General features: G+C 55.7%; 41 protein-coding genes and 1 pseudogene (2 of these 42 cut by a window edge). 16 read left to right on the plus strand and 26 right to left on the minus strand.

What is annotated here, in order from left to right; translation table 11 throughout:
- On the minus strand, positions 1-497 hold the 5' portion of the coding sequence (locus tag DHV10_RS21455) for a methyltransferase (protein WP_162601746.1). Its footprint begins 541 nt before the window's first position; the window shows 497 of its 1,038 coding nt (coding positions 1-497); the start codon lies at positions 495-497; the stop codon falls past the left edge of the window.
- Positions 498-666: 169 nt separating this feature from the next.
- Between DHV10_RS21455 and DHV10_RS21460 the strand changes: the two genes are divergently transcribed.
- A complete protein-coding gene (locus tag DHV10_RS21460) occupies positions 667-999 on the plus strand; it encodes a PadR family transcriptional regulator (protein ID WP_239461973.1) in 333 nt (110 codons plus the stop codon).
- Positions 992-3,757 (plus strand): ABC transporter permease, encoded by a 2,766-nt coding sequence (locus DHV10_RS21465; protein ID WP_109488470.1) that lies wholly within the window; start codon positions 992-994, stop codon positions 3,755-3,757. The genes DHV10_RS21460 and DHV10_RS21465 overlap by 8 nt, the downstream gene beginning before the upstream one ends.
- Positions 3,758-4,041: 284 nt before the next feature.
- Here the strand turns inward: DHV10_RS21465 and DHV10_RS21470 are convergent, their stop codons facing one another.
- The 4 genes from DHV10_RS21470 to kaiC are packed head-to-tail and all read right to left on the minus strand — an operon-like array spanning position 4,042 to position 8,613.
- Complete coding sequence (locus tag DHV10_RS21470; RefSeq protein WP_109488471.1) at positions 4,042-6,420, minus strand: PAS domain-containing sensor histidine kinase; 2,379 nt, start codon at positions 6,418-6,420, stop codon at positions 4,042-4,044.
- Positions 6,421-6,424: 4 nt separating this feature from the next.
- Entirely contained in the window at positions 6,425-6,799 is a 375-nt protein-coding gene (locus tag DHV10_RS21475) for a circadian clock KaiB family protein (RefSeq protein ID WP_109488472.1), read from the minus strand.
- A gap of 14 nt (positions 6,800-6,813) precedes the next feature.
- Entirely contained in the window at positions 6,814-7,134 is a 321-nt protein-coding gene (gene kaiB / locus DHV10_RS21480) for a circadian clock protein KaiB (RefSeq protein WP_109488473.1), read from the minus strand.
- A gap of 48 nt (positions 7,135-7,182) precedes the next feature.
- A complete protein-coding gene (gene kaiC, locus DHV10_RS21485) occupies positions 7,183-8,613 on the minus strand; it encodes a circadian clock protein KaiC (RefSeq protein ID WP_109488474.1) in 1,431 nt (476 codons plus the stop codon).
- Positions 8,614-8,817: 204 nt separating this feature from the next.
- Here kaiC and DHV10_RS21490 point away from each other — a divergent pair, with 204 nt between their 5' ends.
- A complete protein-coding gene (locus DHV10_RS21490; RefSeq protein WP_109488475.1) occupies positions 8,818-9,747 on the plus strand; it encodes a Rieske (2Fe-2S) protein in 930 nt (309 codons plus the stop codon).
- Between the two features lie 181 nt (positions 9,748-9,928).
- Here DHV10_RS21490 and DHV10_RS21495 read toward each other — a convergent pair whose 3' ends face one another.
- Positions 9,929-11,383, minus strand: a complete 1,455-nt coding sequence (locus DHV10_RS21495; protein ID WP_162601747.1) for an FG-GAP repeat domain-containing protein — start codon at positions 11,381-11,383, stop codon at positions 9,929-9,931.
- A gap of 258 nt (positions 11,384-11,641) precedes the next feature.
- Here DHV10_RS21495 and DHV10_RS21500 point away from each other — a divergent pair, with 258 nt between their 5' ends.
- Positions 11,642-12,850: a 6-phosphogluconolactonase gene (locus tag DHV10_RS21500; RefSeq protein ID WP_162601748.1), complete on the plus strand. Its 1,209-nt coding sequence runs from the start codon at positions 11,642-11,644 to the stop codon at positions 12,848-12,850.
- 217 nt (positions 12,851-13,067) lie between these two features.
- Here DHV10_RS21500 and DHV10_RS21505 read toward each other — a convergent pair whose 3' ends face one another.
- A complete protein-coding gene (locus DHV10_RS21505) occupies positions 13,068-14,195 on the minus strand; it encodes a ferritin-like domain-containing protein (protein WP_109488478.1) in 1,128 nt (375 codons plus the stop codon).
- Positions 14,196-14,850: 655 nt separating this feature from the next.
- Between DHV10_RS21505 and DHV10_RS21510 the strand changes: the two genes are divergently transcribed.
- A complete protein-coding gene (locus tag DHV10_RS21510; protein ID WP_162601749.1) occupies positions 14,851-16,125 on the plus strand; it encodes an NRAMP family divalent metal transporter in 1,275 nt (424 codons plus the stop codon).
- A 1,685-nt stretch (positions 16,126-17,810) separates the two neighbouring features.
- Here DHV10_RS21510 and DHV10_RS21520 read toward each other — a convergent pair.
- From DHV10_RS21520 to DHV10_RS21550, 7 genes are all read right to left on the minus strand, one after another.
- Positions 17,811-18,176, minus strand: a complete 366-nt coding sequence (locus DHV10_RS21520; protein ID WP_162601750.1) for a DNA-binding transcriptional response regulator — start codon at positions 18,174-18,176, stop codon at positions 17,811-17,813.
- 592 nt (positions 18,177-18,768) lie between these two features.
- Positions 18,769-19,110, minus strand: a complete 342-nt coding sequence (locus DHV10_RS21525) for a PAS domain-containing protein (protein WP_162601751.1) — start codon at positions 19,108-19,110, stop codon at positions 18,769-18,771.
- A 171-nt stretch (positions 19,111-19,281) separates the two neighbouring features.
- On the minus strand, positions 19,282-21,105 hold the full coding sequence (locus tag DHV10_RS21530; protein WP_109488483.1) for an OmpA family protein: 1,824 nt from the start codon (positions 21,103-21,105) through the stop codon (positions 19,282-19,284).
- Positions 21,105-21,842 carry a hypothetical protein gene (locus DHV10_RS21535; RefSeq protein ID WP_162601752.1) on the minus strand — a complete coding sequence of 246 codons (738 nt, stop codon included), beginning with the start codon at positions 21,840-21,842 and terminating at the stop codon, positions 21,105-21,107. The genes DHV10_RS21530 and DHV10_RS21535 overlap by 1 nt, the downstream gene beginning before the upstream one ends.
- 61 nt (positions 21,843-21,903) lie before the next feature.
- A complete protein-coding gene (locus tag DHV10_RS27585) occupies positions 21,904-22,626 on the minus strand; it encodes a DUF4870 domain-containing protein (protein ID WP_204101495.1) in 723 nt (240 codons plus the stop codon).
- Positions 22,627-22,695: 69 nt separating this feature from the next.
- Positions 22,696-23,733: a hypothetical protein gene (locus tag DHV10_RS21545; RefSeq protein WP_109488485.1), complete on the minus strand. Its 1,038-nt coding sequence runs from the start codon at positions 23,731-23,733 to the stop codon at positions 22,696-22,698.
- A 60-nt stretch (positions 23,734-23,793) separates the two neighbouring features.
- Entirely contained in the window at positions 23,794-25,848 is a 2,055-nt protein-coding gene (locus DHV10_RS21550) for a hypothetical protein (RefSeq protein ID WP_109488486.1), read from the minus strand.
- An 818-nt stretch (positions 25,849-26,666) separates the two neighbouring features.
- On the opposite strand from DHV10_RS21550, the gene DHV10_RS21555 reads away from it, so the two are divergent.
- The 6 genes from DHV10_RS21555 (at position 26,667) to DHV10_RS21580 (ending at position 35,552) form a co-directional block, all read left to right on the plus strand.
- The gene (locus tag DHV10_RS21555) at positions 26,667-27,560 is read left to right on the plus strand and encodes a hypothetical protein (protein ID WP_162601753.1); all 894 of its coding nucleotides are present in this window, start codon (positions 26,667-26,669) and stop codon (positions 27,558-27,560) included.
- Positions 27,561-27,582: 22 nt separating this feature from the next.
- Positions 27,583-28,194 (plus strand): DUF3617 domain-containing protein, encoded by a 612-nt coding sequence (locus DHV10_RS21560; RefSeq protein ID WP_109488488.1) that lies wholly within the window; start codon positions 27,583-27,585, stop codon positions 28,192-28,194.
- Between the two features lie 114 nt (positions 28,195-28,308).
- Positions 28,309-31,194 (plus strand): tetratricopeptide repeat protein, encoded by a 2,886-nt coding sequence (locus DHV10_RS21565; protein ID WP_162601755.1) that lies wholly within the window; start codon positions 28,309-28,311, stop codon positions 31,192-31,194.
- Between the two features lie 274 nt (positions 31,195-31,468).
- Positions 31,469-32,422, plus strand: a complete 954-nt coding sequence (locus tag DHV10_RS21570) for a hypothetical protein (RefSeq protein WP_162601756.1) — start codon at positions 31,469-31,471, stop codon at positions 32,420-32,422.
- A 72-nt stretch (positions 32,423-32,494) separates the two neighbouring features.
- Positions 32,495-33,841, plus strand: a complete 1,347-nt coding sequence (locus DHV10_RS21575) for a hypothetical protein (RefSeq protein WP_109488491.1) — start codon at positions 32,495-32,497, stop codon at positions 33,839-33,841.
- 499 nt (positions 33,842-34,340) lie between these two features.
- A complete protein-coding gene (locus DHV10_RS21580; RefSeq protein ID WP_162601757.1) occupies positions 34,341-35,552 on the plus strand; it encodes a tyrosine-type recombinase/integrase in 1,212 nt (403 codons plus the stop codon).
- A gap of 26 nt (positions 35,553-35,578) precedes the next feature.
- Here DHV10_RS21580 and DHV10_RS21585 read toward each other — a convergent pair whose 3' ends face one another.
- Both DHV10_RS21585 and DHV10_RS21590 read right to left on the minus strand, forming a co-directional pair.
- Positions 35,579-35,779 carry a hypothetical protein gene (locus tag DHV10_RS21585; protein WP_109488493.1) on the minus strand — a complete coding sequence of 67 codons (201 nt, stop codon included), beginning with the start codon at positions 35,777-35,779 and terminating at the stop codon, positions 35,579-35,581.
- Between the two features lie 444 nt (positions 35,780-36,223).
- On the minus strand, positions 36,224-36,865 hold the full coding sequence (locus tag DHV10_RS21590; protein WP_109488494.1) for a TetR/AcrR family transcriptional regulator: 642 nt from the start codon (positions 36,863-36,865) through the stop codon (positions 36,224-36,226).
- Positions 36,866-36,957: 92 nt separating this feature from the next.
- Here DHV10_RS21590 and DHV10_RS21595 point away from each other — a divergent pair, with 92 nt between their 5' ends.
- Positions 36,958-37,827 carry an NmrA family NAD(P)-binding protein gene (locus DHV10_RS21595; protein WP_109488495.1) on the plus strand — a complete coding sequence of 290 codons (870 nt, stop codon included), beginning with the start codon at positions 36,958-36,960 and terminating at the stop codon, positions 37,825-37,827.
- Positions 37,828-38,622: 795 nt separating this feature from the next.
- Here DHV10_RS21595 and DHV10_RS21605 read toward each other — a convergent pair.
- The 9 genes and pseudogenes from DHV10_RS21605 to DHV10_RS21645 all read right to left on the minus strand — a co-directional run bounded on the left by DHV10_RS21605 (position 38,623) and on the right by DHV10_RS21645 (position 45,200).
- Complete coding sequence (locus tag DHV10_RS21605; RefSeq protein WP_109488496.1) at positions 38,623-39,108, minus strand: hypothetical protein; 486 nt, start codon at positions 39,106-39,108, stop codon at positions 38,623-38,625.
- A 902-nt stretch (positions 39,109-40,010) separates the two neighbouring features.
- Complete coding sequence (locus tag DHV10_RS28400) at positions 40,011-40,289, minus strand: alpha/beta fold hydrolase (protein ID WP_420818756.1); 279 nt, start codon at positions 40,287-40,289, stop codon at positions 40,011-40,013.
- The gene (locus DHV10_RS21615) at positions 40,231-40,707 is read right to left on the minus strand and encodes an alpha/beta fold hydrolase (RefSeq protein ID WP_204101496.1); all 477 of its coding nucleotides are present in this window, start codon (positions 40,705-40,707) and stop codon (positions 40,231-40,233) included. Before DHV10_RS21615 ends, DHV10_RS28400 begins: the two co-directional genes overlap by 59 nt.
- Positions 40,708-40,777: 70 nt before the next feature.
- A complete protein-coding gene (locus DHV10_RS21620) occupies positions 40,778-41,551 on the minus strand; it encodes a helix-turn-helix domain-containing protein (RefSeq protein WP_109488497.1) in 774 nt (257 codons plus the stop codon).
- A gap of 55 nt (positions 41,552-41,606) precedes the next feature.
- Positions 41,607-42,155, minus strand: a complete 549-nt coding sequence (locus DHV10_RS21625) for a carboxymuconolactone decarboxylase family protein (RefSeq protein ID WP_109488498.1) — start codon at positions 42,153-42,155, stop codon at positions 41,607-41,609.
- 522 nt (positions 42,156-42,677) lie between these two features.
- Positions 42,678-43,142 (minus strand): DJ-1/PfpI family protein, encoded by a 465-nt coding sequence (locus tag DHV10_RS27590; protein WP_239461975.1) that lies wholly within the window; start codon positions 43,140-43,142, stop codon positions 42,678-42,680.
- Positions 43,087-43,431, minus strand: a pseudogene (locus tag DHV10_RS28405) (DJ-1/PfpI family protein); the annotation flags it as partial. The pseudogene DHV10_RS28405 and the gene DHV10_RS27590, both read right to left, overlap by 56 nt.
- A gap of 509 nt (positions 43,432-43,940) precedes the next feature.
- Positions 43,941-44,876: an alpha/beta hydrolase gene (locus DHV10_RS21640; protein ID WP_109488500.1), complete on the minus strand. Its 936-nt coding sequence runs from the start codon at positions 44,874-44,876 to the stop codon at positions 43,941-43,943.
- A 123-nt stretch (positions 44,877-44,999) separates the two neighbouring features.
- The gene (locus DHV10_RS21645; RefSeq protein WP_109488501.1) at positions 45,000-45,200 is read right to left on the minus strand and encodes an SDR family NAD(P)-dependent oxidoreductase; all 201 of its coding nucleotides are present in this window, start codon (positions 45,198-45,200) and stop codon (positions 45,000-45,002) included.
- A gap of 84 nt (positions 45,201-45,284) precedes the next feature.
- Between DHV10_RS21645 and DHV10_RS21650 the strand changes: the two genes are divergently transcribed.
- The 4 genes from DHV10_RS21650 to DHV10_RS21665 all read left to right on the plus strand — a co-directional run bounded on the left by DHV10_RS21650 (position 45,285) and on the right by DHV10_RS21665 (position 55,107).
- On the plus strand, positions 45,285-46,193 hold the full coding sequence (locus tag DHV10_RS21650) for a LysR family transcriptional regulator (protein WP_109488502.1): 909 nt from the start codon (positions 45,285-45,287) through the stop codon (positions 46,191-46,193).
- Between the two features lie 871 nt (positions 46,194-47,064).
- Complete coding sequence (locus DHV10_RS21655) at positions 47,065-50,376, plus strand: LGFP repeat-containing protein (protein ID WP_109488503.1); 3,312 nt, start codon at positions 47,065-47,067, stop codon at positions 50,374-50,376.
- Positions 50,377-50,581: 205 nt separating this feature from the next.
- Positions 50,582-50,932 (plus strand): Dabb family protein, encoded by a 351-nt coding sequence (locus tag DHV10_RS21660; RefSeq protein WP_162601758.1) that lies wholly within the window; start codon positions 50,582-50,584, stop codon positions 50,930-50,932.
- 704 nt (positions 50,933-51,636) lie between these two features.
- Positions 51,637-55,107 (plus strand): TonB-dependent receptor, encoded by a 3,471-nt coding sequence (locus tag DHV10_RS21665; RefSeq protein WP_109488505.1) that lies wholly within the window; start codon positions 51,637-51,639, stop codon positions 55,105-55,107.
- A gap of 112 nt (positions 55,108-55,219) precedes the next feature.
- Here DHV10_RS21665 and DHV10_RS21670 read toward each other — a convergent pair whose 3' ends face one another.
- Positions 55,220-57,671, minus strand: the 3' portion of a protein-coding gene (locus DHV10_RS21670) for a hypothetical protein (protein WP_109488506.1). 44 nt of this gene lie beyond the right edge of the window; only the last 2,452 of its 2,496 coding nucleotides appear in the window; its start codon lies off the right edge, out of view — the gene reads right to left on this strand; the stop codon is at positions 55,220-55,222.

A 57,671-nucleotide genomic window follows, 5' to 3' on the forward strand; every position in this document is an offset into this window, starting at 1 on the left:
ACTGGAGGAATTGCGCTTTGTGCCTTCGACCTCATTCCCGCGTCGAAGGTCTCCAATTCCTGAGGATGAGCCTTGAAGTAACCGAAGATGTCGTCCACCGCAGGCTTGCCAGTGCGCACCACCTGCTCCAGAGCTCCCCAGCTCTGCCAAAAGACAGGAAGTCCCACCAGCTGAACGTAGGCACGCATCGACTGTGGGTGGTCAGCCCGCAATGCGCGTGAAAGAACATTGTGAACATATTTGTCGTCCCGGCGGTCGAAAACGCCGTGAGAAGCGACCAGCCGGAGCAGACGGTCCAAGGAATCGGCGTCAGCACCAACTTTGTCAGCAAGAAATGCAGCTGACCGTGGCTCATCATCGAGTACATCCGCCACCTGAAGGTCGGCCACGACGTGCAACGCTCGGGGCAACCAATACCCGGCGGATATCTCGATAAGCTTCATCGGCGACTCGGTCTCACCGGTCTTTGCCACTGTTCGATCTGAAGACAATTCCATGGGCACCCTCCTAGGTCCGAGCATAGTACTACCCGTCGCTGGCCCCTGGCGACCAAATCGCTCGTAATCGCGGGATCTTGTTCGCCTGAGGGTCACCGCGCAATCGGTTCGCTTGCCAATCGAGTCTTCAGTGTTGTATATGTGTGTCTCACATATATGGAGGACACAGTTGTCCAACGCTGAATTCAAAAAGGGCAGTGCCGAGATGCTTGTTCTGAGCGTGCTAGAAGTTCGCGACCGTCATGGATACGACATTTGCAAGCGAATCGAGCAGCTGTCTGCGGGCGAACTTGCGTTTAACGTGGCGACCTTCTACCCGCTCCTATACAAACTGGAGGAGCGTGGATTGATTCAGGGTCGATGGCTAGAAAAGGCTGGGGAACGTCGACGGCGCTTTTACAAGATCACAGCGCAGGGACGTAGAGCCTTGCTCCAGCATAGATTGGCCTTCGATAGGTTTGTTGCAGCGGTAGCGCAGGTTCTGGGAGGCGAGAATGCCTGACTGGAAGCTCTACATTGTCAAATACCTCGAGAACACTAAGATGTCCGCAGGACGGGACGCAGAGCTTGTCGAGGAGCTCTCGGAACACCTTGAATTGCGCTATCAGGACGCCCTCGCATCTGGGACGGATCCGGAAACTGCTGAGCGCACGACTGCAAATGAACTCGAAGGCGAGGAGCTTCGTCAGCAGGTGCGCCGAATCGAAGAGCGCTCAACTCCGCAGCCGTCTCCCCCCATACTGAAAGCCGGTGTCCGCTCAACGCTCCGATCTCTGAGCTACGATCTTCGCTATGCGTTGCGAGGATTGAGGCTTGCACCTGCGTTTACTGCGACTGCTCTGCTTTCGCTCGCGCTCGGCATTGGGGCCAACACAGCTATATTTCAGATCTTCGAAGCCCTTCGTCTCCGTCCAATTCCCGTTCGTAGCCCTCAGGAATTGATGGAAATCCACATGATCGAAATGAGCGGCGCGCGGGGAAGCTTCTACGCCAGTCGCCCAGTTCTAACAGATCCACAATGGCAGACATTGCGCCGCCAGACTCTCGGCGTGGACGGACTGTTTGCCTGGTATCGAGACCAATTCAATGTAGCTGGTTCTGGAGAGGCTCATCTCGTCGAGGGCATCGAGGTGAGTGGATCCTATTTTTCTTCGCTTGGAGTTCAACCAGTTCTCGGACGACTGATCGCCACCAGCGACGATACGCCGGGCTGCGGGAATCCCGTAGCGGTTCTGAGTCACCGTTATTGGAAGTCCGCATTTGGCGGAGCGGCAAACATCGTCGGCCGTCGGATCACACTGGAGAAGCACGCTTTCCAAGTTATAGGAGTGGCAGCATCCGGGTTTTCGGGACTGGAAGTTGGACGAGGCTTCGACGTTGCGGTCCCGCTTTGTGCTGAACCGATGCTGATGGGAGAGTACAACCGGTTAAACTCAGGCCGCGACTGGTGGCTGACTGTAATGGGTCGCCTCAAGCCGGGTACAACGACTGAGCAACTGAACTCCCAGTTGCTGTCCCTTTCTCCCGGCCTTTTCAGCTCCACCGTGCCTCCGAACTATCCCCCTGATGCTGTGCCCGCATATCGCAGTTCCAAGCTGGCCGCTTACCCAGCGGCATCTGGCGTAAGTATTCTTAGACGGGACTACTCAGGGCCTTTGACCTTCCTGTTATGCATGGCCGTTCTGGTAATGCTGATCGCCTGCGCCAACCTTGCCAACTTGCTCTTGGTCCGTGCAGCCGTGAGGGAACGAGAGTTTTCCATTCGTTTGGCTCTTGGCGCAAGTCGAGTTCGTCTGATTCGGCAGCTGTTGGCCGAAGGCGCTCTGCTTGCTGCCGGCGGTGCGGCTTTGGGGATGTGTCTCGCCCCGCTCCTGAGCCAGTACCTGGTCTCCTTTCTACGGACACGCTCGCTGGCCGTTTTCCTCGACGTCCGTCCCGACTACCGTGTGCTCCTGTTTACGATCGCGCTAGCCACCCTCACCTGCTTACTGTTCGCTCTCATGCCGGCGATTCGGGGATCGCAAGCCGACCCCGGTTCTGCTCTCAAGAGTTCGGGCCGGGGATTAGTTGGGACACGGCATCGTTTCCGCACAAGAAAATTGTTGGCGGCAACACAAATGGCGCTTTCGACGGTTTTGGTGATCGCAGCGCTCCTTTTCACAAAGAGCCTGGTAAATCTGTTTCGGGTGAATCTTGGATTCGATCAAAGTGGCATTTTGCTCGCGAATCTTGATGCAAGCTCAGCGAAGCTGCCCAAGCAACAACGTCTCGCGTTTCGGCGCGCACTTATCGAAAGGCTCAAGGCAGAACCCGGCATCGAGAACGCGACTGAGACGGTGATCAGGCCCCTCAGCGGAGGTGGCTGGGATGACGCTGTGTGGGTCGAGAGCAAGGGTCGCAGCGATGAAAAGGATTGTTGGTTCAATCGGGTGGGACCGGAGTTCTTCGCTACGATGCGCATCCCGCTAGTGTCCGGTCGGACATTCCTCGCTTCGGATACGGTGAATTCTCCTCCAGTCGCCATCGTGAATCAGGCTTTCGTTCGAATGCACCTGGGATCGGAAGAACCAATCGGCAAAATCGTGAACGTTGCGACGACGCCAACTTCTCCCCAACAGCGTTATTCGATCGTTGGGGTCGTACGGGATGCGAAGTATCGGAGTCTGAAAGAAGAAAATCTCCCGCAGATGTTCCTTGCAACTTCTCAGGACGAGGATCCATCGCAATTCACTCGCATCCTTATCCGCTCGAGGCTGGGCGCCGCGGAATCGATCCGGGAAACGAATCGTGTGCTGTCGGAGGCAGCTCCCCAAGCCGTGATCGTCTACAGCAATCTCCCAGAGGAAGTCAAAGAGAGCCTGGTTCGCGAACGCCTGATGGCCATGCTCTCAGTCCTGTTCGGCATTCTAGCGACGGTTCTGGCCACGATAGGACTCTATGGCGTGCTTTCCTATATGCTCACACGTCGTATCAACGAGATCGGAATCCGAATCGCCTTAGGTGCTGGAAGACGTTCCGTGCTGCGCTTGATCCTGAATGAGGCGACCGGTCTCGTTGCGCTTGGCGTCACCGTAGGAATCGCGCTCGCATTGCTGCTCGGAAGACTCGTATCCGCTCTGCTATTCGGCATGACCCCTCACGATCCCATGGCGATATTCGTCGGCTGCGCCGTACTGGCCGCAATCGCGATGGCCGCGGCAACTGTTCCAGCAATCCGCGCAACAAGATTGGATCCTATTGCAGCTTTGCGACAAGAGTGACTTGCGTAGGAATTTAACCGTAAGTGCGTGTACTCACGGTTCCACAGGCTAACAGGACTATTCGAACCGGGCGAGCATTTGAAGTGTCAATCAGTAGCGAGGTTGTCCGGGCAAGGGAATTGCGGCAACCAAGTGCCGGGTCTAGGCAGTCAGTTGTTTCTTCCTAGGAGTTCATCTTATGAATCCGGCAGCGGTTAGGGCAGAAGTCGTTAGGGCAGAGGACGTGAGAGCACTTAGGCACAACTGCCAATAGCATTGGTGCTTGGCTAAGCTCAGTAAAGCGGTCAGGACTCAACTAATTTTGGCTTCACGTCACCTGGCAGAAAGACTGTGAAGGCAGTGCCGGACTTGCCTGGGACTCTCGAAGATTTGAACCTGAGAGTTCCGTTGTGCCTCTCGACAATCCCCTTGGCTATCCAGAGACCCAACCCTGTTCCCACATCCTTATTTGTGGTGAAGAACGGCTCAAAAAGTTTTGACCGGTGTTCAGGAGCGATGCCGCTCCCCGAATCGGCGATCGTCATTCGAACGCCGGATCGCGATGTTTCGTCCCAGGCATGACCCGCCGAGACTCGAACTCGGATCGTTCCGCCACCAAAAATCGCATCAATGCTATTGCTCAATAAATTCGCAATAACTTGCCGGATTTCTCCTTCAATTGCAAGAATTGTTGGATCGCTCCGGATTTCAACTCTGAGATCGATTGACCGGTTTCTGGCCTTCGAGGCAAATGCGGTGACGAGAGGCTCGACAATATTGCCAATCCTTAGCGGCTTCGCCCCGCTCTTCTCTCGGTAGAATCCAAGCGTCTGTTTGCTAAGAAGGGCAACACGCCCCAGTTCTTCATCTGCCTGGGCGAGAAGGGACTGGATCATTTTCGGATCACTAGAAGAGCGCGCTAGGTAGAGCAGATTCGTCACGGCTTCAAGCGGGTTGTTGATCTCGTGGGCCACCGTAGCAGCTAGCTTGCCCACGGAAGCCAATCGCTCCGTCATCCGAAGGGCATGCTCCGTCTGCTTTTTCTGAGTGATGTCACGAACGATCTTTGAAGCTCCAAAAATCTGACCCGCTTCATCGCGAATGGGAGAAATTGTCAGCTCGACATCAATCCGCCTGCCGTCTTTAGCGAGCCGTACCGTTTCGAAGTGCTCGATCCGCTCACCGCGGGCGATCGTCGCCAGGATACGGTCCTCTTCTTCCTGCAATTCGGGCGGAATAATTTGTCGTATAGGCTGGCCGATCATTTCCTGTGCAGAATAGCCAAATAGACGCTCCGCCCCCGGATTCCAACTCGTCACAATTCCATGGAGGTCTTTGCTGGCGATCGCATCATCCGACGACTCGACGATCGCAGCGAGATGGCGTCGCGCCTCTTCTGCAGTTTTTCGTGAAGTGATATCGATGTTAATTCCTGCGACTCGGGCCGGTACTCCAGATTCGTCTTTGAAGGTTTGCCACCGTCCCAGGATCCAATGAATGCTACCGTCGGGCCAAGTGGTGCGCCATTCGGCCTGTGCAGGAACACCGGTCCTAAGCGCTAGATTGACGTCTTCAAGAACCTTCGATCTGTCCTCGGGATGAACCAGTTGTTCGAAATCATTCTGCGTCCGCCCGAAAGTTCCAGGATCCAATCCGTACATTGCCTCGAGTTCTGGAGTCCAGCGGTTTTCGTTCGTTCGGAGATCCCACTCGAATGTGCCGATTGCCGCAGCTTGCTGGGCCAAACGCAAGCGTTGTTCGTTTTCAACGAGCGCTTGTTCGACCCGCTTTCGATGCGTTATGTCAGTAAGTGTTAAAACGCATCCTGCGACACTCGAGGCTGCCTTAATCCGACCCGAACTCAGCAGCAAAGTGCATACCGTCCCGTCACTGAGCCGAAGTTGGACCTCCTTTGCTCTGATTGAGGCGTTCAAAGCGGAAATGACGGAGAATTCTTCAGCGGGATCTCCCTCTGTCGTGGTCAACGAGAAAGCCTGATCGAAGTGCTCAAATTGCGGATTACATTCACACAAACGCTTCAGGGCGGCGTTCGACGCGATAATTCTACCCGTCTCGTCGCAGACTGCTATGGCCTCCGCCGAACTCTCGAGGATGGAACTCGCCAGCTTTCCCTCTGAAACCATTCTTTCCCATTTCTTGGTTTCGGTGAGATCGGTCACGATCATACATAGAGCAATGGGCCCATCCATCCTCATTTCGTTTACCGAAAGTTGTACAGGGATGAGTTGTCCGCCTGAACGTAGCTCAATCTCGGCTTTGACGGGAGTTCCGTTCAACGCGCGACGCGCAAGAGCCTCCATCGTATCTACGGCTGACGGATCGAGCAGATTTACAAAGCGCTGACCAATCATCTGTTCCAAAGAAAGGCTCATCAGGTCGGCAAGATGCTGGTTGCAATAGAGGATTGTTCCATCGAGCGTCAGGGTGGCAGCGCCTTCATTGATTGCTTCAACGAGTGCTCGATACGCGTGCTCTGCGCCGCGGAGCGTGAAGACCTGTTCGCCCTTAGGTCCTGAGACAACCACCGCGTCGACTTCACCCGACCGGATCGCTGAGATGAGATCGTGCGCTTCTGAGAGCTTTTCTTCCGTTTCCGCCAATCTAGTACGGAGAGATTCCATCTCCTCAATCACTCTCTCGCTTTGTAGATCCCTGGAATGCATGGCCCTATTTCCCCAATTTCAGCCCGACAACAATTCTCTCTTCATTCGACATGTCGCCGATGAACCTTTTGGGGGGAAGTGGAAATTCTTTGATGAGGGTCGGTAAAGCTACAATGTTGGCGTCCCTTGTCGAACCGGGGGTTTGGTAGACGTCAATTACCTCCAGTTCATAGAAGCCGGCCAGATATTGATCGCAAATTCGGCGCACGTTTGTAATCGCTTGAGTAGATCGATTCGTATTTCCAGCGACGTACAGCCTGAAGACGTACTTCGGGGGTGAGAGACCCGAGACCAGCCGTTCGAATTCGTGTAGAGTTTGATCCGTCTGGGACTCAGAATTTCGATTTTTGCCGGGTCGTTCGTCCGGTCGATCCTGCATAGTTTTCCTGCTCTCTATCGGATGGAGACCGCGGACTTGAGATCCAGGCCGATTAGCACACGCTCTTCCTTAGCTAAGTCGCCGATAATCTTCTTTACAGGCGGTGGCAATTGGCGAACCAGAGTCGGCACCGCGATGATCTGATCGCCTTTTGCGAGCTGAGGCTGAACGAGCAGATCGATCACTTCAATCTGATACAAACCTTTTAGATGCGTCTCGCAGATCCGCTTGAGGTTTGTGAACGCGGCGACCGATTTCGGCGTCTGTCCGGCTACATAAAGTCTCAGAAGCCAAGTTCTCGACGGATCGTCGCTTTTAGTATCCTTGGGATCCATTTTTCTCCCTTCGAACGATCAAGCTAGAGAAGTCGTTTCTTGACGTTATCAATCGACTTTGGGATCGGCGGCCTCTCCAATGTGAATCCCATTGTTTCCGATCACGAACTGTCTTAGCACATGCGAATGAGCCATTCCGCGGGATTTAAGGACAAGGATGCCAAAGCTTCGGAAGCCGTCTTTTTCTGTGTCTCGCAACAATATCCAGGAATCCATGATCGAGGATATTTGCTCGTCTGTGCGATCGGAAGGAGCTCCGTAGCTAGTGAGGTGGGTAAAAAGCGCGGTGACCTGCTGCATCTTCAGGAAGTCGACTAGCCGGATGAGCATTGATTTGACGCTGCTCTGCTCTACTGATGTGGTGAAGTTCGATATAGGATCGATGACCACGACCGAAGGATCGAAATCTCTGATTACCTGAATCATCGAGGCCAGGTGCGCCTCAAGCCCGAGATTGCTCGGCCTGACACTGTGAATCTGAAGCAAGCCTTCCTCAACGCAAGGTTGCAAATTGAGCCCGATCGAGGACGTGTTGCGAACAATCTGAGCTTTCGATTCCTCGAAACCGAAATAGAGCGCCTTTTCTCCCCGGTCGCATGCGGCCTTTAAAAAGGCCAGCGCCAAACTGGATTTGCCCGTACCCGGTGTCCCAGAAACAAGAACACTGCTTCCCTTGAAGAAGCCCTTTCCGCCAAGCATTTGATCCAGTTCCGGTACGCCGGATGAGACGCGCTCATCGGATGCACCATGGGTCAGGCCGACAGAGGTCAACGGGAACACGGAGATGCCCTCCGGGCCCATCAAGAAGGGGTACTCATCACTGCCGTGCCCGGTCCCTCGATACTTGACAATGCGTAGCCGTCGCGTTGAGATCTGGTCGTAAATGCGGTGATCGAGCAGGATGACGCAGTCGGCCACGTACTCCTCTAGTCCGTAGCGGGTGAGCGATCCATCGCCACGCTCTCCAGTTACAACCGCGGTCAATCCTCGTTCTTTGAGCCAACGAAAAAGGCGGCGTAGCTCAGCTCGGAGGAGAGACTGATCGCGAAGCCCGGCAAAAAGGACTTCGAGGGTGTCGAGAACGACTCGCTTTGCTCCGATCGAATCGACAGCGCTGGCGAGACGGATGAACAAACCTTCAAGGTCATATTCCCCGGTCTCCTCGATCTCACTTCGTTCGATGAAGACATGATCGATGGCCAGTTTACCTGCGCGTTCTAACTCGGGCAGGTCAAAGCCGAAAGAAGCTACATTCTGGGTGAGCTCGTCGGCCGTCTCTTCGAAAGCCATGAAAACGCCTGGTTCGCCAAACTCGATGGCGCCACGAACGAGGAATTCGAGACCAAGTACGGTCTTGCCCGATCCTGCGCTCCCGCAGACCAGAGTGGTTCGGCCGGCAGGTAGCCCGCCAGCCGTGATTTCGTCGAGGCCCTGAATCCCAGTGAGGGCCTTGGCAAGCCCAATTTTATCTTTACCCATCGATCGGTCCCGTTTCAGGATTGAATATTAAACCCTTGATGCGAAAAAGGATAGAGCTAAGTTATCCCCCGGAACGCTGCGTCCAAAAGTTTTGAGCTGGCTTGCGGTCCACCTAGTTCGCGGTGGCCCGTTCTCGTCACAGCGCGAAGTCGCGTCGGAGGGGAGGTTCGCGTTCAGGCGCAGCCGAGGTGCATCAAAGATGAAATGGCTGACGATTCTAACGACCGGTCAATGGCGGCTAAACAACCTCCGGCTGACGAAAGGCTCCAGAAGATCGTTGATAAAGCTCTCTACGCCGGGGGAAATGAAGAAGCACAAAAGCTTAGAAATTTTCTGAACGGTACCTGGTTGGGCGAGCCGTTGCACGTCGTGCTGACAGACGTGCCGATCGGGGCGTGGACAGCCGCGATGTACTTCGATCTCTTAGATTTGATCGTTGAGCGCCGTGAGTTCGGCCCAGCAGCGGACGCTTTAATCGCCATAGGACTGGCGGGGGCAGCAGGGGCGGCAGCAACTGGCATCACAGATTGGTCGGACGTGGATCCACCGGCCCGTCGTCTCGGATTGATTCACGGGCTCATGAACGTTGGTGGAACCGCCCTGTTTGCCATATCTCTGTTGTTGCGAAGAAAGACATGCCGTACAAGTGGCCGCGCTGCCAGTGTTCTTGGCTTCGCTGTAATGAGCTACGCGGCACATCTCGGCGGAAAGCTGGTCTATGAACAGCGAGTGGGCGTTGACCGGACCCCCGGCCAGGTTCTTCCCGACAATTTCGTTCCCGTTATTCAGGAATCTAAGCTAGCCGACGACAAGCCGACCCGGGTGATGGCTGAGGGCGTGCCGATTCTTCTCGTCCGCCGAGCCGGCCGTCTCTTTGCCTTGGCCGATACCTGCTCACATTTCAGTGGACCTCTTTCCGAAGGCAAGCTGGTGGACAACTGCATTGAATGTCCGTATCACGCTTCGCGGTTTAGCCTCGAAGATGGCCACGTCGTTAACGGACCTGCGGTACACCCGCAGCCACGCCTCGAAGTCCGCGCACATGACGGACAGATCGAAATAAGGAAGGCGCCTTTACCCAATCCGGATGGTTCACAATCACTTCACTCGGTTCAGCCGTCTCTGCCCGTTTAGTTGCCGGAGCAGCATTGTGCTTACACCTCCTGCTGCTCGCTTTCGAAGTTGAGACCCGGCAGCGCGGCATTGAGCTGTCTGCTTGGGAGCAGCTCCCGCCAAGAGTTTCCGTCGGGAACTCGGACAGCGGAAGCCAAGGGGGTCTCCCTGCATCACTCGAATGCACCGATGCTGCCGCAGCTCACTGAACCGTGATCGCGTATGACTTCTTCAAGAGCAGATTGTCATATCCCGCAGCAACGATGGTGATGGTATGTTTTCCGGCTGAAAGAGCTAACGTCGCGTCCAGGAAGCCAGAATGCGAAAAATCATGTTTCGCAAGCTGCTCATATTTCTTCGCACCATCCACCCAGACCTCAAGCTTGCGCGTGATCGTCTGTCCAGCCGCACTGGCGCTAATCCTTACTGAGGTTGAGGCGTATGTTGTCGCTGAGCATACGTGAATCCCAGTTGAGGCGTTTGGCAAGGAACAGCCTCCGTAGTAGCCGCCCGATGTGTCGTTGACGAAGAACTGTCCGGTTTGCGCATTATTTGCGAAGGTATCAACCATTAAATCGGGCTTCGAATCACGATTGGCGCGGATAGTCGCCACACCGAAGTCCAACTCGCTGTTCGAATAAACGTTTATCTCGTTATTCCAGGTCCGGTTTCCATTACCGGTTAAAACTGCGAGAGTACGGGTTCCTCCTCCGTCCGAGTTCTGTGCTTCAACCACGGCGAAGTCCTGTTTACCGTCACCGTTGAAGTCACCCACATCAACGCTTGGACTCTTATCAGGGATACTGCCCCAGGTCCAAGCCACGGTATACCCGTGCGTAGGAATCTCGTTCTCACTAATGCTGCGCGAGGAATTACCGTAAATGACCCAAACGGCCCGATAGAACGTGTCCGTCATGTAGCCGCCCGAAGCTACACCAACTCCTACGAGGTCACTCTTGCCGTCGCCATCGATGTCCATCAAATACACCTGTGGATGATGCGCTGTGGTTGCATTCACGATCTGGAAGTGTCCGGTATTGTCCCCGAAATAGAGATAGGTGTTCCCAGTAGATGTCACTGCAATGTCAGCCTTGCCGTCACCGTCGAAATCGCCCACGCTTAATTGATTTGATCCCGGGACTACGGTAGTAGGACCCAATGTGAATCCGCTCGCATGATTGTTGAACCAGATGCGCAAGTAACCCGGTGTCGCGATGGCCAGGTCGGGGAAGCCATCATGGTTGAAGTCGCCGACCACCATGTCCTCGATGTCTCCCAGCAGATAGGTCGCCTGCAAATGAAGTCCGCCGCTTCCTGTGTTCAGGTACTCATAAAATCCTGGTGCGAATGAATTGAATGCAATCACGTCAGGCTTGCCGTCATTGTTGATGTCGAGCACCACGGTGCCCGATCCCGCATTGTCAGGCACGTTGTAATTCACGGGAGCTGCATATGTCGCGTCGGCTGTACTCAGCGCGACAGCAAACCCGGTTTGCGTGTGATACACCAAGTCTTCCCGGCCATCGTTGTTGAGATCAGCGTGAGCGTAGGCGTAGGTGGACGTGTACGAGCGGTGTCCGAAAATAGGCGCTTGCGCTAGGCCGCTGGCAGATATGGCCGTTGTAATGAGGACTGTGGCTAGGCTGACGACTCTCACGCTGTTGTACTCCTGGGGAAACACTCGGCTTTCAGCTCACACCTGCCAAGATGCTGTTCGATGAACCGGGGGTGCCCGGGACGTAGGCGAGCGCCTGAAGCTTTTGGAGGCTCGGCCGAGTCGATGTTGGGTTCCCTACGTTCCACCCATATCTTGAAATGGACTTAGAACGTACAAACATTAAGCTGGTCCGGGCATCTGTTCAGATGTGACCGCGACCGGTCCGACTCGGGGACTCCATTCCCGAAAGGAGGCCATGTGTTCGCCACCCCTATACACAATTTGTTTTCTGGTACCAGCCACCGTAGTGCCGTTCTCACCATTGCGGCTATCCTCGCGATGATGAGTCTTATCGGCGTTGCGAACGCCGCTACTCCGGTCGCGCATGTCTATGTCGCAGAACCCACACAGATTCTGGGATACAACGCAGCGCCGGATGGAACCTTGACGGCTATCCCTGGCTCTCCTTTCCCGATTTCCGTGTTCGGTATGGCGGTCACCGGCAGCTACCTGTTCGGTTCAAGCTTCGATGGGGTTCACGTCAACTCCTACCACATCCAGGCGAATGGATCGCTGGTGTTTGCCACCTCAACCAATGTCGCCAAGTTCAACACCGGGACCACCTGCCCGAATCTCCAAGCTAGTCCGTTGGTGCTCGACCATACGGGCGCTACGCTCTACACCGTTGCTTACCATGGCGCAACCTGCAACTCTACTTCCTACAAATCTTTCGCTATTAACAAGAGCACGGGTGGACTCAGCTACCTCGGGGACAGCGGCACCCGTAAGGTTTGGAATTTTCCCCTCACCTTCAGCTCCAGCAACCAGTTCGCATATGGAGCGGGCTGCGTGGGTGGACTCACCACTCCCTACTGGGCGGAATCGTTCGGCATTCTTAAGCGCAGTACGAGCGGACTGCTCACCTATACAACGGCGAGCGCTCCCAAACCTCCAACGAAGGACAGTAGCTACTTCTTCTGCCGCAGCCTTGCATCAGCAAGCCCTAGTGACGATCTCATCGTTGGAGTCTATAAACTCACTTCGACCTCGACCAGCCTTTTCAATCACGGCAGTATGCTTGCGACTTACGAGATGCAGAGCAACGGGAGCCTCGCGACGAATAGCAAGTACAACAACATGCCGTGGGTTACGCAGGTCGGAGAGTTGGCGGACCTTAAGATGTCGCCTTCAGGCAAATTCATTGCGGTAGCCGGTTCGAGCGGTCTGATAGTGTGGCATGTGAATGAAGATGCCGCGCCGTCCCGATACAACGGTCTACTTACGTCAGACCTAATAGATGATGTCTCCTGGGACAATGGGAATCATCTTTACGCCGTCTCGGTCGAGGGAAGGCTGCACGTTTTCACCATCACAGCCGATACCTATGTCGAGGCACCTGGATCGCCATACTCGGTCCCAGCCGGGGGATACGCCATCCGAATGATCGTTCAGCCTCTGACGGACTGACCGAGGCGAGCCTTACTTGAGGGAGCACTTGCCAAGAATGTTGTTCACTGCCCGCTTTTCGATTGCGGTCTGATGACTGCCGACGCGGAAGGCTCTTTCTCACAGAGAATTCCAGGAGCTTCGTACTCCTGGAATTTCTCTTCTGCGATTACCGTGAATCCTTCTGACAATGATTTTGGAATTCCCTTGTATCACTAGCTGCACATCCAAAGCCGGTTCAGTGTTCTCGCCTTGCCTCATCGGCATCTTCGGCAAGATCGCGCATGAGGCTAAAGAACGCTGGAGATTGACCAGAGAAGAGCCCCATTTCGGTCAGGAATTTGACGACGCCCTTGGCGATCCCTTTGGTCTCTGTCGGCCGTATCACCGAGCATTTCGGAAGCTTGCGGCTTATGAAGGGACAAGGCTCGGGCATGATCAGGTTCGTCTGAAACTGCTCGCCGCCAAAGGGCGGAGAATTTAGATCGGGAAAAGTCACCGAAACTCCGGTCTTTGGATCGACTGCCGTAAGCGGAGGAGCATTTCCCGCCTTATCTGCCCAGGTCTGGAAGTGCATCGTTTCGGTCGGCCCAATGCTGATCAAAATCCTCAGCACCTCGACGCTGCTTGCTCGCTGCGCCATCGCCGGATATAAGCTGTTGCCGCCCTGCTCGATGGTAGGCATATGGAAACCAGCAGTGTTTGCAATCGCCTGCAGGAAGTTAGGGTCCGTTGTGTCGGCGTCCGTCCTGGGGATCGCCGTGTGTTTTCCGACCGCCAGGGTCGGTACAGCTTGCGGGAAAACGAAGCTTGGATCGAGGTCCGGATTGTGCGAATCGCTGCGATAGCGGGTCCACCAACTCGTGTCCAGCGTAAGTTCCATCAAATTTGTGAGTCTCAGCTTGCCGCTTGAGCCAGTCGCAGTGCTTCCCATTAGAGTCCGGAACGGCTCCAGATTCACAGGATCGGCACCCTTCGAAACCAGATAGGCATTTAGGAAACTCTGATGTGTGAACTCATCGTCCGTATTGTCATGGACATACTGGGCCATGTCCGCGTCAAGCACCGAGAGAGCTGCGGTAAATGCAGCATTTCCGCTTCCGCCTGGAACTTCCTTGTCGGGGATGCCACAGAGTTCGTTGTACTGCACCCAGAAATCACTTTCCAGGATCTCTGCGGCGGCGGCGAACCGCAACAGCGCAGCGTCTCCTCTTGATAAGCGCGCGCTGTGTTCACTCTTCTCGTCGTCTGCGAGCGCCGATGAACCGCTGTTCAACAGTCCAACTCCGGCGGTTGCAAGGCCTGCAGCCGCGAATCCCTTCGTAACGAAGGAACGGCGATCAATCGATCGGTTTGTTTGCTCCATGAGAGAGCCTCCTACTGCTCAGAAGACTGCGCTTCATCAACACAGGCAGGTGTCAACCGAAGGTAATTCGATTGTCATTTCGGCAACTGGGCAGTTGAATCCTGCAAAAGGCGCAATTTGCATCGGATGCCCTGACGGAGACGAGTTGCCCGAGGATTCAGAACCCAGACAACTGGCAAATCGACTGAGCGATCCATTCATCTCCAGAAAAGGCCTCGGCGACTTTCTAGTACTGTTACCTGCCTGATTGTGGTATTCGAGTCGTTACAGAGGCTGCCTACACTGGTCCCTGCGGTCGCGGTTCTGCTTCTCCGCAGCACAAGGCTAGGGCCTCCGATGAACACGCGACCCGTCTGGAGGTCTCCAGCGGTGAAATTCATCGGGACATCTATACTCGCTGCGCTTCTGCTGGCTGCTCCATGCCTTGCGCAAAACGTGTCCGGAACCATCAGTATCAAGAAACGACTGACACACCGCAGCATCACTCCGTCGATCAGCAGGGTACCGCTGTCAAGATGGGCAGACCCGATCGCATTCAACCGATCCCGAGCAGTGCTTCTGCAGAGTGTCTGTTCAAGGCAGGTTCCGCATTGACTGGCTTTCCTAGCCCACTCAGCCAAACAGCAAGCATCGGCAGCTCTGCATCCAAGCGGCGGTGAGCGAATCGCATAATCCGTCACAACAGCACACGGTTTTGAGGTCTCTCGGGCTAGGGCTAATCACAGGCGCAGCGGACGACGACTGTTCAGCTATCGGAACCTATGCACAAGCCGGTGCACAACTCGGCTACAAGGTGCTTTGGACCGCACCTGTCACTTTCCCGATGATGGTGGCAGTTGTCTATCTCTCGGGGAAGTTGGGCCAGGTCACGGGGGAAGGGCTGTTCAGTGTTCTTCGCAGCCATTACCCCCGATGGTTCTTTTACCTTGTGCTGGCAGGCGTGGTGACCGGAAATACGATTGAGGCCGGAGCAGACATCGGAGGAATGTCGGCTGCCATTGGAATTCTCCTGCATTGGCCACAGTGGGTGCTGGTTCTTAGCGTGACGGCTGTGTCACTTGTACTCCAAATTTGGGGGTCCTACAAACTTATCCGGAATATTTTCAGAGTCATCGCTCTTTCTCTGGCCGCGTACATCTTTTCTGCATTTCTGGCCCACCCTGACCTCGGGGGAGTTCTCAAAGGTACGCTGATCCCCTCCATCGGCTTCAACAAGGAATCCTTGTCGATTCTGGTGGCCATCGTTGGAACATCCCTGTCGGCCTATCTGTACACATGGCAATCGAACGAGGAGGTCGAAGAAAAAGAAGCAGCCGGGAAGCACACCGTCCGTGAACGCCGGGGGACAACAGATGGAGAGTTGAGAAGCAGTCTTTGGGACGTTATCTTCGGAATGTTGTTTTCGAACGTCGTCATGTACTTCATCATTCTGGCTACGGCGGCAACCCTCTTCTCGGTAGGGAAGCATGACATTAATACGGCAGCCGAGGCCGCACAGTCGCTCACTCCGCTTGCCGGGCGAGCAGCTGGTCTTCTATTCACGCTCGGAATCATCGGAGTAGGATTTCTAGCAATTCCTGTCATGACTACCGGCGCTGCCTACGACCTTAGCCAGTCGTTGGGTTGGAAGAACGGCCTGTACCAGAAGCCATCTGAGGCAAAGAAGTTTTATGCTGCAATAACCTTCTTCACCTTAGTAGCGATGGGGCTAAATTTTTTCGGAATCAATCCGATGCGGGCACTAGTCATTGCGGGGATTGTCCAGGGTTTCTCCACGCCACCCTTAATGGCGCTCATTATGGCCATGACCAATAATCGCCGAATCATGAAGGATCGTGTCAATGGGCGATTGGCTAACATTTTGGGTTGGGTAACAACAATCGCGATTTTTTCCGCTTCCCTCGGGCTAGTAATCAGCCTTTTTCTTTGAACCCATTTATCTCGCGGCCGAGTGGGGCGTCCCCCAAATCGAACTACGTCACCTCAAACCCAGACAGCCGGCGTCTATCGTTGCGCGTTCCGGACCTGCCGGATATTGGCGTCTACAATTCGCGGCGGTGCAGTGGACACAGTGACGGGCCACGGCTTCGCAACTTCGAATCAGGTGACGATGTTCGATGCGCCGGCACGGATGCGCAGGCCCCCGCCCATCTAAGATCCCTCTCTCGTTCCAGTCTGGCCGACTCTTTTGTTGCAATTCGCCCCATTACTCAGGGCGGGCTCCTGCTCACAGAAGTACTGCCGGTCAGAAGCCTTCCAAATTCTGCCCAAAATCTTTAATGATCGCAGTGGATATAAGACAAACACCTGCGGCACAGCTGATACTTTGCTCAGCGAAGGCGCAAAAGGTAGACGCATTTGGGCCTGCGGACACGGCCTGGCGGAGTACAGATTCCGCATCATCTAAGCAGCGGCCTGCGAAGGCTATTCTCGCTTTGAGATGGGGCGTCCTATTCTCATCGAGCCCAGAGTCAAGCATTCCGAGTTGGGCTCGCAGTCCGACAATTCGCTCTTCGTAGGTCACAGGGCGAATTCTATAGCAGCAGGAACCGATCATGGCCGGAAGCTTGCGTTCGGCCCTCATTCGAGGGCAAGATCTGATTCGGCGTATGAATCGTGATCGCGGTTGAGTCACCGGCAACTCGGACCTTTGACATTCCTTCGCCCCGGTAGTGTCCGAGTAGCGACAACTCTACACGCAACTCTATTCTGCTACCCTGTGAGCAAGACAGAATGCTCTCCCAGGCGGTCCTAGAACGGACGAGAGAAATCGACATACGTCCTCAGATCCGTCCCCGGATATGAGGCAGAATGCTTGCAGTTCGGGCACTGTCCTTCGAGTGCCCCGGGGTTCGGAGGCATAGGTTGTTGTTCCGATTTCTCACTGAGAAGACCCAAATCCTTCAGGTATAACCTTTTATTGCAGAGACGGCAGAAAGCGGTCCAGTACAGGTGAAGTTCCATTATTGGTGCCCTTTGGATGAAGATCTTGCGATTCACAGATGAGAACTAACTGTCCACCCAGGGTGCCGCAGTGGGTTCGAACGGCATGGGGCTCATTGGCAGAGTGGTCGGAATGACTGCAGCATCTCGCCAGATGGCACCGGGAGTTGGTTTTTACGGCACCATTCTATCCACTTACCGAAGATGGCTACGACACGGTGCGGATGTCACGTTTCCTCGTTTCAAACGGATTGACATTGAGATCTCACGTCGTCCAAGTGGACAGAATCCGCCATTGCGTTAGCGCCATTCGCTCATGCCCAAGGACTCAGAGTGGCAGAGATTGAGCAAGAACATGCATCGATCGACCTGGCGCGTAATCGGAGATGTCCTCGTGATCGGCGCAGTTGCTTTTCATTTTGATCTAGCTCGCCTTTGATTTTCACTCGGAAACGCAGTAGTCGATTCGGCAAGTAGCTTGTGTTTCGCGCAAACGGGTGCGGGTCAGTCCGCAAAGTCTCAAGGGCAGAGCCTACCAGTCGCGACCGCTTCGGTTTTGGGGACTGCCCTCGATGTAAATGGCAACTTGATTGAAGGCGCTAACATTCAGCTCGCGGAAACTGGCTCCACGATGAGCGTTGCCGCCAGTGCGAGATATACGGTAGCCGAGACTTACCTGGTCGATGTGCGCAGTGCTTCTTTTATGGCCTTGAGCAGCTCGTCCGGTTTGCTATTCGTAACCATATCGGCGAGCGGTTCAGAGTCTTTTTGATTGTAGGCGGCAAGAAAAATAATTTGGGCACAGGGGTTATGAGCTCGAAGATAAGGGATAAGTGTGTGCCGCTCATATTCCGTGACCGTATGACCGATGAGCACGATGTCATATTGCCGAGAAATTGCGAACCGAAAAGCTTCTTCGATCGAGAGTGTTGATTCGACGGTATAGCCGAAGGTCTTAAGCAGACGTTCTCGCGTGGACATAAGCCACGGGTCATGGCTGACGCTCAGAATGCGCTTCGATGGACGCCACAGTGACATGTTCCGGTTACGTTGGTGCAAGTATATCCTTGCACTCCCGAACCAGATAGAGTCGAGCCGGCTATTTTTCAATACTCTCTGGAGAGAACGAATGAAAGACAAGAATCGCGAGCATTGTCCGGGAGCACCTTGTTCCGGGCTCTGTCTTTAGGCAGTATTCCCGTTTACGGGTGGTGAGACCGAGGCGGCCGCGCGCTCCAAATGTGACCCACCCAGCAATGGGTGGGTGTGCCTTTTTTGGCCCAAGCCATAGGCGACCTCGTCGAAGACTCGTTGCACCCTCTACTCCAATGGCCGCACTGTGATGATGGTTAAATTTGCGTACGCCGATCTGAACCTGGCATAGAAAGCCGAGGAGAGAATGCACCTTCGAAATCTGCCGTTCGGCGTCATCGGCTCCCTGGTGATCGCCAGCAAGCTGGAGCCGCTTTCGCCTTAAGGAAAAGCCTCGCTTTCGATAGGATGACGTGGGGGTTCATTGACCGAAGAAATATTCCGGTCGCGATTTCCCCGCAACGGCGCGATGTAATCTTGCCGGTAATCTTTCGTGTCGCACTTTGAATGGAATAGAAGTTCTGGAGGAGCTTCGTGCTTACTTGGTCTGTAACTCTGAGACAGTGAATGATCCAACGATCCCAATGAACTGGCCTGCCGCATTTCGCATGGGAGTTGCCTGTACATCAGCCCAAATTGGGTGCCCATCTACTCGGCGTAGTTTGAAGTGAAAAGGAGCCCGACTTCCGGCCGCTTTAGCAGCGAAGAGGAGTTTTGCCGCGTCAATGTCTTCCGGATACACAAACATGAATGAGTCTGTGCCGAGCAGATCAGAACTAGTAGTACCCAGCATATCTGCCATGTCCTCATTTACATAGACGGTTTTACCCTTTGCATCGATGATCCAAAGGCCGTCGGGTGCGGCAAATTTAGATTCCAAAGTCATCTTCGAACTACACCGTCAACGACTATAGCAAACGAGCTCCAGGCTCGCTCTTGGGCTTCTCGAAGTAAGAAGTAAGCAGTCTGGATTGAATTATCTCGCTCACTATGAAAGGTGTGGCTGTGAATCAACATCACGGGCAAGTCATTAGGCATTCGAGCGAATAGCTCATTTACGTACGAGTTCGACACGTCGGTTGCGGGCGCGGCCTTCGATTGTATCGTTGGTGTCGATTGGGTGGGAAGCTCCGAAACCGTTTGTCTCGAGGCGGTCCGGTGCAATTCCATATTGCCTTGTCAATGCCGTCTTCACCGCTGCTGCGCGTCTCTGGGACAGATCCAAGTTGTATTTGTCTCCGCCGATGTTATCGGTATTGCCTTCTACCCCAAGCTTCCAATCAGGATGCTGCTTCGTCACCTGCGCGATTTCATTCATGATCTTGCCCGACTCGGGCCGCAGAACGTCACTGCGGAAATCGAAGTAGAGGTCGTAGACCTTGGCGCGTCCGTCCTTTTCCAACTGCTCCGCGAGAGCGGACTCGTTTTGCCTCGAAAAATCCCAATTGATACGAGTGATTTGCGAATGCCCGCCAGCTGTAGATCCGACAGAAAGGACCAACGGAACTTCGGGATCATCGAGAAGCAGAAGCTGTCCGGTGTGGTCCGAGCCCTGCGGCGTGCATGTCACTTTCAGGGCGGGCAACTCTGCCGGTTGGTTATTCACGATTACGGGAAAAAGGACATCGGGTCCGTCTCTGTGCAACACGCACGGAATGGGCGGAGTATCCGCTGGATCCGGTCCAGCACCACCGGGCGCGAAGCTCATAATCTTGTTCAGCAGGTTCGCCGCGGCTGCATCCTGGGCTGCTTTGTCGTTATCCGGTGTGGTCATGACTGCTTTAAAAGATTTGAAGACGGCATTCATTGGGTCTTCGCGCATGGTGAAGATCGATTGACCCTGACGCTTCAGTTCTTCAAACGTCTTCTTCGATAGAAACAGGTCAGTTCGCCCGGCCTTCAGTTCATTTCTGCCCTGACGGCAAAAAATGCCATCCATCTCAGTTGCAGTCGCGAGGTCCTTTGTCAGCAGCGTGCGGCTGCAGTCGATCTTGTTTGCCTCATTGGGATCCTTCACGCCACTGTTGCCGAGGAAACGGGCAAATCCCTGGCCTTTGGGAAATTGCTGAGATGCCTTGACGTGCACAGACTGCCGATTCACGCTGTCGATCTTGTAAACAGATTCGGAGTCGCCCAGAATGCGATCCGTTGCTACATAAATCATCTGGAGAGAGGGGCGCAACGGGATACGAACCGGCGGTGACGATACGAGGCCGGAGGGCGCGGGCTTCCACTCCGGCAAAGGCACGGGTTTAGAGGAACCACCTGTGGCCGCGGTCAGTAAGCCGCCCAGGAGATCCTTCTTGCCGTCTTTGTTGTCCTCGGCTTTGCCTGAAGAAGCTGGGCTGTTTGCGCCGGCTGAGGCCGGTTCTCCCTTAGCGGCAGCGAGTATGCCTGCGTAGTCATCTTGCTGGTAGGCCTGCTTCGCCGCTGCGATTCGCTTTTTGGCGATGTAGCCCACGTAAACGACTCCTCCCGCAACTGCAACTCCGCCCAGCACGATGATGACCACGGCGGCTAATGCCAGCTTGAATAGAGGGCTGCTCTCCTTTTGAATCGCTGCGTTCGCTTGCGACGGTGCTGAAGGAAACACTGGCGGAGGAGGAACGTATGCGGAAGGGGTTGCAGCGGCAAAGGCAGGCGCCGAGGCCCATTGCGAAGACGACTTAGGATCTGGCGAAGTTTGCGGTTCAGGGGTGACGACCGCCCCGCAATGAGTGCAGAAGCGCAAACCTGCTTCAAGTTCCGCGCCGCACGCCGCGCAGCGGGGACTTATCTTGGTCGCCGAGGTTTCGCTTCGTCTCGTTCCGCAGACAGTACAGAACGACTGTCCATCCGGGAGCATTCCGCCACACTTTTCGCAACTCGTCTGCATTACTGCCTCGTTGTGTCGCCTTCGTAATGTGTTTTGCGTTCAGTTCCGTCTTTCCTAACTGCCTCGTAGTCGATGTTGTAGCGGAGGATGCATTGCTGCTTGCTGTCGACCCAGGCCGTGCCCTTGATCGAGTAGTCCTTCAATCCGCCCGCAAGTGTCAGCGCCATCTTGTCGAGCTGGCTTTGCCCATCCGTATCGACCGAATACTTGATTGCGTCGAAGCCGGAGAGGTTTTCGGTTCCGACCTGGTTTACGTTTGGCTTCGCGATGAAGAGACCCCACGGCGTGAATCCCTGGACTTGCCCCCCTGACGCCATCGACCACCCTGAGCGGTCGTCACGCGTCTCGTGCAGGGGCCGTGTCGTCTCGACGAATCCATCAACGACCGGGGGCCCTGGAGCATTCTTCAACTGTGCGAGTTCGCGATCCATATCGGTCGCCACGTGTTTCTCATGTACAGTGGAGTCGAGTTTGTCTCCTGCAAGATCGCCCTCGTAATCCTTGAACGACCCGTCTCCTTCGCTTTGCTTGTAGGAGAAGTGGACTGCCCTTGTATCTGCTGGAGCCTGGGCAAATGTTTCAAGGCAATAAGTGCCGCCGATGGGGTGCGATGGTGGTGCGCTTACATTCGCTTCGCTGCGGTGAGCCTCTGCCTTGACGGTGCTGTGCGATTTGCAGCCTGCAGCGGTAATCGAGGTAAGCATGGTGAACACTAGCAGAGATCGTGGGGTCGACATTGTCTTCTTGCCGGATTTCATCTGATTCCTTTCCGAAGTGTGCAGCCAAGTAGCATTCAATTCAGCTCTGAGCCTGTTTGCTGGCGATTGCGCCGAGAATGGGAATGCGGAATTCGCGATTGTTGTAGGCCTGGTACATCAGGTAGAGCCAGAGGCAAAACATCGCTAGACGGATAATCATGCGCAATGGGAATGAAACAACGAATACCCATCCGCTGAAGCCGGCGAGAGTTGTGACCATGATGTTCCAGGCGATGCTGAATGCGATTGCGAACACGAAGTAGAAGATCGCTTGAAAGGCGTGAAAGCGTACGAGGCGATCGCGCCGGTACGGCTCGAGCACGAGGAACAGAATTCCGGTGATGATGCCGAGCGAATATGCGAGGGCGCCGGCGACGTTCGGCGTCAGGCCAAGCCCTGCGGGCGATGAGATTGCTGGCGCAGTAGCGACGCTCGGAGGAACTGGGGCGGAGCTCCAGCCCTGCGCTGGGTTTGGTGTAGCCGCTACTGCAGGTTGAGCCGGAACTGAGTTCCATCCGCCGTTCTGCGGCTTTTCATTCGATACGGCCGACCACGACATCGCATCCGGTCTTTGCGCAGCCGCAGGTGCGGCAACCTGTTGCGTTGCTACGGGAGCCCAGCCAGCAGCGCCGGAGTTAGATTGCTGCGTGGGCACGGCAGCCGCCGTGCTGGGTTGAGCGCTTGAGTTGACTGGTTTGCCGCAACTTCCGCAGAAGCCGTTCCCCTGCGTAATTGAGGCGCCACAATTGCCACAGAATGCCATGCCGTTGCTCCTTTTCTGGTTTGCGCAGGACCGATGGTGAATGCAGGCGAGGTTGCGAACGAGCGATGCTCACTGCGCGTCGTCGGCAATCTGGAAAGTCCAGATCGCATCGAAGATCAGCCCGTCTCCTTGAGCGCGTGCTACCTCTCCACCTGAGAACTTCTTTTCTTTTGAGATGGGGCGCAGTACCAGCCCGTACTCGCCGGGCAGCATTTGCGAAGGGAACAAGGTGTATATGCCAGATGCAACTTTCTGTGAGCTCGTGTTCACGCGCTCTTCCAGATAGTGCGAGTACACCTGCCAGTCGGCGGCAGCGCTGGCGCTCGCATCTGCCTTGGCCTGCGTCGCTCCGACAATGCGACACGTGTTTTGCGCCGGGGTGAGCTTCACGATGGCAGGTTCGTAGTCGTCTGGGTTAACGCCAGGCGCACGCGAGAAATTCACCTTGAAGCTGGGGGAGGCAGTCTGCAGCACGTTACCGGAAGCAGGCCCCGGCACGCCCCATACGTAGGTCACCGTGGGCGTGCGGTGGGCCAGCATTCCAGAGAAAACAGTCCCCGCCTGCTGCACCGCGGAGCCGGCGACCATGGAGTTCATGTGCGTAGCCGCATCCCAACTTGCCGTACTCACACCTGCCTGCATGGCTTGAGTCAGAACGGAATCACTCGCCAGACTCTTCATGGAGGTCGGCTTATTCTTCGTCTGGGCCAGCTGGGTTTTCTCAAGCTTCAATTCAGCGGACGCGCTGCCTTGCGTGATGGTGACGGTGGGCATTTGCCACTTCCGAGATGAAGTGGGATTGGCAGTCCCGCCGGTGGCCGTTTCATTTGATCTGCCGTCCTTGCTGCTGACGGACATCATCGCGTTGAGCTCGTTTTCAGTCAGACCGGCGGAGTTCAAGCGAATCAATTCATTCGGGGATGTGTCGTATTTTCCCGGACTGCCCTTGATCGCCGAGACGATGACGGACTCCGGGAGCTTCTTGTTCACCATTGCGATGACGTCGTCATTGCTGAGCGGCTTGCCTGATTGCGCGGCTAATCCGACAGTAAGACCGAGAGCCGTAACGCATGCGAGAGCTGAAGCGGCTGCGAGATGGGTTTGCATCGTTGTTGCTCCTTGACTCGTGACAGGTTCAAACGGGAAACCGATTGATGTGTACGTCGCTTACGCGACCGGCTTTCCGGTCCAGGGATCGAGACCGCGCGGACCAGTAACCCAGACGTCAATGCCGTAGTTCGTTTCGGGCTGGCCGAGGAAACAATCGCCCTGGAACGCTCCGCCACAGCTTCCTGGTTTCGGATTGCAGGTCTGCCCCTGCCAGGTGACTTTTACGCCGGTGTTCTGATACCAGTCGATTCCCCAGTTGTCCTTCGACGAGGCAAACACCTGCTGGCTGGGATCGCAGGAGACGTCTTCCCACTCCATCTGCGCATTCTGGAGTCCGAACGTTGAATGCAGTTTGCTGAAGTCATAGATGTCGGAGCCGCCGAGAAGTTGATCGTTAGAGACAGGAGTGAGAAGCCACTGCACTTCTGCCGACATTCCGGGAAGATTAGGGGCGATGGCCGCGGAGGAGGCCGAAGTATACGTTGAGGTCCAGTTATTCGTCACTGCATTGTCCGGACGGAAACGATCGAGGGAGAAATACTGTTGTGGAATCGAATGCAGCAGGACGGTGTCTCGCGCAGCGTAGAAGCGAAAGCCGCCTTTGCTGGCCTGCCTGCCATCCGCACGCTGGATCACGAGCGTGACATTGTCTTGATCGTCGACTCCTGTGAGGTTGGGGTCGATGCTCAGCTTGATCCAGTTATCGCTCCACTGCTCGATCTGGAAATCTTCGCGGAAGGTTCCCTGAGAGTAGATGTACGCTTTTGCGTTTGGGCCGGGATCTCCGAAAGAGCAGCCGCTGATTGTGTAGAAGTTGTATTGCGAGTCCTGCGTGAAGACTGCGGAACTCTGCCCTCCACTCACGGTGAGAACACGCATGGTCGGATCGTGGGTGCAGGTGATCGCCAGGTTCTGGAACGGCGCGGGCATCGCTGCGCCGATTGAATTGCGTGTTCCAGGTCCCGAGTTGCCGGCCAGCAAATTCGCTTGCATCGTCGCCTGCCCGGCAGCTGGACCGCCGGAAACATTGGCCGACATCGTTTGCATTGGCCCAGAGTTCGCTTGTGTGTCAACGGGCCGAAGGCTCAGCTTCATTGCGGCGATCTCGGCTTGCGCCGCCCGCGTCTGTTGCTGCAGAACTGCAATGATTTGCGAGTTCTGAATTCCAGAGTTGGGATTGGTGATCTCGCGGCTCTGTTGCGGAGCGCTTAGCTTGAGCGCCGTAATCGGCCCCGTCCTGCTGATCGCTTTGGCACGAGGCGCGGCGGATAATGATGACTGTGCGGGAGATTTCCCGGCCGCCATCATCCCCGTAGTAGGTCCGGCAGGCGAGAGAAGCGTCCTTTGCTGCACGGTTGAACTGGACGAGCCATTCGCTCCACCGGACGATGGCAATAGCGGTGTCTGGACAACGGTGATCGTCGGGGGAGGCTGCGTCAGTCCGGGGATCGCCTGGTACGGCTGCATCAGGAAATTGACGTTGTAGGCATGATCTCCGCATGACCACCATGGGCTGTTCAATGTGGACAGCGACGGCACTGCCGGAGGCAGTTGGTTACACTTGCCGTTGATGATCTTGACGGGGGTATTCGGTTCGTTGGCGGTGGGCGGTACGGTGAAGGATACCGCAGTCTGGAGGGCACCCTTCTGTGGACCGATCTGCACCTCAAGGTCCTTATTCTCCGGCAAGTGATCGACGGCGTACTGGCAAACGACGAACTTTCCAATGTTGCCGACTTTTGAGAAGTTGTTCGAGTAGGTGCCAATCTCAGAGAACTGCTCAAATCCGACGGCGCCGCCTGCAGGTGGCGTGCCCTGGCTCACCCTCACCTGGAATGGGCAGAGCGAATTTGTGCCGGCAGAGATTGCGGACCCGTCCCAGTACAGGTACCCCATCAATACTCCGTTGAGAATCTGTACTTGCGGCCGCGTCTGGGGAACCTCACCAATGGGCGGTGACAGAGGCTGCCGACCACCACCCTGCGGCTGTTGCCTCTGCGGCGAGGGTGCCGTGACCTGGGAGGAATTTGTCGGCGAGAGCGGAACCTGGGCGATGGCGCTCAGGCTGAGGAACGTTGCTGTTGCGACTGAAACGATGATTTGAGCTCGCATGGGGAGTGACCTCGTATGCGGCCCAGGTATACGGCTGCCGATCTGAAGGGTCAAAGGAACTGCATGTGAAACGAAGCTGACCTCGTAAGTTTGTGGATCGTTTCAGCTTGTTTGTCGCTGCTGACCAGAGCGGAAGCGGCGGCCCGAATGATTGAGAGAGCCGGGTAGCACCTGGTTCGATTCGCCATCGTCGCCCTCCAATCGCTGTCCTGGCGCTTGATCTCGGCGAGTTCCTGATGCTGCGCGGCGGCTTCGGTCAGTCATCGGGCCTGAGGTGAGGTCATCCCTACGGAAGAGCCATACGCGCTCTGTCGCAGATCGCGTTTCCAAATCACGTAAGCAGTCGGTGCAAGTCATTGTGCAGGTGTGCCTTGCCAAGTCAGGTGCGAATCACGCTCAGTTCCGTTGACCCTTGTCGGGATCCCGGCTTTACTCACGCCATGTGCAGGATTCCCCTCATCCTTGCAGGAACCTCACTCTTGGCCCTCCCCCAACCCCTCGCGGGCGCAGTCTCGCATGTGGCTGGGTTGGTCGCTGCTCCGGCTATGTTGACTCAATCCACGATGCCGGACGGTAACCTTCCCCCCTCCCGCTATTTCGAACTGCGGACGCAAGCTCTCGCACACGCGCGTCTCATTACAGGACCCCGACTCAAGAACCCAAACCTTACATCAAGTGGGCTCGATCGCAACACGGCGACTACTCTCGCGGAGCAGCGTGCAAATCGTCTCAATCGGGCCGGAATCTCTTCACCTCTTCCAAACGCCACGGCGCTACTCTCCGGCAGTCCCGCCACTTTGCTTCCGCAGGCTGCTCCGATGCGGCCGACACCGGCCGGTAGCCCGATTTTGCGCAGCCCCGTTGTCCAGAAGTCTTCCTGCCCTTTTCCGGCCATCCACGCGGTGAATGGGCGTACGACGGCTCCGATCTTCACGCCTGCTGAGCCCGATAACCACTTCCGTATTAGCGGCTGCGGGTTCGGATCCACCCCCGGCCTGGTCCGGCTTTTGCCGAACTCGGCCTCGCCAATGCCCGGTTCAGGCTCCGGCCTGCAGCCGATTGCTTTGCAACTGGAGTCTCCGGGTTCGTGGACCGACAGCTACATCGATGTCCGCATCAATCCCGCGCTTTCTGGCGTATCAGATTTCAGCGCTGATCTGGTAGTTCAACTTCCAATCGGGCGCACTCTTCAGCTCGCACATTGCCAATTCCTTGCTGCGCGGGGTGAACCGCAGCTGCTTCGCTCGATTCCGGCCGCGTGGGTCCGTCTCGATTCAAGCTCGCTCTCGACCCGCTCAATTCATCAAGTTGAGTTTGAATCGCCTCCCATGAGCGGGGAAGAGATGCCCCCCGATGCGTCCGGAGCATCAGCGTTTATCGCACGATCCGATCCTCAGGCCTTCTCGACGGGCAAAGACATTTACGACCTGTCGCAGCTCGCTCCAGGATGGGTGGTCGAGAGCGTGCAGCTTCGAGTGTTCAGTGCCGCTTGTCCCGGCCTGAGCAAGATTCCTGTTTCGAATGGGAGTTGGGAAACCTCGTGGACTCGCAACGGATTCATCGTTGAATGGGCAGGCGAAACGTGCTCCTCGCCTATCCCGCCCGTCTTCAATTTCACGCTCAACTCTTCACAATATGCAGCGAACGTCTGGGTCGTTGGCCCTGCCGGGACGCAACCGCTTACAAACAACATCAACGCAAGACAACCTTGAAGGCTTGAGCTATTGAATCGTGATGGAGGACATCATGCGAAAGCTTCTTATCCTGTTCTTGCTCGCCATTCCTGGATTCGCCGCAGCACAGTACCAGCCGCTCAATGTGAAAACCGGCCAGTGGCAGACAACGGTACTGATCAACAGCGGCGGCTCGATCGCTTTGTCTTCCAGGCAAATGGCACAGCTCACTCCAGAACAGCGGGCAAGAATGGAGGCGGCCATGAAGCAGGCATCGAAGCCGAAAACCACTACGCGCGTTAACCAGAACTGCCTGACGCAGGATGAGCTCAACAAGGGGACACCCTTTAAGTCTGATGACAGGCAATGTACGCAAAAGGTCCTGAACTCGACCTCTACCGAGCTGAAAGTGGAACAGGATTGCGTAGAGGACTCGATGTCGACGAAGACTGTTATGAGGCTGGAGGCGGTGAACTCCGAACAGGTGAAAGGAACCGGTACCGTAACAGCCGTCTCAGAAGGGCATAAATTTTCGTCGGACATCAACTTCAGTTCACAGTGGATTTCATCTGCCTGCGGCGCCAAAAACAAGACGGGTGCTCTCCCTCCCGGCCTTAAGAGCAAACTTTCTGCGCTGGGCGCTCCAAAGGATCATTCTTCCGATCCGAAGTAGATCGCGCACGAGGCCGTCTGCACGATGTTCAACGTACAAAGCCTGATTTCGAAACGAGCCGAATCGGAATCCGTTTCATGCTATGATGGCGCATTCCATCTCAGCCGGACAGAGATGCAACCTTCTAAATCTTCTACGCGAACCTTCCGATTCGGGTTGTTCGAGGCCGATATCGCGAACAAAACGCTGACTCGCAACGGTGTGCGTGTCAAGATCCAGGATCAGCCGTTTCGCGTCTTACTGCTCCTTCTGGAGCATTCAGGAGAGATCGTTTCCCGCGATCAGTTGCGAAGCAATCTGTGGCAGGAGGGCACGTTCGTCGACTTCGATGGGAGCCTCAATGTAATTCTGAAGAAACTTCGTGCGGCCCTCGATGATAATCCTGACAACCCCAGGTTTATCGAAACCATTCCGCGCTCCGGATACCGCTTTATTGCGCCGGTAACTGCGACCCGCATCGAGGCTCCGCAATCAGCTGAACCTGTAGCGCCGATCGACCGGCCAATCCGGGCAGCTGCGGAGATGACTCCTTCAACCGTCGTTCCCACGCCGGGTTTCGTTCCGAGTTCTCGCAAGCAACAAATACGCACTGGCCTTCTTTACGCGGCTTTCTCGTCAGTGATTCTCGCCGGCGGTATCGTCGCATTTACGCGATGGGCGCGACCGAAGCAAACCGCATCCGCTTCGAGCTTGCCGACAAACATTGTTCATCTGCGCCGTTCTGTTGCTGTTCTTGGTTTCCAAAACCTGTCTCCTGCACCGAGTGAAGGCTGGCTTGGCACGGCGATCTCTGAGATGTTGAGCACGGAACTGGCAGGCGGTGATCAACTTCGCTTGATCTCTGCCGAAGACGTGGCAAATCTTCATGCTTACTCACCATGGGCGAAGGTTGATTCGCTTGATCGCTCCACGACATCCCGCATAGGAACGGCTCTCGGAAGCGACCTACTCGTTCTCGGCTCCTACGCCACGGTGGGCAAGCCTGAACACGGGCAGTTGCGGATTGATGTTCGCCTGCAGGATTGCCAGAGCGGCGAAGTGGTGAGCGAAATCGCTGAGATTGGCGCAACGGAGGATTTATTCGGTCTCGTGTCGCGTATTGGTGGCAAGCTTCGCAATCGGCTTGGCATCCCGCTCGAGCATCCATCGGACGAGCTGTCGGCTGACACCGGCCTCCCCGGCAATCCTGAAGCGGCACGGTTCTATTCGCTGGGCCTTGAGAAGCTCCGCGCCTATGATTTCGCCGTCGCGCGAGGATTTTTCGAGCAGGCGGTTGCTGCGGAACCAAAGTTTCCTCTGGCACATGCCATGCTGTCACGTGCGGACCTTTTCATGGGCAAGTACGAGCAGGCGAAGGCCGAGGCAAAGCAAGGTCTGGATCTAGCCACCGGCTTGCCTCGAGTGCAGCGGATGCAGATCGAAGCCAGCTATGACCAGGCAACAGGTAATCGCGGAAAGGCCGCAGATATCTATCGCGTTCTTTTCAACCTTTTTCCAGACAGCCTCGACTACGGGCTTCAACTCGCGAAGCTTCAACTCGAGTCCTATCACCCGGAGGAAGCACTCGGGACCATTCATCAGCTGCGTCAATTACCCTCGCCATACCGAGACGACCCGCTGATCGATTTGCGCGAAGCGGGCATACTGGTGCGAAAAGACCTGGATACCGCGCTGAAACTCTACCGTACCGCTGCGCAAAAGGCCACCGCGCAAGGCAAGAAGCAGGTATTTGCGAGAGCCGAAGAGAGTCTCTGCCGCTTCAACCCTGCACATGTTTCAAGTCCGCCCGAATGTCGGGAAGCCTACGAAGCTTATGTAGCAGCGGGAAATGCGGATGCATCCGCCAGCTCTCTGCAACTCATGGCTGAGAATCAACGGCTGACGGGGCACGATGCTGAAGCTGTTCCACTCTATGAACAAGCAACGCGAAAGTTCATTGAGGTGGGCGATCTTGAGAATGCCGGTGTAGCTCTCAACAATGCTTCACTCGTGTATGAAAACCGCGGTCAATTTTCGCTCGCCGAACAGCAGTACTCACAGGCAAGGAAGTACTTCGAGGCAGTCAACGACCGCGTTAACGCATCCACCGCGATCGCCAACATTGCCGATATCGAGATGTGGAGGGGCAATTTTCAAACCGCCGATCAGCTCTATCGCCAAAGCTGGGAGATGGCGGATGAAACCAAGACTGCGGAAGATCAATATCCGCATATTCAGCACGCCAATCTGCTCCTCATGAAAGGGCAACTCGACGAAGCGACAGCTGAAATTACGCCGGAGATAGCTTCGCTCCGCGATATGAAGAGTGATCCATGGCAGACGGCGAATGCTCTGACCGCACTTGGCGAAATGCAGCGCCATCGCGGCGAGCTCGACTCATCTCGCAAGAGCTTCGAAGAAGCCGTACAGATTTTGAAAGGAGTGAACTCTTCAACAGCTCCCAGCCAGATTAACTTTGCCGAACTTGCTGTCGACCAGGGGCACTTTGATGAAGCAGAAAGCCAACTTCGTGCGGCAATCTCGGCTCTTGAGAAGGATAAGGATATTGGAGACGAGTTCAGCGCTTACCTTGTTCTGGCGAAGTCGCTCCTTGCGAGAGGCAAAGTTCCTGAATCTGAAGCCGCGATTCGGACGGCTCGTGAACTGATAGATCTGCATGCTTTTCCGGTCTACTCGATTCCTCTGAGAACGCTTGAGCTTCGGGCAAAGGCCGCCGGTGCACCTGCCGGAAAGAATGGCCGCGACTCTTTGCTCGGTGTCCAGCGCGAACTCGCCAGCCTCGTCCAGCATGCGCATCAAATCGGGTTTTACACTGCTGAATGCGAAGCGCGGCTGGCGCTTACCGAGATCGAGGTTCGGCTGTCTTCTACATCAGCAGGCTCTCATGTGTCCGCGCTTTCCGCGGAAGCACGGCAACGCGGTTTTTTGCTCTATGTTTCTCAGGCCGCGAAGATCACTCCGCCGCCGAACATCGTTGCTGCAAACAAGCCGCTCCAATAGTGCCGACCACCTTCCACAGAGCATCAGTGTGCTGCCTGCGAGGCCTGTTTGACTGCTGCTTTGCGGGTCATCTGCAGGTTTAGCGTTCTCGAAAAAGGACACTTAGCGTGTCATGCCCGTTTAACTCGCGGTTCAGTTGACCCGGTGTTCAGAGCGGGGTATTCCATCTCCATGCAAGCGGCAGAACCGCATGGAGCGATCCCCGATGAAGAACTCTAACTCGAGAAAGTTTGAATTGGCCCTCGGCTGTCTTCTGGTTACAACGAGTGCACACTTGTACGCACAGAATGGCGCGCTGCTCAGCCCTCAGGCCCGCACATTGTTAAACGGCCCTGCCGGGTCATGCACGATCAGCCAACTCGATCTGCGCATCGCGACCGGCAAGGATGACCTGCGCGGAGGCAAGAACAACCTCAATGTCGAGGTTCACTTCGCGAACGGCGACATGCAGACGGCACCCAATGTGAACAAGGGGGCGAACTGGCCCAACGACAGCATGAGGACGGTTGCCATTCCGCTGAGTCACCCTGTAGCTCCTGACCAGATCAGGCAGATCCGGCTCGTTCACTCTGCTCAGGCCGGCTTCAATGCGCCGAGCGCCGGACAGACAGTCCTCGACACAACGCCTGTAGGCGCTGGAGCCGCGCCGATTCTTCTAGCCGAAGGAGTGCAGAGCGAAGACAACTGGGACATGGCGGAGTTCCAGGCATTTGGATTGGCGAAAACGATGAACGTTCCGATCGCCTCGTTTGGTTTCCACCGCTTTACAGGAAGCAATCCCTCGCTCGATATCAACGCGCACCCCGCGGCCGGATGCCCCAATGGACGTCAGGTTACTGCGATCTTGTTCACATTTGCGACGTCTGACGATGACCTCCGTGGAGGAAATGACAATCTGAATGTCGGCATCCAGTTTGCCGACGGGCCGAGCCAATCGGAGCTGAATGTGAATCACAGCCAGAACTGGCCGAACGGCAGCACGATGAACGTAGAGATGCAACTCAATCGATCTGTGGAAATGAGCCAGATACGCGCGTTCACCCTGGCAGATACCTTCTCCGGCGGCTCGGGTGGAGACAACTGGAATATGGCTTCGATGCAGGCCGTAGCTATTCTTGCAGACGGCTCCCGCCACACGATCGCGAAATCCGGATTTCATCGCTTCAGTGCCGATCCGAATGGTCCCAAAGCAAGAATGATCGCGATTCCAGCCCAACCGATCGACTGATCATTTCGGGCCGGAGGTGATCTTGTGCCTTGACAATCAGGGCAGCAGCACTCCGTCCGGAAAGAGGTAATCATGCATGCACGCTGTGTGACTCTTCCGCTGCTCATGTTCGCCGTGATGTTCGCGGCGAACGGAGCTGCGCAACCGGCGATTCAGTGGACCACGAACACCGTCGTGGTTGATAGCAACACCGCGCAAAGCTCTCTTACCGCCGTCAGCCGCGACGGACACGTCCTGGTCTTCAACACGTCTGATGCGCGGATCACCGGATTATCCGCTGGACAGATTCTTTTCCTGCAGGATCTCGGGGCGCGACGGGTCCTGGGAACAGTGAGGCAGGGCCCCGTTACTGCGGTGGCAACAAACGCCGCGGCTCTCACTGATCTCATCCAGGACGGCACGATCCAGTTTCCTACCAATTCTCACGATCCCTCAATTCTTGATTCGCAGGATACTGATTTCGGTCCGGGGGTCGATCGTCTGAACGGCAACGTCGACAACTGGCAATACGAGGCGAAGGGAAGCGCCGGCGACGGTGATCCTAACAACCTCAGCTATTCCTTCAAGGCCACGAAACACGTTGGCACTCTGGATGCAACGGTCGAGGGGAAAGGATTGCTGAAGAACGCCGGCTTCTCCTTCATGGCTGACATTCATGGCGCAAAACTTCAAAAGCTCTATTTCACTGCCCCGGTGGAAGGCAACCTGAATGTGAATTGGGACGCTAAAACGAGCGGCGCGGAGAACGGCATCGGCGAACGGAGGTTGCGACTGCCGACCTTCTTCAAAGAAATATTCGTGGCCAATCACCTGCCGTTTCTCTATGAGATCAGCGCCAACATCCTGTTCATTCCGGGACTCGGGGGCCGCAAAGACAATGTCGCTGGTGGATTCACAGTCAATTACGACGGCAAGGGTGGATTTGTAATGAACAGTAAGGGCAGTTCACCCATTCAGGAAATGAAGGCATCTACGCAATCAGTCGAGAAGGTCACGTCGTCGGCGTTAGCCCCTCATGGCATCGTGCTCGCCATCAACGCGCCGAAGATCGCATTCAGTTTCGGTACGGGAAGTTTCATGGAAGCTGTCCATTCGACCGTTCCTACTGCAATCAAAAACAGCAAAGTAGCCGATGGGTTTGAACCGCAACTCGCGAAGTATCTTTCGAAGGACATTGCTGATTTCTTCCGGACAGAGGGCGGAGCCTATGTGCAATGGGTGAACGAATACGATTACACCGGTTCGGGCCCTATGAGCATAGTTCCCAACTGCACAACGACACACTTCAACCTGATTGCTTCCGGAGGCTTCGACGCAAAGATGCTCGGCGTTGACGGGAAGGGTTCTGTCGAACTGTTCAAGACGCAATCAACCAAAACTGAGCCGGACATCGCAGGTTGCCGGGTCGGTTCGAAGTGATCGCATCGCGTAGAGGGTGCTTGCACAGCACTATCGGCCAGAACTGAACGATGGTCCGAGGGGTGTATTGACGCAAGTCGAGATCCCCTGAAACGGGCTTCAGTCCCGCGGTGCAGAAATCGGAGGTTTATCGTTCGGGGATTATGAGCGCTGATCGTGAGGTGTGGAGTACTGTGGGGACTTTTGTGGGTGGACTGGTTAAGAATAGCGAGTAATAGTGAGCCGCACCCACATCCCGCACCTAGTAGATAGCAAGAGTTAAGGCATTCCTAATGAGTATCCTAGAACTACTCCGAGCAATGCTGAAATCTGAAAAGACCTAGCTGTTAACCGAAGGGTTGTAGGTTCGAGTCCTACCTGAGGAGCCAACTATATCTCCCTCCAGTCCAGCCACTTAGATCGAATCCCAAGAAGAATGTACTGCTTTTGTACCGCCGGGCAAATTTCCGCCCGCGACCTGGTGCCGACTTTCGGTATTAGCAGTCAGAGGATTTCGAACGTGGTTGTGACTGTCTACGCGCGGCATTCGAGTACGTGCCCGCACCGCAACATGAAGAACGCCGGCCAATACCGGCGCTGTAAATGTCCCCTTTGGCTTCGCTGGGGCAAGAGGCACAAGCGCTCTGCGGGAACACGCTCCTGGGAGATTGCGATCAAGGGCGCGAGAAAGCTTGAAGAAGAGCTCGAGCGGAAGGCCCTCGGCCTCGAGCCACTGAAGCGGCCGGCTGCGACCACCATCGACGAGGCACTCGAGCTCTACTTTGTAGACCGAGCACAACGCGGCATCAAGGAATCCTCGAAAGCCAAGCGGCTCCTTGGACTGCTCAGGAACTATGCCCACGCCCGCAATGCGATCTACCTCGAGGACGTTTCAGCGCGGATGCTGACCGAGTGGCGGGCTACTTGGACCTTCAACCGGCAATCAGGTGGTCCCGCGGTGGCCTGGTCGATCGTGAAGACATTCTTCCGCTGGGCACATTCGATCGACCTCGTTTCCTCCAATGTCAGTGCCAAGCTCCAGTCGCTCCCAATCGTCCGCACGCAAGTACAGCCGCTGACGAAGGATGAGATGGCACGACTGCTGGCGGCGACATCTCAGTGCGGCCTCAGCACCGAAGTCGAGCAGCGGGTTCGAACCTTCATCCTGCTCCAGCGGTGGTCAGGCCTTGCCTGCGTCGATGCGGCAACTCTGAAGAGGGAACTGCTCGGAGACGACGACAACCTCACGCAGGTGCACCGCACCAAGACCGACGCCGAGGTCTTCATCCCTTTGCCGCCCCCAGTAGCCGCGATGCTCCGTTCGCATCCGAATGACCACCCCGATTACTTCTTCTGGAATCCTGACCGGATGGCAAAGCCATCGTTGGTCTGCCAGTTCGGGGACTGGATGCGTCTGGTCTTCGACAAAGCTGGCGTCAAACATGGACAGCAGGAGATGCTGACGCATCGTTTCCGCCACACCTTTGCTGTCGAGCTGCTTCTGGCCGGAGTGCGGATTGAACAGGTCAGCAAGCTCCTCGGCCACAAGACTGTCCGGACCACCGAGCGCTACTATTCCGCTTGGGTGAAGGAGCGTCAGCGAAAGCTTGAGGCAGAGGTCAAGCAGGCCTGGTCAAAGATGGAGCTGCCGACCGCTTCCGGTGCAAGGATGAACGCAGCAGCTGCAAGCTCGAACCTTGCGGAAGCGGTGATCGACGGCATGATTCAGTAGATCTTGAGATCTATCCAGCCAAAGGTTCACTTGATGGTGCGTTTCTGCAGCGTGCGATTCAAGACTGAGGTTGGAATGCGAAGGACGCGATAACGGCGCTTGTGCAATGTCTCGGGAGCACCCAGGTCGATCACGCCGGGTTCATTCTCAAACAACCTGGTTACTGTGTCAGCACTGATTTTCAGGCGTGCCGCCACTTCGGCGACAGAAAAGAGCTCATCTTCCACTTGGCGGATCCTAAAGTAGGGAACTATGCTCCGAACCCCTGGGGGCATATTGGGAAGCACAAACTCTAATACTTGGAATCCGTAACAGCGAGCTGCGACGACGAGGATTTTCGCCTGTTCGGCCCCGTCTGGTCGGTAAATAGGGGTGGATGTGGAGGTCACAGTTGATTGCGGCGGGCATCGATCTACTCTACTTTGCTTCCTCTACCCTACTTCTGTTCTCCGAAAACTTGAGTATTCGCCATCTGAAAGTAGAGTAGTTGGCGGATTTCGCCGACAGGCGCGACGTTTTGAGGAAGTCCGAGTCTGCATCTGTCTGGATTCCTTTTACACGGGCCGACATCTCGGGACTTCTCAATACGGAGACCGGCTCAATGAGCGATTTGGCAATCTCACAAACGGAGAATCGGTCGGCCACACTGGCGTTCGCTGGCCTGACTCCGCTTAGCGGGACCGAATCGACGAGGTCGGAATCCCGCCAGGTGTCAGGATGGGCTCAAGGTACCGAAGGATGGCATCGTGCATTGCCTGCTGCAATCGAGGGCGGGAAGTGCGTGTGGCGAGGATAAGTTCATCGAGGATCCCGCGAAAGATCATCAAGGCCACTTGTCCGTGATGGCTGCACTCTACACGTGAAAGCTCAGGCCGTGCGCGTCGGAGACGCTCTGCGATGAATTCCACAAAAACCCGACCAAGTGCCTGCTTTTCGCCTCGAGCGACTTCTGAAAGCGGAGCATCCACAACGAGAGTATGAAACTCGGGATGCTCTCGATTGAATCGGATACATAACTCGATCAGCTCATGAATAGCTTCTTCGAAGCTCAGGGTGCCTTCAGGGTCCAGCGAACGTTCTGCGTCGGCCATCCGGCGTGCATACATCACTGCGAGCTCGCTGGCGATGGCCTCCTTATTTGGGAAGAACTGGTAGAGGGTCGCCGGGGATACGCCTGCTTCCGCAGCGATCGCATTCGTCGTGGTCTCGTGATAACCCAGCCGGGCAAACACTGCGGCTGCGGCACGGAACAATTCCTGCTGCCGCTGCTCGCCACGTGCGTTGTGTTTACGGTTTGGATTGAAGACGGCCACGCGCTATTTTCGCAGAATAGAAGTTATACAAGCAAATACTTGCATCGTTTCTTCGAATACAAGTATCTACTTGCATAGGAGGTGAACGGGGCATGTTCACAGTGATGGGAATTACGGGCAAGGTGGGCGGAGCGGTCGCCACAAATCTTATGGCAGCGGGCAACAAGGTCCGCGGCGTGGTGCGCAACCCGGGAAACGCGAAAGAGTGGGCCAGTCGGGGCGTGGAACTGGTGCAGTCGCCATACGATGATGCAGCTGGTCTGGAAAGGGCGTTCGAAGGAGCAGAGGGGGTATTTGCGATGATCCCACCTGACTTTGCGCCGACTCCCGGTCTGCCAGACCAGAAGCGCACGATCGCAGCGATTCGCAAAGCTCTCGAAAAGACGCGCCCCGGCAGGGCCGTGTTTCTTTCCTCGATAGGATCGGAGCAGACTAGCGGACTGGGACTTATCACGTCGACGCATCTGCTCGAACAGGCAACGCGCATGCTCCCGATTCCAGTGGCCTATCTGCGCGCAGGCAGTTTCATGGAGAACTGGCTGGGAGCGCGGGACCATATCCGGTCTAGCGGCGAGATGCCCTTCTTTTATGCTCCGCTCGAACGCAAGTTTCCGCTGGTAGCCACGCAGGACATCGGCCTGGCGGGTGCTACGGTGCTTCAGGAGGGCTGGAGAGGCGTGCGCGTGTTGGAGGTAGACGGTCCGGAAGGTGGGACCGATTTGTACGAAACTGCGGCAGCGTTTGGCAGCGCGCTCGGTCGCGAAGTGAAGGCCGTGCAGTTGCCCGAAGCGGCCTGGCAGAGCGTTCTTGAAGGGATGGGAATGCCGGCTGACAGGACCGAACTCTACATCGAGATGGTTAAGGGCTTCAACTCAGGCTGGATCCACTTCGGCAATCCGGAAACCGAAAAGTACCACGGGCCGACAACCATTCAGTCGTTTGCGCAAATATGGGTCGAGTGAAAAAAACGGTCGATAAGAATGAGCGGGACAAACTGCGGTACCGACTCCCGTTGATCGGTGCCGCAGCCGGTTCCGATCATTTGCCGAAAGCAGGCCAAATCACTCATTGAGTCGCTCCAGCGATCCACTTTGTCGAGGTAGCGACGATCATCGCTGACCGTCCCCCGCACAGATCCGCACGAGCGCGTCTACGCATGCGGCTCTTATGAACGATGGATGACGTAAAAGCGGGTCTGAGGATAGGGGTGCAGGATACGCGGTCGCGGTATCCACCTGTCGAAGATCCGAGTGAGCAACCCCCATTTCAAGCGTGTGCGTTGACTACGACGAACTAAACATTTCGCCACAGCCAGGCCACGCGCTGACGGGAAGGTGCGCATCTGATCGAGATTTCCGGGCACAGCATGGTATTGGTAATAGCCATTGACGACCTTCCGGAGCCAAGCACCGACTTCGCTTGAGCGGTGATGTTGCCGGTGTTGAAGCTCGGCCTTGATGGCTTTTAGCTTCGCGACCATTCGCTTTTTCGAAGTAGTCTGCTTGACGCGGTGAAGGTCCCGGTCTTGTGACGTTGCCCACAGTAGTGAGTAAAGCCCAAGAAGTTGAACGTCTCTGGTTTTCCGACTCCGCGCTGTTTACGGTCACGGGCTGCCTGCCCCACGTAGCGTTGGGCAGCATTCACCTTGATGAGAACCGGTTCGCCGACGCTGCGACACAACTTGAGCAGGCCCGATCGATCGCCCTGCAGAGCGATCGGCATATCCGTTCGAGCCGGACGCTGAGAGCAGACGTAGCTTACTTCCGGACGTACACCAGAGCTGAAGCTCGGTCCTGGTGATCCGATGGCCACGTAACATCGACCCACGCTTGTCCGTCATCAATCAACATCATCCGACCACCGCCGACCTGCTTGCCATCGTCGTATACGGAGTATGTCAGGGATGCCGGACCGTCTTTCCGTACGCCGAGACGGAGTTCCGGCGCTGGCTTTGTTCGTTGAATCGGCACAGGAACGCCGTCCGTTATGCCTTTCACCACTTCCCCAATCTCGGGAATTTGCCATCGGAAGTGAACGGTAGGCGAGCCTCCGGGTTCGAAGTCGAGTACGTAGACATGAGGAACGCCGGCTTCCGCGGCGACCGGGCTACTCCTCGCGACATCCAGTTTCCAGGAGCCAGTCCAGGGACTGGGATTAGAGAAGCCGGATTCGGCGGGCTGCTGCGCGTGAAGAGGTACCGAAAAGAGTACGCAGGCTGCGAAACACACAACGAGAGATTTCATTCTTAAAACTCCGTCCAACGCGGTTTTGAATCCCTTGAAGCTGGTGCAGATGTTTCCACGCTGGAAGCCGGCCGTCTTGGACTCAAGATCTTCCGTCTGAAGTACGATCTTCCGTCCGTTGGATCTATGGTTGACAATCCTCAGCGAACCAATTCGCTAGGAAAACGCAAATCGAAGCGCTCAATGAGTCCCTGCACGCTCGTGAGGTTCATCTCTAAGCCGTACCGCGCATTGAGCTCGACGAGGCCGGTAGCCGAAACTGCAGTGACGCCGCCCATCTCGGATAGTTCACGAAAGAAATGCTCGAAGCCTGCAGGCGAGATGATTTCGACGATGCTGGTGGTTTAATCACATGCGTTCCAGAATGTATGCCACTGGTTGCGTGGCTTGAACACGGAATCACCGAGACGGCAAAGATCACATCGTCACCGAGTAAGGCGCCGAGCCGTCCACGAACGACACAGCTGTATTCGTCCTCCCGCGAGTGCCGATGCAGTGGAGCCGCGAGGACACGCGGCGACATCGGATGTTCCACAACAGAAAACCTGCCGCCAGACTCACTGCCGTCCATCATGAATCGCGCCCCAATGATTCCCAGGAAGCCGAAGACGCCCTCGCGCCTACCTAACATCTTTGCCATTGTTATGCCTCAGAGGATTGACCTTCACCTGTTTCGATCTACATTTGAAATTCCGCCACAAACGATTCTTTACCCTGTTTTCATGTCCTTCGAAACCACTGGGCAGCCCATGACGGCCAACGCTAAGAGCAGCAGGACAAAGAGGCTGCGCGGTTCACCCGTCGGGCAGAGAACGAAAAAGACCACTGCCGCCTTTCGGATGAACTCTGCCCAAACGCCTTCTCTTGTGCTCCTAACCATGTGTGATCCTTTGTACGCTGCTTCATATAGAAGCGGCTTCGATGAGTGCTGCCACGGCATGGGGATGCGAGAGCGGCGAAGCATGGCAGGCGTTCACCTCAACCACGGTCGCTTGGGCGCGTTTGGCCATTGAGCGCTGAGCGGCCGGCGGAATTGAAGAGTCGTTGACGGACACAAGCGCCCACGACGGCGTCTTACGCCAGGTTGGCTCTCCCCTGAAGGACTCGCCCAGAGCTCGCAGGTCAATCGGACGTTGGGCCGCGGCGAGTACTGATTTGTTCTGCCGGTAAGTCAGCGGCATACACTTCAGCAAAGGCTTCCGGCTTCAGGTAAAGCTCCTGGCCATCTGGATGGTTACGGACGATCGTCGTAGCTTCGGTCAACTTACTTCCCGGCCATCGCGCGTTCAACTCACCGGCCGTCTCACCTTCATCCTGAACAAAGGCGGAAACAAAGACAAGACTCTTCAGCTTTGCCTTCGCGAGCCGAGGGTGAGAAATGACCGATCCACCATAGGAATGACCTACAAGCACGAATGGTCCTTCCAGGGTATCCACGAAGGCTGAGAGATACTCGACATCGCTCTGGAGACCCCTCAGCGGAATCGCCGGAGCTATGGTGGAGAAGCCACTGTTACGAAGCTCGCTCGCCGTCGCACTCCAGACAGAAGCGTCGGTAAGTGCGCCATGGACGAGCACGATCATCGGTTTGTCTGCCATTTGGAAGCACCTCGCGTATAGCTGTCGCCAATCTGGCTCTTGAACGTAGCCGTCTTGCTATCGGGAATGACTACTCTCCCTCGGTAGGAAACATGCACTCCACGCGCAGTTCCTGCGCGGTAATGCATTGGGGTGTACCAACGGTCGTGATCAGAGAGAAGTAGGAAAGGCGCTCAGTACCTCGACGAAACACGATCGGCAGCACGGGGCTTTGCGGCCTGGGCAAAGATTTGAGCTCTCTGACTCCGGGAAACTGTCGCAAACGCTTCAGGAGTTCCTCGAGCTTTGCGTCGAGCGCCTGCCCCACCGCTTCCCTTCTCACCCTTTGCAGCAGGCCTGCGGCCACCTGTTCCCAATCCTCAACGAACGGCCGCATTCCATCGGGATCAAACATCAGCTCGAGCAGATTTCGTGGCTTTGGCCTCTTCTCCAGATCGATGAACGACCCGAAGAATCGCGGCGCACCGCGGTTGGTCCGGATCACGTTCCAGTAGCGATCGAGCACCAGGGCAGGATGCGGCTCATGCTGCGCGAGCATACGGTCCACAGCCTTTGTGACCACTGCCATTTCTTTCGTATCGATTCCTTCCTGCGGGTATTGCGGAGCGAATCCGGAGGCCAACAGGAGAACATTGCGTTCGCGCAGAGGGATGTTCAAAGCGTCGGACACAATGGATAGGAAGTCGCGACTCGGGGAGCTTCGCCCGCTCTCCACGAAGCTAAGGTGTCGTTGCGAAACCCCCGTGTCTATCGAAAGCTCGAGCTGACTCTTGCCGCGCTGTTGTCTCCAGTAGCGCAACAGTTCTCCGAGTTGTGGGACTGCCGTTGCGGACTGTGTGGCCATCGTGATTGTCCCTCCGTGCTAGTTCCCTGCGTCAAGCCGCACAAGGTGGCCGCCTTCAACTCTGCCACGCGTATTGCTGAAATGCCGTCTCAAGTGGAGGGTCTGCGATAGTGGCAGCGTAGTTAGTGATGGTCGAGGCCGCCACGATGGCGACAACTTCCAGCACCTGCTCCCTGGTGAAGCCGGCGGCGAGAAACGCCTCGAACTCCTGCTCGTTCAAGTGTCCACGCTTCTCGATCAGCGCTTCCGCCAAAGCGGAGAGGGCGGCAAATCGCTGGTTCTCGGGTGGCCGGCGCTCTCGAATTGCATCGAGGTCTTCCTGACGAACGCCTTGCTGCAGTGCGAGTGCGGTGTGGAATGCGACAGCGTACGTCGAAGAGTTTGTAACAGCGTCGGTCAACAAGACGATCTGAATCTCCTGCTCGGTCAGGCTGCTGGTGTGAACCTGCTGGAAAACGCCCACAAGGGAATTGATTAGCTTTGGTGAGTTGGCAATAGTCGCAGCGATGTTGGGCAGAACGCCGAACGCCTTCTGCAACTGTTCAAGCGCAGGCCTGGAATCCTGTGGAGCGGAAGCGATGGTGTGAACTGGGTAATGTGCCATTAGGATCTCCTTTGAGCCGGGCGTCGAAATTACCGCTCCAACGGCCCCAACCTCAATATCGTATGAATCGCGATGTGCAGCAATTACCTCCCAGGTAATCGTCCACTCCCGTAAGAAGCCTGATGATGGTTGCGTTGGAGCGGATATAGGGTCAACACCGCGGTCAAAGAAAACGCTGGCGACCGCGCAAGCTGGCGAAGCTCGCAGAGGATATTTCGAAGTATGTTGCTCATTGGTCTCGCCTGGTCGAAATACTCGCAGCCCAAGGTTGGTATCTAAATCATTCCACTCTTGCAAAATAGCAATCTCACCGCTTTCCCAGTGACAAAATCGAGTGAAGTCGAAAAGCCCAGCCTGTCTCGCCCTTCCACTTCCTTCGGCGTGAGATGGTATGGAGGCTGGTTACCGAAGCCGGCGGAGCGATCAGTTCCACTGTCACTAGAGTTGTCATCGTTGTTCTACTTCCCAATCGTGTTCGCTGAGTCGCTTCGTTGCGGCTTTTTAGAACTTTGCAGGCGATCTTCATCTCGGCAGGATCTGCTCCCTTGAACGGTCAGTAGCATAGCGAATTGCCTCCGCCTCCCTCGCCGTTCCAATTGGCTCGTATTTTTTCCAAAAACTCTCGAGCACCTCTGCCGGCGCGCTCTCGGGAGTTCCGCTATTGAAGATGGGGTTCGGTGCATACTCCAAGGAAAGCTGAATTTCCTGCGCAACTGCATCTCCTCGAAGGAGGGAGGCGAGCACCAGGGACGCATCCAGCCCTGCCGTCACACCTGCGGCGCTGATAAGGTTGCCATCGACGACGACCCTTGCGTCGGCAACAACAGCTCCGTAATGCTGCATCAAACGGCGCGCACTCCAATGAGTGGTGACCTGTCTTTCCGCGAGTATACCCGCAGCGCCACACAAAAAGGGCTCCAGTGCAGACTGAAAGCAGGAGCTTTCCGCTCTGTACGTGTCTGCGGATGAGCTCCAGCACTTCCTCATCGTGCATCAGTGCCTGCTGGCCATAACCGCCTGGCACCACCAGAACGTCAAAGATTCCCGCTTCCGCTATGCTTATATCCGGCGAAAGCCGAAGACCCTGCACGTCGCGAACGGGCGCAACTTCTTTCCCGATGATCTGAATGGTTGAGTCTGGCATGCGGGAAAGAACTTCGAACGGTCCCGTAAAGTCGATCTGATCCATCTGCTCGAAGATCAGGAAGCCAACGGAAATCGACCGCGTTGTCACCTCCGGCTTCGATCTCTCACTCACAAACAAAGGTGCGCCCATAATGCGGATCTCCCGTCAACATTGACCAGAAACATGCACTCAACTTGCAGTTTCCCGCCGGCCTTTCATAATCAACCTGCCAAAATTGCTGTTCGCTCCTGTAATGGCGATCACTTCTAAGCATCCTCCTGGTGTCAGTGGGGAAACCCTTGGTGAGCGGTTGTAACTCAGCGCGAAGCAGCTTGGCCGCGGTCGATCCTTCTCGAAACGGTGATGCTTTGCCGCCGTCGGTCAGGATCTAGGCTGCTCTTCCAAGACCGTTCGGTCCTCGCCCCCATGCGCCTGCGGAAGGCCCAATCAACTGCTGATTGTAGGTCGTTCAAGCCCGGGTCCATCCAGACAACATCAGCCGTGTCCTTCCGGTGCTCTGTGAGGTCAATGACCTGTGCATCTTCGTCGATCACGAAATCGTCTCTATTCTGCCAACCTCGATAAGTTCCCGGTACCGAAAGCCTCCAAGGAGGAGAGATCAACTTTTACTCGCATACGGCAATCATCGTTGTCAGGCACTAGCCAGAACTTCTAGTCCAATGAGCATTTATGAATTGAGCCGTCAAATCCAATGCGAAATCGGCGGTTTCAATGCTTCCTGCATCTCTCTGAAACACGTGATGCATACCCATGAAAATATCGAGTGCAACAATTCCCCCTATTTTTGCAGCTAGCTTCGCGTACCGACGCGAGTCGTCCAGGAGTAGTTCATCGCTTCCAACCTGAATTGCCAGTGGCGGCAAATGATCTGGGATAGCGTAGAGGGGTGACGCTCGTCGGTCTTTTGTATCCGCTCCGTGCAGATAGGATTCTGCCAGGTCCGCGAGCATCGACGGTGTAAAGATCGGATCATGAGTTTCGGGGTCCCTAAACGACGCCCCTGTGAGGGCTAAGTCAGTCCATGGAGAAAACACGACGACGCTGGCAACCGTACCATTCGGCAGAGCCTCACCCAAGGTCGCAAGCGCCAAACCTCCGCCGGCGGAATCACCGACGAGCGCTATTTGGGAAATTCCCTGCGCAGATAGCCAATTCCGTGCCTGGACGATTGCTTCAAAGGCCGCTGGAAATCGATTCTCCGGCGATAGAGGATAGTCGGCTGAAAAGACCGCACAGTTAGTGCGCGTAGCAAGTTGGCTCGTGAGTCCACGGTACGAGCGAGCGTCGCCCAGATGGTAGCCACCACCATGAATGAAAAGGATCGCACAGTCACGCAATGGCCGCTCGGGAATGGACCAACATCCCGATGCCTGAGCTGTGAACTCTTCGGAAAACGTAATTCCTGTTGCTAGTGGAGTGAGCGCTGCAACGGCAGCGTACCCACCACGCCTGTCTCCTCCATATTCCGCCATCAAGCTCGCATTGCGCTGAAGCAGGGCCCGCTGACGGTCTCGCTCGCCCTCACGAAGAGGATGATTTGTTTGAACGAGTGTCTTCAATGAAGCAATGTTCATTTCAGTGAACACCTCACATGTTGCACGGAACCTTGGAAACCTACACCGCAAGTCGCATTTAGCGTCTCGAGCTGACTATTTTATTCCGCCGTTGACGTGAATAACCTGAGCGTTCACCCAAGCTCACTTTTCTCCAGCCAGGAAGCTGACGGCACGCGCGACATCTTCAAGGCGCCCCAGTTGCCGTATTTCCCTGACTACCGTTTCAGCATCGTCCTTGCCGCGAGCATAGTTCACCCCTACGTCGAATCCGTCGCGCGCCAACTGTATCGAAACTGCGCGTCCAATCCCCCGTGACGGCCCGGTGACGATTGCTACTGGCATGTTTCGTCCTCTCACGACTCGCCTACATAATCAAGTCTCCTATCAAAACCTGTATACTTCCAATGCATAATATGCATAGACAATATGAATACAAGTCAACTTCGCCAGGTCGACCTTAATCTGCTCGTCGTATTTGCAGTCTTTGCTGAGGAACGGAGCGTCTCTGCCGCGGCGACACGCCTCCTTCTCACGCAATCCGCAGTCAGTCGAGCGCTCAACCGTATCCGCACGATGTTTAAGGATGATCTGTTCATTCGGGGAAAAGGGGGCTACGAGCTCACGCCGAATGCTGTGCGACTCTTGAAGGAACTGGAAGTCGTCCTACCTAGGATTGATCGTCTCGTTCGAGGAACGGAGTTCGATCCTCTGAGGGAAGAAGTTGTGTTCAAGATTGCTTGCACCGATTATTCAATAAGCATTCTTGGCCCACACATAACGAGGCGTGTTATCAGCCCTGGCGGCAAGGCTTCTGTTTGGTTTGTAGCCTTTTCTGAATCGGTATACCGAGACTTGGAACAAGGCCATGTCGATCTCGCTTTCCAGGTTCATGAAGAGAGAATCCCAGTCACCTTAGCAACGGAAAAGCTCTTTGAGGAGGAAATGGTCTGCATTGTGCCAGCTTCATGGACCAAGTTGTCACGCCTCTCATTGAATCGTTATGCAGCCAGTGGGCATATCATCGTTTCTTTGCATGATTCGGTGCAGGCTTTTCCGGATAAAGCGCTACAGCGCCACGGAATTAAGCGAAAGTCGCTGCTCAGGGTACCGCATTTCCTGGCGGCTCTTGAGTGTGTTGAGGCGACAGATCTTGTTGCAACTGTTCCGAAGCGCTTCGCCGATAAATACGCACGACACTTCCATGTCCGCGTCATTGCACCCCCGAAAGAGTTAGCGCGTTACGAGTATTGGATGGCATGGCACCCAAGACTCAATTCAGATTCTGCACATCAATGGTTGCGGCGTGAAGTCCGACAGGCGGCACGCTCACTTTGAACGCCGCTTACATTCGCGCTGTGGAGGTTATTTGGAACACCGAACTGCCGGCGTAGCGCGACAGACACCTCATAGACACTGAACAGAGTTCCACCAAGCTCTAATATCTACGCCATCGAGAACCAGAAGATCACGCAGGTCGTTTCGTGTTCGATTGACCTTGAGGGGCGGTGTAAGGACTAGCGGTCGCGTCGTCCATAGTGGCGGCCTCGTACAGCTATCGACAGTTGTCGCAATGACCCATCCGCAGCATGGGTCCGAATGCGAAATTATGTAGTGACTGGAGCTTCCGCAGTGCTTGGTGCGCAATGGTGAAACTCCTCGTCGGGCCTAAGGTTGTCAGCCGGCTGATGGAGCAACGCCGGCACCGGTATCCTCCGACTTGACGGGCAAGCGGAAATGAAGTGTTGGCCGTTGATTCCACGCCAAACCACCCTTCCAAATGGTTCTGCGACCCACCTGGACGTAGAGTCGGCTACGCGTTCTCCTGCCGAACCGACCCTAGCGGGTGCTGTGAAGAGAGCGCGTCGGCCGTTTCACGGCCAAGTGGACTGGATTTGTAAAGCCTAGCCGACTTCCCAATACGAATCTGGCTTCTATGGGTGATTCGGCGATTTCCGATTCGCTGATGACGGCTGCCTGTCGATTCATTCTCACGTTCAAAAAACAGCAGGGGAAACAAAGCTCAAGGAGAAGATGTAGGCTTGCGCCTACTTGGAAAATGCTCGAGCGTTGTCCACGTTCTTCGGCGGTGCTCAGAGACTAAGCGGTCGATACGAAGATTTTCTTGTAACGATCGGGGTTCGGAAATCACTAGCGATCAAGTCCACGACCGGATGCTTCGGGTTTTTCGCTCGACCAGGAGGGGCTCATGCGAGACTATGTTTCCCTGCGGGTTTTGCCGTGCATCATTTCAGTCTTTCTCGCCTGTTTAACTGTTCCTGCGCAAGATGGTGGACCGAAGATCAACGATCGCTTCCCTATCAGGGAACCAAACTCGCTCTCGCCTCCCATCGTCGGACCCATTGGCGAATGCGCCAAAGCGATTCACGTCTCTGGGTTCCTACCGCACGCGATTGTCCGTGTTCAGGTTAACGGGATCCAGAGGGCTTCGGCTCAGCCTTATTTCGCTGAGGCGGACATCGATCTTCCCGCGCCTCTAGCGCTGAACGATAAAGTCACGGCGACACAGCAGGTGCTTGGGATCACGAGCGCGCCCTCCGTAGTGCCCTCGGTCGCCAGCGCTTATCCGGCCCTCAATAAGCCGGTGGTTGGCCCAGACCTTTACTCCTGTGGACAGATCGTTCCCGCCAATATGCTCAACCCGGGTACAGTCGTCGATGTCTTCCGCAATGCCACCCCGTCGGCAATCGGGGAAGGGAATGCGACCCAGCCCTGGCAGCCGATCTTTACCCAAAGCTTAAACTCCGGTGACCACATCACCGTGATTCAGACAGCGTGCCCAAGTCTTCCCACCAAGAAACTCAGCCCCGTCTCTGATCCGGTCACCGTCAAATCTTCGCCGAATCCGCCCCCGGCGCCGAGCGTTGAGGCATATCCCGTGGGAGCCGATGCCGTGGTCCTCGATGGTCTTTTCGTGGGCGCAAATGTCCAGGTTCTCGACAATGGAGCGCCGTCCGGAAATGGCTTCGCGACAGCGGCTCGGAACCGTGCGCCTCTTCAGCCCGCGGCGACCTCCAGTTCCAATGTATCGGCGACTCAGAAGCTCTGCACCACTAGTCCGCCCTCGACCTCCCAACCGCCGTCTACAACTCTTGGCGCTCCGGTACTGGTCGCGCCCGTTTGCGCAGGAACTCATTACGTCACCGTCCAGAACACCTACCCTAATGCCATCGTGGTTCTGTTTCGCAATGGCATGATTGCGGGCATGGCGGGTGGTGTGCTCGGGGATCTCACCATGGCTCTTGGAGGAGGCGCAACCTGGACCCTGGGAGATGAGATCCACGTGATTCAGTATGTTGGCCCCGTCATCAGTCCTTCTTCAACCTCGCTTTTCGCCGACTGCTCACCATCGAATGTGCTCACCCAGCACAACGACAACAGCCGCTCGGGTTCCTACCGGGCTGAAGTTCATCTCACGCCAGGGAACGTCTCGACCAACTTCGGCAAGCTTTATACGCGGAACGTGGACGGGGACACGGTTTCGCAGCCTCTCTATTTGCGTGCTGTTCATACCAAGCTCGGGCTGAAAAACCTATTCTTCGTCACCACCTCGAAGAACAATGTATACGCCTTCGATGCAGAAAATTTCGACACCGATCCCACCCATGGTCTGGTTTGGCAGACAAACCTCTGCGCGTCGCTGCCAACAGGGGTGTGCGGAGAGACTTGGTCACATTTGGTCGGGATCACCTCGACTCCGGTGATCGATCCAAACACCGGCACTCTCTATGTCATTGCCCGTTGCTCGGACGCGACCGTGAAGGGAAGAGACGGTCAAATCTTCCTCCATGCCCTCAACGTCCAGGACGGCACCGATCGCGTAAAGCCCGTCTTAATCCAGGCAACCGATCCATTGAATGCGGGTCTTCACTTTGATTTTCATTGCCAGCGAAATCGTCCTGGGCTGTTGCTGTCGAAAGGCGTTGTCTACGCCGCGTTCGCTACCTTCAGTTGCGACGCCGGTTGCGCAAGCGCTCCCTATCACGGGTGGGTTCTTGGCTACCGGGCTCTCGATCTTAAGCAAGTAGCAGTTTTTGATACCAGCCCCAACGCCGGTGAAGCCGGAATCTGGCAAACCGGGAACGGGCTTGTTGCGGCTGAGGATGGCTCGATCTTCTTTCAGACCGGCAACGGACCGACGTCGGAGCCTCTTCAGGACAGCTTCGTCAAACTCACGCCAAGCAGTTCGCCGGCAGGGCTTGCGCTCGCAGCCTCGTTTACACCGAACAATGCCGCGACCCTTTCAGGCGGTGATACGGACTTAGGTTCCGGTGGTCCAATGCTCTTGCCCGAGGGGCGGCTAATCGGTGGGGGGAAGCAGGGTCGCTACTACGTGCTTGATACCGGGACGATGTCCTTGAGTCAGAACTCCTCGCTTGATGCGCTCGGGTTCAACGGCTTTCAGGCCTTTTCAAATACCTACCACAACGACGCGACCAAGCCAGCGTGTCCGGCAGCAGGAGGCGCTGCCGGCTGCAACACCGGGTTCAATGGCGGCCTTTGCTACGTAGATCCGAAACAGTACGGTAATGGAGAACTCTGCGGGCCCAATATCCACGGGGGCCCGATCTTCTGGCAAACCAGCGCAACCGCTGGCACCGTGTTCGAGATGCCGGAAAAGGATTTCCTCAAAGGCTTCCATTACGACTTCTCAACTCACAAAGTCACAGAGTTGCCCGTTGTGACCGCAACCGGTGCCTTTGCAAAACCACCGACCGATGGGATGCCGGGTGGATTCAGTTCGATTTCATCCAACAAGATGATGAACGGAATCGTATGGACATCGATGCCATTTGGGGACGGGCAGTGGAATCCAGTTCCGGGCCGACTTGCTGCATTCGATGCCGCGACTCTCAAACAACTCTGGGCCGACGATGAGGACGTTCTGTTTGCAAAATCAGTTCCGCCAACAATCGCAGACGGCAAGGTGATTCGTGCGACCGCGGCCAATCAGGTCATCGTTTACGGATTGCTCAGACGAAAGAGACCCTTCCCATTCCCACTTCCGTTGGCTTGCGTCACCATTGCCGAGAAGTATCGAAACTATGGTGGCCTGAGCGGACTGCTCGGGCGAAGCGAGGGGGAAGAACAAGTAATCGATGATCAATCGCGTGGTCGCTTCCAGAACTATTTGGGATCCGTCTTCGGACCTGCGCGCACCATCGCCTCCGAGCGCCAGCATCCCGATTCTCCGATGCCCACCTGCTCAGTTCCGAGAGGCGAGACCACAGTCCTTGAATCCTCGATCTATTGGACTGAACGGACCTGTGCTCATGTTGTCGAAGGCCAGATCCGTAGCCTGTGGCTCGCCTCAGGTGGTCCCAAAGGAAAGCTAGGGTACCCCATCAGCGATGAAACGCTCACTCCGGATCGAATCGGTCGGCTGAGCAAGTTCGAACATGGTGAGATCTGGTGGTACCCGGAGAAGGGCGCCTCTGTCCGAATGGAAAAGGAGAGCACAGGGGAAAGGAGCCGACGATCACCTAAGAAGACACCGTGACCGGACGGTATTGAATCACGAACTCGATTCACGACCTACTCTGCAAAGCTGGCTCGATGCCAACATTTCGGTACTCAACGTCGCGCTAAGATCTTTGCCGGCTGCCCAGACCACAGGTCCGAGATGTCCGTTGGTGAAATGCCGCTGAAGAAAGATCCCCGCTTACAATGCGAGAATGATCTCGAGATTCTGGATTGCAACCTTGGTGGCCTTGCTTCTCACGCCTTCTGGTACGGGTTCCGCGGCCCATCGCTTGCTCAAGCCCAAAACCATCCTTGTCGTTGTCACCGTGCGTTGGAAGCCGAGTACGACAACACAGCAGAAGCATCGCATACTCGATGGAGTAGCCACCATGGGCCAGGAGATTCACGGAATTCAGCGCGTTTGGATCGACTCGCCAAAGGTGCAGCCACCTGGGTTCGAGACCGCTTTCGCACTTGAGTTCACTGACCGAGCAGCGCTGAATGCGTTCGCGACCGATCCTGTGCACAAGCGTTGGGACGAGATCTTCGTTCCGCAATTCGAAACGGTGTATGCCCAGGAAATCACGAACTGATCAGGGACAAACGACGCCTGATGTCGGCTATTTCGCCACAAATCTGAATGCCAAGACCAATGCGTAATGAGATCGCGGGCTCGTCAATGAAGGTGCGCATCCTGTAGCGCCTATGCGCTCCGCTCGGAGCAAGATCGCCCAAGAGCCAATCGCCTCGTTGAAGATGGACGCCCTTCGAACCCAACAGCTCCCCTAACACATTTAGTCATTCTGTTCGCTCCATCATGAGCACGGAGCTCAAATCTCGCGACACTTCCCGACCCCCTCGGCTAAAGCAGCGTGAGGGTAGCATCGAAAATCCTGCGGGTTGCAGCAGCCGGAGGCAGTTCAACTCCGGCCAGCCGCGTTTATGAACAAGTCGGGGAGCAAGGTAAACCAGGAATTGTTTCGGGCCTCTGCGTTCAAGTCGGATGAAACGTGATCGCGTGCTCGTGTGAGCCTGAGTGAACGGTGTCCCTAACCCGTTGCTGATGCCGATAACGCTCTAGAAATCATAGATCGCGTAAGTCCTTTAATAAATCCGTTTACAGCACTTACGTGAAGTCAAGAGATTTGTTCAAGTCCCTTGTTCCAAAGAAGAAACTATTCCAAAAATCTTGACAGGTCTCAAAGAGTAGCCTACCTTTTCCCTCGCGACATTCCACAGCAACGCAGCAGTCGGCTATGACCGCCTTGCAGAAGTTCCGACCGATTTGGAGACCTGTATGACCAGACGATGGACTACGCACATCTTGAACCTCGCCTTCGTGATGCTTCTCCTTGCAGCTCAACCAACCGCTTACGCTCAGTTCAACAGCAGCCTGGAGGGCGTGATCAGCGATCAGACTGGTGCGGTGATGCCGGATGCAAGGGTGGTGCTGAGGGACGTGGCCACAAACATCACGAGGGTAGGTACAACGAACGCGTCAGGATACTTCAGGTTCAACGGCCTCGGGCCGGGCAGCTACGAGATCGCAGTTGAAGCAAATGGCTTCGCCAAGAAGGTGGTAGCAGCGCAGGTCGCGCAGGATCAGGCGACCAATGTAAACGTGAAGCTTTTTCTCGCTAGCCAGACCTCTATGGTCACGGTAAGCGCGGAGCAGACTGCGCTGAATACCGACGAGACGCGGCTCGCGGCAACGCTTGCATCAGAACAGATCTCAAACCTGCCCCTGCAAAATGGCGACGTGCTGTCTGTAGTTCGCGTGGCGCCTGGTGTCACCGGCATCGATGAGGACCGGAATCTGTGGTCAATCAATATTGGCTCTACGGGGATGAACGCGCAGGCTAACGGGAGGCCTTCCGGTTCCAATTCGTACGAATTGGATGGAGTGAGTATCGAAAGCAATTCGAAGGGCACAGGAACTCAGATCGAGTTTGTGCCGCAGCCTGACATGCTGCAGGAGGTCTCGATGGAGGTAAATAACTACTCCGTCGATTACGGCGCCTCTTCGTCAATGAAGATCAACATGACCACAAAGGGCGGCAGTAACGACTTTCACGGAAGCCTGGGAACGCGTTATAGCGGCAGAGGATTGAATTCCACGGGGTTCAACACCACGCCATCGCTGCCATTCTCCCGCCGTTGGTACATGGGAACCATAGGGGGCCCGATCGTCAAGAACAGGACATTCTTTTTCTTCTCCTATCTGCATCAGACGCAGATCACCGCTATCTCCGGACTTGTCCACTATGCCACCAACGAGTTTGTTGGCGGCCCGAACAGCTGGGCGGCGCAGACCTATCCAAACAGCGTCAATGTGCAGAAGCTGCTCATTCCGTTTCCCGCTGGCGACTCGACCATCTCGGGGCAAAAAGCGGCCCTGCAGAAGACAGGCGTTGTGCAGCATGCCTCCGATCAGTTTCAACAGTCGCCTGGAGTCTGCGCCGTTCCTGAGCGGAGCGGACCATGGTTCTTTGGGCACAATACGGGCGTGTTCCATCCGATTGACTGCGGAATGGAGATTGTCGACACGGGCGTTCTGAACCAAAGCCCGCGTGTAAACGGATTCCAACTGAATGGCCGTTTGGATCAGTATTTCCGGAACGGCAACGATCGCGTTTATGCGGCCTATCTGCTTCAACCTCAGACTTCGGACTTTATATGGTGGCGTCCCGGCTTCAATTCGACTACCCCCGGCGGCACTCGCTATCTAAATTTCAATTACACGCACATTTTCACACCATCACTGTTGAACCAGGCGGCCTTCAGCTACATGCGGGTCTACAGTGCGTTCAATGGTAGCCCGGCGAATACCATTCCGTTCCTCAGCCTGATGCTGGGCACGGGTAACGATGCAACTGACTACTTTGGCACTCCTGGATCGCCGACTAACAATCACGAGCACGATTTTCAGATGCGCGATGACGTGACTTGGAATCGAGGCCGGCACAACTTGAAGTTCGGATTCAACACGAAGCATCTGAATTACTACGAGAACCAGGCGGGGTGGATTTCCAAACCTGAGGTGCCGATCTACTGGAACTGGAGCGACATGTTCGACGGACATCCGTCGGGCTACAACCTTTCAACACTCGGCGGCCTTGACGGAAAGTTCCTGCCGAACATCTACGGCGATAAGGCGACGCAGTTTGGATTTTACGTTCAAGATGACTGGAAGGTGAGCCCGAAGCTCCTGCTGACGATGGGTCTGCGGTGGGATGACTACGGTAATCCGGCGCCACTTGGATCAGAGGTTCTGCCGTTCTACAACATGGTGCGGCCCTCGGGCGTGTCACTTCGTGACGCGATCGTGAACAATCAGCTATCGACCAGAAAGATGTCCACCTCCTGGCTTGGTCGGGAGAATAAGAACATTCTTCCGCGCGTCGGGTTTGCATACTCCCCGAATCCGGCTTTGAAGCTTACGATCCACGGAGGGATCGGGCTGTACGAGGATGCGCTCAACTTGCAGGGCGTGCAGGGAGGCATCATAAACTCGCCGAATTACCTGAACCTGAGCTTTTCGATGTTCGCCTCTTCGGCACCTTTAAACGTGATCGACGTTCGGAATTTGTATGGCACGGATTGGAAAGCTCCAGCCCCCTTCGGACGAACCTATCAGTATCCGGCGATTACTCCGAACGGAGTGGATGCGCACGGCGAGGTCTACCAGGACGCGGCACATACTTCCGTAATTCGTACAAACTTGCAGGGGCAGGACCTGAATCTCAGCCCGCAGAAGACCATGCTGTATAACCTGCAGGCCGAGAAGGAGCTGAACTGGAATGTAATTGTCGGGCTTGGCTATTCAGGCTCCTACTCATGGGATCAGTTTGGCAGCGGAAACTACAACGCGTTTCCTGGCGACGAAATCCAGCACGGCGGCAAGTACACCTATCTCAGTCAGGAATGGAATGACATCGGCTACAGGAAAAACATTTGGACGTCAAACTACAACGCTCTTCTCGTTACTGCAAGGCAGAACCACGGGAAATTGAGCTGGCAAGGATCATTTACCTGGTCAAAGAACCTGGGGTACGGCGGCCTTGTTCCGGATATTTATGATCCGTTCCACTATTACGGACCGGTAAGCGGTTCAGTACCGGTTGGTGCAAATGGCAGCGCTCAGTATGAATTCCCCGGCAGGACGCTTAAGAATCCGCTGGAGCGGGCGATTCTTGGTGGTTGGGAAATCAGCGGCTTGTTCACGGCACAATCGGGCACTCCTCTCTCTCTGATTACAACAGCGAACTTCAATCCTTCTGCCGGAGCTGATCCCGGACAGGGCGGCGATTACCTTGGCAACAACAACCCGAACGCGCTGGTGGATATCGCCAGTGGGGTGAAGAAGAAGGGATACTCACGAACTGAATTCCGCAAAGGAATGTTCTGCGACAAGTTCGGATACTGCTCCAATTCTTTACCAAAGACGAACACTCTTGCATTCAACCCAACGGGCTACGGAACCCAACCGGTGTATGGGGGGAAGAACCAGGGCTACAACAGCTTCTACGGCCCGGGCTACCTAGCGGTGGACAGCGGTCTGCACAAGAAGGTTATCCTCCCGTGGCTACGAAATGAAAACAGCAGCACATTGACCCTTGGAATCGAGGGCACGAACATCCTGAACCGAGTGAACCTCTCGGCTCCAGCCTCCACGGATTTCAAGAACACGAGCAGCTTCGGCCTTGGCGTGTCGCAGGCAGCAAACCAGGCTCGTGTGTTTCAGGTCATGGGCAAGTTCGAGTTTTAGTTCCGTAAGCTACTGGGCTTCGCGTCGCCTCCTGAACGCATCCCGGCTTTCACAGGCCCATGAGAGCCGGGCTTTTCTTTTCGAAAACTCTGGATGTGCAAAGGACCAATTCCTATTTCAGATCCACCGTGATCGTGTGTGCGCCGCGCTCCCGAAGGTTCAAATTGAGGTAGGCAGATACTTCTACGGTTGTAATCTGGTGCTGCACCACTGCGCCGTCGACACGGGCCTGACTGGCCTGGCTGTTTTGCGGGAGCAGAATCGATAGCTCGATGTAATCACCGCTTGAGGTGACCTCGATCTGAATAAGCCTTCGGCTTGGATCAAGCTGATAGTTATAGGCAACGTATCCGGACGATGCCGGGTAGCACACGGCGACTTTGCACTGCGAGGTGTCGCTGGCTGCCCAGCGCGGTGCGACCCTGGCGGAGTTGAACGCGATGCCGGCGTCCTTGATGCCAGCCAAGCCCTCAAGCAGAGCGAAGACAATGGCCGCAGCCCCCCAGTTGTTCGGCATCCCAAACGACATTTCTGAGTAAGGTGGAAGCCATGGGTCGGAATCAGAAAGGGTCGCAGCGATGATCATCCACTTCGCGCCATTCTCCATCGCCTGGAATTCGATCGATTTGATCTTGCGCTCAACGTGCTCGATCGGGAAACTGCTGACGTAGATACCCAGATTCTTGAACCTCGAGTTGGCTCCCCGCCATGCGACCTGGTACCGCTCCAGCTCTTGCGGAACATAGGTATTCTCAAACTCTCTGTCACGTGGCTCCCACCACGTTCCTACATTGATGCCCTTGCGGATGTACTCCGTCGAAGAAGAGCCATCCGCATATAGCACCCTCAGCTTTCCGGCCAAATCGTCTCCGCCGATTGTGTGCAGCAGATACAGGCTGCGAGCCTTCGCGCCCACCTCGACTGAGGCTTGGCGCGAGAAGCCATGGGAAGACGAAATCGCAAGACAAGCGCGCCCTGCGTTTGCTGAGGGGTCAAGCACGCGGAATGGGATACTCCTGAACTTCTGGTCACCAGTTGGAACTCCGGGCAGGGCATTGTCGGGATCGCCCATCCAGACGGTTACGTCTTTACCGCTGTGCTCAGGCGCGAAGCTGGCGTTTGCAACATTGGCCAGGCTCATATGCGTGAAGGTTCTCGGTGGCTCCTCGACAGACTTGCCTCGAAGGATTCCGGGAACCACTCCGCGGAAGCGCTCAGCGACCTTCTGCTGACGCTGAAGGATGTCTGCGCCGTAGGCCTCGAACCCGTGGTCGAAGGCACCGCGGGCGAGTTCGCCTGCAACGCACGACATGACGCCGCCGTTCATGTATTCCCACTTCGCGTTCTCCCCGCCAAAACCCCGCTCGAAAGGCGGGTAAATGGCGTAGAACTCGCCGGGGGAACTGGACGGCATCTCGGCGCGGATACGTTGATATGTGCGCACGATCGCTACAGCCTGCTGATGCGTTGCAGTACGATTCAGCGTGTATGCGTTCGATAAGGCGACCTGCCGATCCAAGTCTACGCCTAGGTCGAGCTTGAAATCTGGATCTTCCGCTATCCAATGCCTGTAGAACTCTCCATTCCACGAGAGCTTGTCGATTCGGGACTGCATTTCTCCGGCAGTTGCACGGGCTTGTGTCGCGTCACCACTTAGTCCGGCGGCATCCAGCATTTCGGCGAGCCGAATCAAACCTGCGATGAAGTTCGTGTTGTCGCCAAAGAAGATTCCAAAGTGCGTCTTGTCGAGCACGACCCGCATGATGTTGTCGCCGGCGATCTTTGCCTCGCTGTCAACCAGAAAGTCCCAGGTATCGATCGTGAAGCCGCGTTTCAAGAGACGGAATTTCTCGCTCCAGCGATATGGATCGTTCGTGGCGTAGTGAACTGCTTTCAGCGCTGCGTTTAGATGCTGCGTCATCCATGCGGTATCGCCACTCGCTTTCCATGCGAAATAGAGAGCTTCAACGAAGAATGCCTCGACGTGGTTCTCTACCGGCGCGCGTCGCAACTGTAGGAACCCATTCTCAGCGGATCGGGAGAAGTCGGCATACTGAAACACCCAGTCCCAGTAGTTCTCGTAAGGGATGCGCGATTCGAAGTTCTCCCAGATCATCCCGTCTTCGCGCTGGGAATGAGCGTAGAAGTCGACGTTGGAGGTCACATCCGGCCAGAAGTACTTCATGCCTTTCAAGGTCTGCGTGTTGTCCATTAACCACGAATCCCAGAAGGTAAAGATCTGATCGTGAAAGCGCATTGCACGCACAGGGCCATCGGTACACATCGTCCAGTAGCAGTTCTTCAAAAGCTTGCCGAAGGGGCCGTCATTGTCGTCGACATGCGTGGTGCAGCTAGTGCGGAACATCCGCTGCGCAAGCAGTTTCTGATCATGCCCGTAAAGGTTGATCGAATGGGTCCCGAGCGCCCCTCCGACGATAAATTCAGCCTCCGAGTGCAGATCAAATTCCTTGTATATCCGGTGCTCGCCATCTCGCACCACTACCCATCCGGGAGTGTTGCTTGCGACGTGAACTCTCTGCAGTGGCTGCACATTGAACGGATCT

The organism is Occallatibacter savannae, from assembly GCF_003131205.1.
Lineage (GTDB): Bacteria > Acidobacteriota > Terriglobia > Terriglobales > Acidobacteriaceae > Telmatobacter > Telmatobacter savannae.

Bases quoted from the DNA above. Each gene is read 5' to 3' on its own strand.
- DHV10_RS21625 (WP_109488498.1), bottom strand. From the start codon at position 42,155: ATGGCACATTACCCAGTTCACACCATCGCTTCCGCTCCACAGGATTCC.
- DHV10_RS21620 (WP_109488497.1), bottom strand. From the start codon at position 41,551: ATGGCCACACAGTCCGCAACGGCAGTCCCACAACTCGGAGAACTGTTG.
- DHV10_RS21595 (WP_109488495.1), top strand. From the start codon at position 36,958: ATGTTCACAGTGATGGGAATTACGGGCAAGGTGGGCGGAGCGGTCGCC.
- DHV10_RS21555 (WP_162601753.1), top strand. From the start codon at position 26,667: ATGCGGCCGACACCGGCCGGTAGCCCGATTTTGCGCAGCCCCGTTGTC.
- DHV10_RS21615 (WP_204101496.1), bottom strand. From the start codon at position 40,707: ATGGCAGACAAACCGATGATCGTGCTCGTCCATGGCGCACTTACCGAC.
- DHV10_RS21650 (WP_109488502.1), top strand. From the start codon at position 45,285: ATGAATACAAGTCAACTTCGCCAGGTCGACCTTAATCTGCTCGTCGTA.
- DHV10_RS27590 (WP_239461975.1), bottom strand. From the start codon at position 43,142: ATGAGGAAGTGCTGGAGCTCATCCGCAGACACGTACAGAGCGGAAAGC.
- DHV10_RS21465 (WP_109488470.1), top strand. From the start codon at position 992: ATGCCTGACTGGAAGCTCTACATTGTCAAATACCTCGAGAACACTAAG.
- DHV10_RS21665 (WP_109488505.1), top strand. From the start codon at position 51,637: ATGACCAGACGATGGACTACGCACATCTTGAACCTCGCCTTCGTGATG.
- DHV10_RS21605 (WP_109488496.1), bottom strand. From the start codon at position 39,108: ATGAAATCTCTCGTTGTGTGTTTCGCAGCCTGCGTACTCTTTTCGGTA.
- DHV10_RS21490 (WP_109488475.1), top strand. From the start codon at position 8,818: ATGGCTGACGATTCTAACGACCGGTCAATGGCGGCTAAACAACCTCCG.
- DHV10_RS21575 (WP_109488491.1), top strand. From the start codon at position 32,495: ATGCATGCACGCTGTGTGACTCTTCCGCTGCTCATGTTCGCCGTGATG.
- DHV10_RS21550 (WP_109488486.1), bottom strand. From the start codon at position 25,848: ATGCGAGCTCAAATCATCGTTTCAGTCGCAACAGCAACGTTCCTCAGC.
- DHV10_RS21560 (WP_109488488.1), top strand. From the start codon at position 27,583: ATGGAGGACATCATGCGAAAGCTTCTTATCCTGTTCTTGCTCGCCATT.
- DHV10_RS21535 (WP_162601752.1), bottom strand. From the start codon at position 21,842: ATGTCGACCCCACGATCTCTGCTAGTGTTCACCATGCTTACCTCGATT.
- DHV10_RS21565 (WP_162601755.1), top strand. From the start codon at position 28,309: ATGCAACCTTCTAAATCTTCTACGCGAACCTTCCGATTCGGGTTGTTC.
- kaiB (WP_109488473.1), bottom strand. From the start codon at position 7,134: ATGGATCCCAAGGATACTAAAAGCGACGATCCGTCGAGAACTTGGCTT.
- DHV10_RS21640 (WP_109488500.1), bottom strand. From the start codon at position 44,876: ATGAACATTGCTTCATTGAAGACACTCGTTCAAACAAATCATCCTCTT.
- DHV10_RS21545 (WP_109488485.1), bottom strand. From the start codon at position 23,733: ATGCAAACCCATCTCGCAGCCGCTTCAGCTCTCGCATGCGTTACGGCT.
- DHV10_RS21645 (WP_109488501.1), bottom strand. From the start codon at position 45,200: ATGCCAGTAGCAATCGTCACCGGGCCGTCACGGGGGATTGGACGCGCA.
- DHV10_RS28400 (WP_420818756.1), bottom strand. From the start codon at position 40,289: ATGCCGCTGACTTACCGGCAGAACAAATCAGTACTCGCCGCGGCCCAA.
- kaiC (WP_109488474.1), bottom strand. From the start codon at position 8,613: ATGGGTAAAGATAAAATTGGGCTTGCCAAGGCCCTCACTGGGATTCAG.
- DHV10_RS21505 (WP_109488478.1), bottom strand. From the start codon at position 14,195: ATGGAGCAAACAAACCGATCGATTGATCGCCGTTCCTTCGTTACGAAG.
- DHV10_RS21520 (WP_162601750.1), bottom strand. From the start codon at position 18,176: ATGTCACTGTGGCGTCCATCGAAGCGCATTCTGAGCGTCAGCCATGAC.
- DHV10_RS21530 (WP_109488483.1), bottom strand. From the start codon at position 21,105: ATGCAGACGAGTTGCGAAAAGTGTGGCGGAATGCTCCCGGATGGACAG.
- DHV10_RS27585 (WP_204101495.1), bottom strand. From the start codon at position 22,626: ATGGCATTCTGTGGCAATTGTGGCGCCTCAATTACGCAGGGGAACGGC.
- DHV10_RS21475 (WP_109488472.1), bottom strand. From the start codon at position 6,799: ATGCAGGATCGACCGGACGAACGACCCGGCAAAAATCGAAATTCTGAG.
- DHV10_RS21655 (WP_109488503.1), top strand. From the start codon at position 47,065: ATGCGAGACTATGTTTCCCTGCGGGTTTTGCCGTGCATCATTTCAGTC.
- DHV10_RS21470 (WP_109488471.1), bottom strand. From the start codon at position 6,420: ATGCATTCCAGGGATCTACAAAGCGAGAGAGTGATTGAGGAGATGGAA.